Source organism: Stenotrophomonas sp. KH_029 (genome assembly GCF_057839765.1).
The window spans coordinates 3656159-3711676 of sequence record NZ_CM174498.1 but is presented as its reverse complement, the minus strand read 5'-3'; the positions used below and the strand labels follow the sequence as shown (position 1 = coordinate 3711676).

The window sequence follows — 55518 nt, the reverse complement described above, 5'->3', positions numbered from 1 at the left end:
CGAATGCGCCGGCCAGGGCCTGGCCAACATCACCGCCGGGCTGTTCGGTGGCATGGCCGGCTGCGCGATGATCGGGCAGTCGGTGATCAATGTGTCTTCCGGCGGGCGCGGCCGGTTGTCGTGCCTGGTGGCCGGGGTGCTGCTGTTGCTGCTGGTGGTGTACGGCGCCGATTGGGTGCGGCAGATTCCGATGGCGGCGCTGGTGGCGGTGATGATCATGGTCAGCATCGGCACCTTCCACTGGCGTTCGTTCGCCGAGCTGCGCCAGCATCCGAAGAGTTCTTCGCTGGTGATGGTGGCCACCGTGGTGGTGACCGTGGCCACCCACGACCTGGCCAAGGGCGTGCTGACCGGGGTGCTGCTGTCGGCGCTGTTCTTCGCGCGCAAGGTCGGGCAACTGCTCGATGTGCGGGCCATGACCGACGATACGGGCACGCTGACCTATGCGGTGACCGGCCAGGTGTTCTTCGCCTCGGCCGGCCAGTTCGCGGCCAGCATCGATCTGCAGCACGCGCCGGCGCAGGTGGTGATCGACGTGTCAGATGCGCATTTCTGGGATCTCAGTGCCGTGGCGGCGCTGGACCAGGTGGTGCTGAAACTGCGCGCGCACGGCGCGCAGGTAACGGTGCGCGGGCTCAATGCGGCCAGCCGGACCCTGGTCGAACGGCTGGGCCGCCACCACCGCGATGACGCGCCCGCCCGCCACGGACACTGAACCTGGTCAGGAAGTGCGGCTCAACATTGGCGCGGCAGGGCCGTTATCCAGCTTGATGCCCCGACGCGTGTCGGCGGGGCCACGGCGGGTCCGGGCGTGTCTTCCGGCTGCCGTCGGGCGCGGTCGTCGCGTTGTGTCCAAGCTGCACCGTTTCCTGCCGGGCCGGCCGTGAGTTGCACCGCGCCGACCGGCACCGCAATGGACTGCGTGTTGCCGTAGTGGCGCCCGATGGCGTCGCCTGACCTGTACCTCTTCCAGGAACCGCCCCCATGCCCGCGTCCCGCCCGACTGCTTCCCCGCGCCTCGGCAGCATTGCCAACCGGCTGATGCTGGGGACCGCGCTGATTGCCATGCTCTGCTTCGGCATCACCGCCGCCATCAGCTACCGCGAAGCCAGCCAGGCGTTGGTGGAGTCATCGCGGCGCACGATGCAAAGCCAGGCCGAGGCCGAGGCGCGCCGGGTCGGCGCCGACCTGTCGGCGGCGTTTGCCGCCAGCCGGGCCCTGGCCGACAGCCTGGTGGTGCAGCGTGCCGCCGGCACCCTGTCGCGCGCCACCGTTGCCCAGGTGCTGCAGCAGCAGCTGCAGTCGCATCCGGAATGGGTGGGTTTCGGCACGCTGTGGGAACCGCAGGCCTTCGACGGCAAGGACAGCGCCTTCGTCGATGCCCCGGCGCACGATGCCAGCGGCCGCTTCATGAGCTACTGGTCGTGGCAGGACGGCAGCCCGGTACAGGACGCGCTCAAGGGCTATGAAGTGCCCGGCGACGGCGACTGGTACCTGCGTCCGCGCGCACTCAAGCGGCCGACCGTGGCCGAGCCCTACCGCTACGAGATCGCCGGCAAGCCGGTGCTGATGACTACGCTGTCCACCCCGGTGCTGGACAACGGTAGCTTCCTTGGCGCGGTCACCGTGGATGTCGCGTTGGCCGCGCTGCAGCAGCGCCTGGCCGAACTGCGCCCGATGGGCGAGGGCCACGTGGAGCTGATTTCGCCCGGCGGCATCGTGCTGGCCGCCGAGAACGCCAGCGAAATCGGCAAGCGCCGCGACGATGCGGCCACCGGCGCGCTGCTGGCGGCGGTGGCGGCCGACAAGCCGTTCGACGCATTCACCGCCGATGCCGCCGGCAACGTGAAGGCCTACGTGCCGCTGCGCATCGGCGGCAGCCAGGAGCGGTTCGCGCTGGGCGTGATCGTGCCGCACGAGCTGATCACCGCGCAGGCGCGTGCGCTGCTGTGGATCATCCTGGCCGTCGGCCTGGGCGCGGCCCTGGTGCTCAGTGGCAGCGTGTATGTGCTGCTGCGCCGGCAGGCGATCCGGCCGCTGGCCGACGCGGTGCGGTTGTCGGCCGAGATCGCCGAAGGCCGCCTGGATACGCCGCTGCCGGCCTCGCGCAATGACGAGGTCGGGCGCCTGCTGGATGCGATGCAGCGCATGCGCAGCCAGCTGCAGGCCGTGTTGGCCGCCCAGGCCGGCATGGCCCAGCGCCACGCTGCCGGCGAGCTGGGTTACCGCATGGACGCGCAGGCCTTCCCAGGCGCGTATGGACGCATGGTGGAAGACACCAACGGGTTGGTCGGCGCCAATATCGCGGTGACCTACCGGCTGGTCGAAGTGATGCAGCGGTATGCGGTGGGCGACCTGTCTCAGGATATGGACCGCCTGCCCGGCGAGCAGGCGCGTTTCACCGAAGCGATGGACACCACCAAGGCCAACCTGGGCGCGATCAACACCCAGATCCGCGAGCTGGCCGGCGCGGCGGCGCTGGGCGATTTTAGCCAGCGCGGCGACATGGTGCGCTTCGACCACGATTTCCGCGCCATGGTCGGCAACCTCAACACCATGATGCAGGTCAGCGACGACAACCTGCAGCAGATTTCCGCGCTGCTGCGCGCGATCGCCGCCGGCGATCTGACCGCACGCATGCACGGCGACTTCCATGGCGTGTTTGCCCGCATGCGCGACGATGCCGACACTACCGTGACCCAGCTGACCGACATCGTCGGGCGCATCCAGCAGGCCACCGCCAGCATCAACCTGGCGGCCGGCGAGATCGCCTCGGGCAACAGCGACCTGTCGCGGCGTACCGAACAGCAGGCCGCCAGCCTGGAGGAAACCGCCGCCTCGATGGAGGAGTTGACCTCCACCGTGCGCCAGAACGCCGACCACGCGGTGCAGGCCAACCAGCTGGCCGCCGGTGCCGCCGAGGTGGCCGCGCAGGGCGGCCAGGTGGTCGGCCAGGTGGTCAGCACCATGGCCGGGATCGAAGCCTCGTCCAAGCGCATCGCTGAAATCATCACGGTGATCGACGGCATCGCTTTCCAGACCAATATCCTGGCGCTGAACGCGGCGGTGGAAGCGGCCCGTGCCGGCGAACAGGGCCGCGGTTTTGCCGTGGTGGCCTCGGAAGTGCGCGCGCTGGCGCAGCGCTCGGCGGCGGCGGCCAAGGAGATCAAGACGCTGATCGACGATTCGGTCGGCCAGGTCGGCCAGGGCTCGGCGCTGGTACGGTCGGCCGGGCAGACCATGCAGGAAATCGTCACTGGCGTGCGCCGGGTCAACGACATCATGGCCGAGATCTCGGCCGCGTCGAAGGAACAGTCGGCCGGCATCGAACAGGTCAACCAGACCATCACCCAGATGGACGAAACCACCCAGCAGAACGCCGCGCTGGTGGAGGAAGCCACCGCCGCGGCGCGGGCGATGGAAGAACAGGCGCAGCACCTGGGCACTGCCGTGGCGATCTTCCGCACCGATGCCGGTACGCCGCAGGCCGCTGCATTGCGCGCGCCTGGCACGGTATCGGCCCGGCCTGCCCCGGCCGCGCCGCGCAATGCGCCCCGCCAAGTGGCCGTGGCCGGTGGCGACTGGCGGGCATTCTGATCAACCCGGTGCCGGCACGCTGCGGCACCCGGCCCCGCGCACGCTACTGCCCGGGGCCGCCTGGAGGTGCGCCGTTGAAGCCGCGCCGGCCCAGCCACAGCGCCAGGTGTACCAGCAGGATCAGCACCGGCACTTCGACCAGCGGGCCGATCACGGCGGCGAAGGCCACCGGCGAGGCCAGGCCGAAGGCGGCGATGGCCACCGCGATCGCCAGTTCGAAATTGTTGCCGGCGGCGGTGAATGCCACCGCCGTGGTGCGCGGGTAGTCGCGTGAAATCCACTTGCCCATGAAGAAACTGATCAGGAACTGCAGCAGGAAGTACAGCGTCAGCGGAACGGCGATGCGCAGCGCATCCAGCGGCAGGCGCAGCACGTCGGCACCCTTGAGGCTGAACATCGCCACGATGGTGAACAGCAGCGCGGCCAGGGTGATCGGGCCGATCGCGGGCAGGAAGCGGGTTTCATACCAGGCCGCGCCGCGCAGGCGCAGCAGCAGCCGGCGGCCGAGATAGGCGGCCACGAACGGAATGCCAAGGTAGATCAGCACGGCGCTGGCGATGGTCCATACACTGACATCGACCACGCTGCGCTGCAGGCCGAACAGCGGCGGCAGCACCGACAGGAACAGCCACGCATACACGCTGAAGAAGGCGATCTGGAAGATCGCATTGAACGCCACCAGCCCGGCGGCATACGCGCTGTCGCCGCGCGCCAGCTGGTTCCAGACCAGCACCATCGCGATGCAGCGCGCCAGCCCGATCAGGATCAGCCCGGTCATGTAGTCCGGCTGGTCGTGCAGGAACACCGCCGCCAGCGCGAACATCAGCACCGGCCCGACGATCCAGTTCTGCACCAGCGACAACGCCAGCACCCGCTTGTCGGCGAATACCGCCGGCAGGGCATCGAACTTCACCCTGGCCAGCGGCGGGTACATCATCAGGATCAGGCCGATGGCGATCGGCACATTGGTGCTGCCCACCGACATCGCATCCAGCGCGGCCGGCAGGCCGTCGAACAACGCGCCCAGTGCGATGCCCAGCGCCATCGCCGCGAAAATCCACAGCGTCAGCCAGCGGTCCAGGAAGGACAGCGCGGTCGTGGGGACGGCGCTCATCGTGGCGGCGCGCAGCGGGAGGGGGGGCCGCAGTCGCTGTCGCCGGCGCAGCAGTTCTCGGTGAGATAGCCGACCAGGCCGTTCATCGCCTCGAAGTCGGCCCGGTAGCAGATGGCGCGGCCGCGCGGTTCGGCGCTGAGCAGGCCGGCGGCCGCCAGTTCCTTGAGGTGGAAGGACAGGGTGGCACCGGGCAGGTCGAGCGCGCTGGCGATCTCGCCGGCCAGGCGGCCGCCACGGCCGGCCTGGACCAGCAGGCGGAACACGCTCAGGCGGGTGGGATGGCCGAGCGCGGCGAGAGCCTGGGTTGCATTTGTATGTTCCATATTTCTAGAATAGTCGAACAATTGATCCGGAACAAGCCATGCCATCCCTGCCCAACCTCACCGCTGCGGCGGTCGACCTGCCCGATCCAGGCAAGCTGCGTGCCGAAGGCGGCAGCCATCCACCGCGGATCCTGATCCTGTACGGATCGCTGCGCGCGCAGTCCTACAGCCGTCGGTTGGCGCTGGAGGTGCAGCAGCTGCTGGAGCATTTCGGTGCGCAGGTGCGCGTGTTCGACCCGCATGAACTGCCATTGGTGGATGCGGTCGATGCCGCCCACCCCAAGGTCCAGCAGTTGCGCGACTGGTCGCAGTGGTCCGAGGGCCAGGTGTGGATCAGCCCGGAACGGCACGGCAGCATGACGGCGGTATTCAAGAACCAGATCGACTGGTTGCCGCTGTCCGAAGGCAGCGTCCGCCCGACCCAGGGCCGCACGCTGGCGGTGATGCAGGTGAGCGGTGGTTCGCAGTCGTTCAACGTGGTCAATGCGCTGCGCGTGCTCGGGCGCTGGATGCGCATGGTGGTGATCCCCAACCAGTCGTCGGTGGCCAAGGCCTGGCAGGAATTCGACGAGGCCGGCCGGATGCGGCCGTCGGCGTACTACGACCGGGTGGTGGACGTGGCTGAGGAACTGGTCAAGTTCACCCTGCTGGTGCGCGGCCGCAGCGACTACCTCACCGACCGTTACAGCGAGCGCAAGGGCGATGCCCTGGCGCGCGCGCTGGGCAGCGCATCGGCAGCGGTGGAAGCGGCGCCGGCCGCGGCGATGCCGTCCTTTGCTGCTTCTGCCACCGGAGCATGACCATGAAAGCGGTGATCTACCACAACCCTGCCTGCGCCACCTCGCGCAACGTGCTGGCCTTGATCCGGCATGCCGGGATCGAGCCGGAAGTGATCGAATACCTGCAGTCCCCTCCCAGCCGTGAACGGCTGCAGGCGCTGATCGCGCGGGCCGGCTTGAGCGTGCGCGATGCGCTGCGGCAGAAGGGCACGCCATATGCGGCGCTGGGCCTGGACGACCCGGCGCTGGACGATGCGCACCTGCTGGAGGCGATGCTGGCCGAACCGATACTGATCAACCGGCCGTTCGTGGAAACGGGGCTGGGGGTGCGCCTGGCGCGGCCGTCGGAGACGGTGCTGGACATCCTGCCGCCGCTGCCCGGACCGTTCCGCAAGGAAGATGGCGAGCTGGTGATCGACCCACGCGGTGGGCCCGGGGCACGGCTGGACCGTTGATCGATCCGCGCGGCTGGTCCGCAGCGTGCCCGGACATTGCGATACAACTACCGTCCGATCAAAGGCAGTGACCGACATATGCGCTGGTTGGGTTGGCGCGGGTGGGTTGGCGGGACACGCCGTAAATCCATCCCTGGAGCAACTGTGTTGCCGGGGAGCTTCCCCGTGCCCGGCGCGCAGGCACGGTAGTGCCGGCCGCTGGCCGGCAGCCTTTTGAGGCCCTACGGGCGCGCGTCAGGCGGGGATCGATCCGCTTTGGGCGTCGCGCACGCGGGCGTTGAGGATCACCAGCATCTTCCGCATCACCGCCACGATGGCCACTTTGCCTTCCTTGCCGCGAGCTCGCAGCGACTGATAAAAGTCGCGCAATCGCGGTTCATGCCGCATGGCCGACATGCTGGCCATATAAAGCACCTGACGGATCTCGGCTCTGCCGCCATGGATGCTTCGTTTCCCACGTATCGTCCCGCTGTCGTGGGACATCGGCGCCACCCCAACCAGACTGGCGATGGCCTTGCCGCTGATCTTGCCCAGCTCGGGCAGATAACTGGCCAGTACCGCCTGCAGCCCTGGACCGACGCCTTTCATCGACTTCAGCACAGCCAGTTGAGGCTGCTGAGAGACCTGCTCGGCAATCTGCTTTCCCAGTCGTTCAACCAGCGTATGCAGGCGTGTGATATTGGTCTGCAGCAGCTGGCGCAATTCACGATTGCCCACCATTTCCTGTTGCTGCCGCGCGACGGTTAGCGCGTGCATCGCCTGTCGACGTGCGCACACGAATTCCCGCATCTTCTGCTGCCAAGGCTCCAGCGGCTGATAGGAAGGCAGTTTCACCAAGGCAGCCATCTGCGCCAATGCATAGGCGTCCAAACGGTCGGTCTTGGCCACCTGGCCAAGGCCTTGGGCCAGTTTTCGGGCCCGCAGGGCATTGGCCCGGACCACCGGATGACCTGCCTTGTGCAGGAAGTCCAGCACGGGCTGCTCGTAGCCGCCGGTGGCCTCCAGCACGATCTGGATCGCCGGGTGTTTCCTCAGCCAAGCGTCCAATTCAGCAAAGCCAGAGCGGGTATTGCTGACCCGCAGGGTCTCCCCGTCCGTCGTGCCAACATCAAGCTGGCGCTTGCTGACATCAATCCCGATCCCGTTCATCGCCCGACTCCGTATAGTCTGGAAGGGTCGAGAGCTCCCCCGCTTGCCCAGTCTTATCACTGCGAGTGTCAGCTCCAGCAACTGTTCGGGCGGATCAAGGGAGATTCCGGCGTGGGCGCCAAGCTCCATGACGATCGTCGAGATCCAGGCTTGCACGGCGGCCCACGCCGGCTCTCGACGCCTACGCTGCCAGATTCCGAACAGATAAGGCTTGGCGAAAACATCCATGTTTTCGACAGTCCCGCCAATCCACCCGCGCCAACCCTCCACACATGGCTGGCACGCACCGGAAAGCGTAGGTCCGAACCACGCTCGGACGCTGTTGCTGTTGCTGTTGCTGTTGCTGTTGCCCGTGATCTTGATCTACCTCCCCCTTGGAGCGAGCCGAGCATCGCAGCGGCGGCAAGGGCGAAGAGGTGCGGGTGTCTGAGCGCAGCGAGTTCCGCACCGTCCCTTGCCGACGCGAGAAGCGCAGGGCACCGGCGGGCGTAGCCCGACGGCGAGCGGACGGGGGCGTGTTCTTTGGTTACTTTCTTGCACGAGCAAGAAAGTGACTCGCGCCCCGAAGGGGCACGAAACGCTTTTGAACTTAGCCGCGAAGCGGAAACAGCAACGCCAATGCATCCGGACAATGGCCGGCTGTAGCCCCGGACATGGGAGAAGAACCAAAAAAAGCCCGGTCCTGCGACCGGGCTTTGCTGTCCGCGCCAGGCGGCGCTTACCAGCGCATGCCCTGGAACGGGTTCCAGCTGACGTTGCCCTTCACCTTCTCCTGGTAATAGGAGTAGTTGGCGGTCATCGCGATCAGCAGCGACCAGCCGATCCAGACGCCGCGGGCGACCACGGCCGGCATGAACGAGGCCAGGACCATCAGCACGATGGTCATGCCCAGGATGGTCAGCGCCTTGCGCCACATGCCCAGGATGAGCAGGTAGATCCAGCTGAAGAACAGCGCGAAGAAGTTGAAGTTGACCTTCAGCTTCTGCCCGAACGGCAGCTCCTTGTAGGCGGCCTTGAAGGTGGGCGTATTGGGCGCACCGTGCTGCTCGAAGAAGTTGAAGCGGAACTGCCACTTGGGGCTGAGCGGGGAGGTGGTATTGGAATCCATATCCATCAAAGTTAGGTGTAAACGTTTACATGATAGCTGTTCCATATCAAAAGCCGCCAGCTTCCCGGCGCGGCACGTCGGCGTCCTGGCGAACTGCAGGGCCCGTCACACATCTGACCCGGAATTGATATAGGGTTCGCATTCCGCGCGGCAGGGAGCCCCGTGGTGAACAGCAATGCCAAGAGAAAATCCGATATGCCCAGTGTTGTGATGTCCCCCGAGCGCCCGCCGGCCGGCCCGCAGATTGCGCCATGCCCGGTCGCCACCCAGGCCCAGCGGTTGCTGGCGCACCTGCAGTTCTCCCAGCTCGGCTCGCGTGCGCTGACCCAGCCGCCGGTCGATGCCGACATCGCCGTGGCGGCAACGCCGGCCTGAAGCGTCGGCGCGTGGGCCTGTGCCCACGCACCGCGCCATGCGCGCATCAGAAGCGTGCGGTCATTCCCAGGAAGTAGCTGCGCCCGGCCACGAAGTAGTCGGTAGCGCCTTGTGCATAGAGCTTCTTGTCGGCCAGGTTGCTCACCCCGGCGCGCACGGTCAGCGCATTGTTGACCTGCCATGCGCCGGTCAGGTCATACAGCGTATAGGCCTTGATGAAGCTGCTGGCTACCCCGGCCTGCTTGCCGGTGTACTGCGCCGAGAGCGTGGCCGAGAACGCATCGACCGGGGTCCAGTCCAGCGACGAATAGCCGGAGAACTCGGGGGTGTCGATCAGGTTCTCGCCGGTGGTCAGGTTCCTGGCTTCCTTCATCCAGGTCGCCGAGGTGCGCCAGCGCCACTGCTCGCCCAGGTTGAGGTTGAGATTGCCTTCCATGCCGCTGGTGCGCGCGCGCTCGACGTTTTCCATGCGCGTCCACCAGTAGCCATTGAAGAACCCCAGCGCCTCGTACTCGATCTTGTTCCTGAAGTCGGTATGGAACCAGGTCAGCCCGGCATCGATGCGGCCGTTGTCGAAGTTGAAACCGATCTCGCGGTTGGTGCTGGTTTCCGGGTCCAGGTTCGGATTGCCGGCCATGTAGCAGCCGCCGGTGACATAGCCCAGCGGGCGCAGCGAACCGCAGCCGCGGCCGCCGGACTGGGTCGCCGCCGCAGCGGCGTTCTCGGTCAGGCTGGGCGCGCGGAAGCCCTTGGAAATGCCGCCGCGCAGGGTCCAGTGCGGCGCCGGGTGGTAGACCAGGTAGGCACGCGGGCTGACATGGCTGCCGAACTGCTCATGGTGGTCCAGGCGCGCGCCCAGGGTGAGGGCCAGCGTTTCGTGCAGCTTCAGTTCGTCCTCGACGAACACCGCCCAGGTGTCCACTTCCAGGCTGGAGCCGTTGACCGGGTTGCCGGCGTAGTCGACCGGGGCCTGGCCGATGGTGTCGGTGTTGGTCAGCTGCTGGCGCTTCCACTGCCCGCCCACGCTCAGCTGGTGGTCCACCCACAGCGTGAACGGCGTACCCAGGCTGCCTTCCAGGATCATGTCCCTGGCCTGCGAACGGCCGGTGAAGCCGATGTCGTTCTTGAACTCGGTCCAGTAGCCGGTGACCTTGGAGGTACCGAAGGACCAGTTGCCGTTGTGGCTCAGCGACAGGCTGGTGCGCTTGAGCTCGCTGGCCCCCCACGCACCGTCGCCCTGGTCTTCCAGCGAGGCGCTGGCATAGGCCTGCTGCACGCCATGGCCGGCTTCCAGCTGCAGGCGCTGCGCCGGGCTGATCTTCCAGTCCAGCAGCGCATCGACGTTGCGGTCCTTCTCACCGCCATAGGCGTTGCCGTACATCCCGCCATTGCTGCGGTCGGACTCGCGGTTGGTGTAGTTGGCGCCGATGCGCATGCCGATGTTCTCGGTCAGCGGGCCGGAGAGGTTGCTGCCGATCTGCTGGGTATCGCCGCGCTTGCCGTCCTGCGCGGAGGTGTAGCTGTGGGTGGCGCTGCCGCCCCAGGTGTCGCCGATGCGGCGGGTGATGATGTTGATCACCCCGCCCATCGCGTCCGAGCCGTACAGCGAGGACATCGGGCCGCGCACCACTTCGATGCGCTCGATCTGGTCCGGCGCGATCCAGTTCAGGTCCTGGCGGCCCAGGTCGGGGCGGTAGTTGGTCGAGGCCGAACTGCCCACGCGTTTGCCGTCGACCAGGATCAGGGTGTAGTTCGACGGCATGCCGCGCAGCTTGATCTTGGACTGTTCGCCCGCCGCGCTGAGGCCGCCGGTCACCCCGGGGATGCGGCTGAGCAGGGTGCCCAGGTCGTGCACCGGCTGGCGCTCGATGTCCTCGCGCGAGATCACGCTGATGCTGGCCGGCGCATCCTTGATCCATTGCTGGTTGCCCGAGGCGGTGACCACCACGGTGTCCAGTTCCTTGGCGGCGGCGGTGCCGGCGCCGTCGGCGCGGGCGATGCCGGGGGTGGCCAGCAGCAGGCACACGGCCAGGGCCAGCGGGGCGCGGACCAGCCGCGCGGGGGAGGGGGAGTAAGCAGACATTGGGTCTTCCATGGAGGGGGAGCGGAATCCCCGGCCGGAAGCGGCCCGCGACGATGGCAATGCGGGGAGGCGACCGGGCCGGTGGAGCGGACTGCGCACGGAGCCGATCCGGCGCGTCTGGGTGGGTGGTGCGGAACGCGCCTGCCTGCCTGGCGAGCGGAATGATAACCGTTTACAAAATGAATGGGCAAAGGCCCGCCGGCCAAGGGTTGCGGCAGGTTGTCGCAATTGGCGGCATCGGAATTGCCGATCGAATTTGCTGAATGGGGAGGAATTACCGAAGGACCCCTTCGCACCCGGCTTACATTTCGCCCCATAGACTGGACCGCATTTTTCGTCTCAGATACGTTGGAGAGTTCGTGGTTTCCGGTAGTGACAGACAGCAGCTGCGTGCCGGCCATGGCCCCGCACCGACAGGACACAGGCGCGCCACTGGGCGGGCCGGGATCTGGATGATCCCCTCCGCACCGGGCCTGGCCCGGATGGCCGGCTCCGTGCAGGACCGCCCCCGATGAGCGGGCCGTCCGTCCCTACTGTCGCCGATGCCGGGCGCGCGGTCCTGCCGGCGCCCACGCCGATGCCGATGCCCGAGCAGTCCTTCGTCGAGGGCCGGCTGCAGGTGCCGCGGCAACGCACGGCGCCGCGGCTGATGGCGCTGCGCCGCTTCTACATCCTCGGTGGCACTGCGGCGATGACCATCACCGCCACCATGATGATGTGGAAGGTGCTGGCGATGAACGGCATCAGCGTGCTGGAGGCCTGCCTGCTGGTGCTGTTCGTGGCCTTGTTCGCCTGGATCGCGCTGTCCTTCGCCGGCGCCGTGGCCGGGTTCCTGACCGCGGTGTTCGACCGCGGCTACAAGCTGGGCATCGACCCGGACCAGCCGTTGCCGGTGGTGCATACCCGCACCGCGCTGCTGATGCCGACCTACAACGAAGACCCGCGCCGGCTGCTGGCCGGCCTGCAGGCCATCTATGAGTCGGTGGCCGAGACCGGGCAGCTGCAGCAGTTCGACTTCTTCGTGCTCAGCGACACCCGCCGCGACGACATCGGGGCGGCCGAGGAGCAGGCCTTCGCCGCCTTGTGCGATGCGGTCGACGGGCACGGGCGGCTGTTCTACCGCCGGCGCGGCGACAACGGCGGGCGCAAGGCCGGCAACATCGCCGACTGGGTGCGCCGTTTCGGTGGCGCCTACCCGCAGATGCTGATCCTGGACGCCGACAGCCTGATGACCGGCGACACCATCGTGCGCCTGGTCGCAGGCATGGAACACAACCCCGACGTGGGACTGATCCAGACCCTGCCGGCGGTGATCGGTGGGCGCACCCTGTTTGCCCGCATGCAGCAGTTCGGTGGGCGCGTGTATGGCCCGGTGATCGGCCGCGGCGTGGCCTGGTGGCACGGTGCGGAAAGCAATTACTGGGGCCACAACGCGATCATCCGCACCCAGGCCTTCGCCGAAAACGCCGGCCTGCCCGCGTTGCCGGGGCGGCAGCCGTTCGGCGGCCACGTGCTCAGCCACGACTTCGTCGAAGCCGCGCTGATGCGCCGCGGTGGCTGGGCCACGCACATGGTGCCGTATCTGAAAGGCAGCTATGAAGAAGGCCCGCCGACCCTGACCGACATGCTGGTGCGCGACCGCCGCTGGTGCCAGGGCAACCTGCAGCATGCCAAGGTGGTGGCCTCCAGGGGCCTGCACTGGGTCAGCCGCATGCACATGATGATCGGCATCGGCCACTACTTCACCGCGCCGATGTGGGCGATGCTGATGCTGATCGGTATCGCCATCCCGCTGTTCCAGGGCGGCATCGACTTCAACGAAGTGCTGCATCTCTCGCCCGGCGTGTACTGGCGCCACCAGGACGAAGAGAAGGTGATCCGCATGTTCGCCCTCACCATGGTGGTGCTGCTCACGCCCAAGGTGCTGGGCTACCTGGCCATGGTGCTGGACCGGGTGGAGCGGCGCGGCTGCGGCGGCAGTTTCCGCGCGCTGGTGTCGATGCTGCTGGAAACCCTGTTGGCCGCGCTGATGGCGCCGGTGGTGATGTACGTGCAGTCGCGCGGCGTGGCCGAAGTGCTGGCCGGCAAGGACTCCGGCTGGGATGCGCAGCAGCGCGACGATGGCGGCATTTCCTGGCCGGCGTTGATCCGCGGCTATGGCGGGCTGAGCGTGTTCGGCCTGTTCATGGGCGTACTGGCCTATGCGGTGTCGCCGTCGCTGGCGGCCTGGATGGCGCCGGTGGTGATCGGCATGGTGCTGGCGATCCCGGTGGTGGCACTGACCTCTTCGCGCAGCGCCGGCACCTGGATGCACCGGCTGGGGCTGATGGAGATTCCCGAGGAAACCGCACCGCCCAAGGTGCTGGTGCGTGCCGCGCAGCTGCGCCAGGCCGCGGCCAGGCCGGCACCGTAGTGAATGCGACGTGCGGCCATTGCCGGCCGCACGGTCCATAATGCGGCCTGACCTTGAGGAAGCCGCATGATGCTCGATACCGTGGTGAACGAAACCGGCGCCGACCCGCAGTGGGCGGTGCTGTGGCTGCATGGCCTGGGCGCGGACGGGCATGACTTCGCGCCGATCGTGCCCGAGCTGCTGCGCCCGCACTGGCCGGCGATCCGCTTCGTGTTCCCGCACGCGCCGATGCAGCCGATCACCATCAACAACGGCGTGCCGATGCGTGCCTGGTACGACATCGTCAGCATGGATTTCCGCTCGCGCGCCGATGCCGCCGGGGTCGACGCTTCGGTGCAGGCGCTGGATGCGTTGATCGCCGCGGAGATCGCGCGCGGGATTCCCGCCGAACGGATCCTGCTGGCCGGTTTCTCCCAGGGCGGGGCGGTGATCCTCAGCGCGGTGCTGCGCCGGACCGACCCGATCGGCGGTGTGATCGCACTGTCGACCTACCTGCCCGATCCGGACAACGCCGCCGCCCGGCGCGCACCCGACGGCATCCGTCCGCCGATCTTCATGGCCCACGGCGTGCAGGACCCGGTGATTCCGCAGGCGATCGCCGCGCACACCGCGCAGACCCTCAAAGCGCTCGGCTTCCCGCTGGCGTGGCACAGCTACCCGATGGCCCACCAGGTCTGTGGCGAGGAGCTGCAGGCCCTGGGCGACTGGCTCGACGCGCGTTTCCAGGCGGCCTGAGCGATGAACCTGCCGCCCCCGCTGCCCTGGTTGCCCGAGCTGTGCCGCCTGCCGCGGCTGGTGGCGATGCTTGGCCTGGCCGAGCTGGTGGTGGTGGTGGTGGCCCTGGCGCCCGATGGCAGCCGCCAGTGGCGCCTGGCCGACTTCGTCGCCGCCAGTGGCTTTGCGCTGTGGCTGGCGCTGGCGGTGACGGTGTGCCTGTGCCTGGCACGCAATGCCTTGTCGCGCCTGCCCGAAGCGGTCGGCGGCGCGTTGGCGGTGCTGATGAGCGCGCTGATCGCCGCGCTCTGTGCCGGCATCGTGCACGCGCTGTACGGCGTGCTCGACACCGATGGGTTCGCCCAGCAGGTCGGCTTCTGGCGCTTCACCCTGGGCGGCGCCACCATGACCGCCCTGATCGTGGCCCTGGCGCTGCGCTACTTCTACGTCAGCGACCGCTGGAGCGCGCAGATCGTGGCCAATGCGCGCGCCCAGGCCGATGCGCTGCAGGCGCGGATCCGTCCGCATTTCCTCTTCAACAGCATGAACCTGATCGCCAGCCTGGTGCGCCGCGACCCGGTGGTGGCCGAGCGTGCGGTACTGGACCTGTCGGACCTGTTCCGCGCGGCGCTGGGCGCCGGCGAGGGCGATTCCACCCTGCAGGCCGAGTGCGAGCTGGCCGAACGCTATCTGTCGATCGAATCGCTGCGCCTGGGCGAACGCCTGCAGGTGCAATGGCAGCGCCAGGAGCCGTTGCCGTGGGCGTTGCCGATGCCGCGGCTGGTATTGCAGCCGCTGGTCGAGAACGCGGTGCTGCACGGCATCTCGCGCCTGCCCGGTGGCGGCACCATCATCATCGCGCTGTCCTGCGACGGTGCGCAGCTGCGCATCGGCGTGCGCAACCCGGCCCCGGATCCGGACGCGCGCGCGTTGCCGCTGGCCCATGGCGCCGGCCATGCGCAGCGCAGCATCGCGCACCGCCTGGCGTGGCGTTTCGGTCCGTCGGCGCGGATGACGGGGGCATGGAGCCAGGGCTACTATGCCTGCGACATCACGGTGCCGGTGCAGTGAGGAGTTCGCCTTGAAGGTAGTGATCGCCGACGACGAGCCGCTGGCGCGCGAGCGCCTGCGCAGCCTGTTGGCCGAACAGGACGGGGTCGAGGTGGTGGCCGAAGCCGAGAACGGCGAACAGGCCCTGCATGCCTGCGCCGAACTGCAGCCGGACCTGGTACTGCTGGACATCGCCATGCCCGGCCTGGACGGGCTGGAAGCGGCGCGCCACCTGGCCACCTTCGACCCGCGCCCGGCGGTGGTGTTCTGCACCGCCTACGACGCGCATGCGCTGTCGGCCTTTGAAGCGGCCGCGATCGACTACCTGATGAAGCCGGTGCGCCCCGAGCGCCTGGCCGCCGCGCTGGAACGCGCGCGCACCTTCCTGGCCGGGCGCAGCGGGCAGCAGGGCGCGCCCAGCCAGCAGGCGCGCACCTTGTTGTGCGCGCGCCTGCGCGGCAGCCTGCGGCTGATCCCGATCGAGGACATCCACTACCTGCAGGCCGAAGAGAAATACGTGGTGGTCCACCACGCGCGCGGCGAAGACCTGATCGAGGAATCGCTGAAGTCGCTGGAGGAGGAGTTCATCGGCCGCTTCGTGCGCATCCACCGCAATTGCCTGGTGGCCCGCCACGAACTGGTGGAGCTGCGCCGCAACAGCGCCGGCCAGGTCCAGGCCGTGCTGCGCCATGGCAAGCAGCCGCTGGAAGTAAGCCGGCGCTGCGTGGCCAGCATCAAGCAGGACCTCAAGCACCTGTAGGTATCGACCGTTGGTCGATACGCGCCACTCGATGCGCCGCCATGACGGGCCGACATTGGTCGATACACCATGATGGGCCGATAATGGGCCCATGAAGACCCTGCGCATCGCCACCCGAAAGAGCCCGCTTGCCCTGTGGCAGAGCGAACACGTCGCCGACCGCCTGCGCCAGGCGCATCCGGGGCTGGAAGTGGTGCTGGTGCCGATGAGCACCCGCGGCGATGAGGTGCTGGACCGGTCGCTGGCCGCGATCGGCGGCAAGGGCCTGTTCCTGAAGGAACTGGAGCTGGCCATGCTGCGCGGCGAGGCGGACTGCGCGGTGCACTCGCTCAAGGACGTACCGATGGAGCTGGACGCCCCGTTCGTGCTGCCGGCGATGCTGCCCCGGCACGACCCGGCCGATGGCTTCATTTCCAATCTGTATGCCTCGCTGGAGGCATTGCCGATCGGTGCACGGGTGGGAACCTCCTCGCTGCGCCGGCAGGCGCAGCTGCGCGCGCTGCGCCCGGACCTGGCGTTGCTGGACCTGCGCGGCAACGTCAATACGCGCCTGGCCAAGCTCGACAACGGCGGCTACGACGCCATCGTGCTGGCCGTGGCTGGGCTGGAACGCTTGGGCCTGGGCGCGCGGATCGTGGCCAGGCTGGCTGCGCCGGCCTGGTTGCCGGCACCGGCGCAGGGCGCGGTGGCGGTGGAATGCAATGGCGCCGATGCGCAGGTGATGGCCTTGTTCGCCGCGCTGGACGATGCGCGTACGCGCGCCTGCGTGGAAGCCGAGCGGGCGATGAACCGCGCGCTGCACGGCAGCTGCCACGTGCCGGTGGCCGGTTTCGCGCAGTGGGAGGGCGAGGACCTGTTACTGCAGGGGCTGGTCGGCGGCGTGGCCGATGGGCGCATCGTGCGCGCCCAGGCACGCGGCCCGGGCGGCGACCCGGATGCGCTGGGCCAGCGCGTGGCGCAGGCCTTGCTGGACGGCGGGGCCGGCGAACTGCTCGCCGTTTAAGGTGTGCCGACCAACGGTCGGCACCTACCGGTGGGGTACCGACCGTGGGGGACGGTAGGTACCGACCGTTGGTTGGTACGCACCGCTGGTGTAGAAGCGGCGGTCTGGGTGGTGGTGGTGAGAAGGGGCCCACGGTTTGCGCAGCGAACCGTGGGGCGTCAGCGCGAATGCGTTGGCGTTAACCCTTATTTGAACTTGTAGACCACGTTCATCGTGGTCAGCGTGTCGGTCTTGCGCTTGTCCTGGGCCACATCGCTGTTGTAACGCGCCTGCCAGCCGGCTTTCAGCGCCAGGTGCTCGTTCATGCTCACCGACACGCCGAAATCGTTCTGGCCGAAGGTGTTGTACGAGCCCGATTCCACCAGCAGGGTGTTGACCAGGTCGGTGTTGGGGGTCAGCGAATACTTGACGTCGAACAGGCCGCGGCCGATCAGGCCGGTGCGGGTGGCATCGTCCTCGGTGTTGTGGGTGCGGCGCACACCCGGGCCGATCTGCGCGTCCATGTAGAAGCGGTCGCCTTCCACCAGGCGCGTGCCGTAACCCAGGCCGAACGAACTCTGGCGGTCGTAGGTGGCGAAATCGTCGCGTTCGTAACGCACCGTGGCGGTCAGCTGGCGGTGCTCGCCCAGCTGCAGCGCGCTGCCGGCGCTGCCGGTGTAGCGGTTGGCGGTGGTATCGGTGCGCTTGGTGACGGTGCCGTCGTCGCTGGTTTCGGTGTGCTCCGAACGCGAGCGCAGACCGAACAGGTCCATGCTGTGCACCCAGTCGTCGTCGGTATAGCGCAGGCGCAGCCGGCCGTTGGCGCTTTCGGTGTTGCTGTTGCCGCGCGAGGAGGCGAAACCGAGTTCACCGCCGCTGCCGCTCCACGGCGAGGTCATCGCGGCCGGGTCGGTGGTGTCCTGCGCAAACGCCGCAGGGGCGCACAGCAGCAGGGAAGCAAGCAACGAGACGCGCAGGGACATCAACGGTTCTCCGGATCGGGCGGTGGGGGCGGGCAACGCGTGATGATACTTGATGCGTTCACGCGCATTTACCCGCGCTCGCCCCGGGCTTTAGCAGGGGTTCGGCCTGGCTGCCTGTTCAGGGAAGTGCCACCTGCAGCGCCGGATCGTCCAGCCGCGTGTAGCCGACGGTGATCTGCAGGGCCTGGCCCCGGGTCTGTCCCTGGCGCTGGATCTGCACCGGCAGGCCCTGTGCGTTGACCCAGTACAGCAGCCCGTCCGGGGCGGCGGTGGCATGGTGCACGCGGTATTTCCGCGTGGCCTGGCTGCCGACGCGATCGGCGCCCAGGTCTTCCACCCGCAGCTGGGCCGGCGCCAGGTCCGGCGGCAGCGGGTTGCGCCATTGCGCCAGCAGGCCTGGCGGCACCGGGACCTGGCGCACCTGCCCCTCGTGCTGCAGGAAGAAGGTGTCGCCGATGATGGTCTGCACGCCCTCGGGCGTGGTCAGCCGGTAGCGGTCCGGCGCCACGAAGTCCATCTGCGCCTCCACCCGGCGCGGGCCCTGCATGCGCAGGGTGGCGTGGAAGCTGCGCAGCTGGCCGAACCGCCGGCTGGCGCCCAGCACCGCCTGCACCGGGTCCGGCGCGGCCGGTACGCTGCCCGACGGCGCGGTGCCCGGGGCCGGCCCGGTGGCGCCGTCGCAGGCCGACAGCAGCAGGGACAGCAGGGCGGCGGCGGGCAACAGGCGCATGACGGGCGGCAACCGGTGGGTTCGGGGCCTCACCATAGCCGAAGATGCGCCCGGGGCAGCCACAACGGCGGCGACTCGGACATAATCGGGTCATGGACCGATATGAACGCATCAACGCCCTGCATCGTCTGCTGAAGTCCGCCCGTTACCCGGTGACGGTGGCGACCCTGCAGGAAAAACTGGAGTGTTCCCGCGCCACCGTCTACCGCGACCTGGCCTTCCTGCGCGACGCCCTGATGGCGCCGGTGGAGGGCGATGGCGAGGCCGGGTTCCGTTACCAGGACGACGAGAGCGCGCGCTTCGAGCTGCCCGGGCTGTGGCTGAGTTCGGAGGAACTGCATGCGCTGCTGGCCTCCCAGCATCTGCTGTCGCGTACCGGCGGCGGCGTGCTGTCTTCGGTGCTGGCGCCGCTGCAGCAGCGCATCGAAGGACTGCTGGCGGCCCAGGCCGGGGTCTCGACCTGGCCGGTCGACCGGGTCCGGGTGATCCCGCACCGCGGCCGCAAGTTCGACGAAGCCAGCTTCCGCGCGGTGGCCTCGGCGGTGCTGGAGCGCAAGCAGCTGGGCTTTGAGTACCGCGCCCGCTCCACCGATGAGGCGACCAAGCGCACGGTGTCGCCGCAGCGCATGACCCATTACCGCGACAACTGGTACCTGGACGCCTGGGACCACGGCCGCGAGGGCCTGCGCAGCTTCGCGGTGGACCGCATCTACAAGGCGCGGGTGGTCGACACGGCAGCGCGCGATGTGGACGACAGCATCCTGGACGAGCAGCTGGGCGCCAGCTACGGCATCTTCTCCGGCGCCCCCAAGGGCTGGGCCACCATCGTGTTCAGTGCCAAGGCGGCGCGCTGGGTGGCCGACGAGCACTGGCACTCCAAGCAGCAGGGCCGCTTCCTGCCCGATGGCCGCTACGAGCTGAAAGTGCCCTACAGCGTGTCGCGCGAACTGCTGATGGACGTGCTGCATTACGGTTCGGATGCGGAAATCATCGAGCCGGTGATGCTGCGCGAACAGGCCAAGGCGCTGCTGGCGCTGGCGTTGAGCAACTACGAATAACCGCGCCGCGCCGCGCCAAGCGATCCTGACGTGGTGCAGTGACGAACGCATCGCGATGCGTTGCCATCCCGACCCACCAGGCTGTTGCTCCATGCGGCACCCCCTGATGAAATCCAGTCATATCCCCCGATACCGCAAGGGCGGGGGTGTGCGGTATGGTTGGGCGCTATCGCTGCCCCCCGGATACCGCCCCCATGAAGAAGTCCCTGCTGCTCCCGCTGTTCGCCACCGTGCTGGCCCTGGCCGCCTGCGGCAAGCCCAACGCCGATTCGCAGAAGCTGGTGGTGGCCGCCACCGCCGTGCCGCATGCCGAGATCCTGGCCGTGGTCAAGCCGCTGCTGCAGAAGGAAGGCCTGGAGCTGGAGGTGCGCGTGTTCAACGACTACGTGCAGCCCAACGACCAGCTGGTGCAGAAGCAGGTGGACGTCAACTACTTCCAGACCGAGCCCTACCTGGACGCCTACAACCGCGACCGCAAGACCGACCTGGTCAAGGTGATCGGCGTGCATATCGAGCCGTTCGGCGCCTATTCGCGTCGCTTCAAGTCGCTGGACGCGGTGCCGGCGGGTGCCGACGTGGTGATCCCCAACGACCCGAGCAACAACAGCCGCGCGCTGATCCTGCTGCACAAGGCCGGGCTGATCACGCTCAAGGACCCGACCAATGCGTTGGCCACCCAGCGCGACATCACCGCCAACCCGAAGCAGCTGAAGTTCCGCGAGCTGGATTCGGCGATGCTGCCGCGCGTGCTCGACCAGGTCGACCTGGCCCTGATCAACACCAACTACGCGCTCGATGCCGGGCTCAACCCGACCCAGGACGCGCTGGCGATCGAGAGCAAGGATTCGCCGTACGTGAACTTCCTGGTTGCCCGCCCGGACAACCGCGACGATGCGCGCGTGCAGAAGCTGGCCAAGGCGTTGACCAGCCCCGAGGTAAAGGCCTTCATCGCCGAGAAATACAAGGGCGCGGTATTGCCGGCGTTCTGATCGGAACAACGATCCAATCCCGCTGGCGACCATCGGAACCGACGTAGATCCACGCCATGCGTGGAGGCTCTTCGGTCCGATCGTCGTGAAGGCTGGCCGGCCGGCGGCTCCGGTCGGCGTTCAACGTCGTGGGGGCCTGACCGCGGCGTTACGCGGGCAGGCACAGGGGGTCACCCCACGCGGAACCCCATCGTCGCCTGCACCGCCTGCTGCCAGCCGGCGTACAGCGCCTCGCGGCGGTCCACGGCCATCTGCGGGACGAAGCGGCGATCGATCGCCCACTGCTCGGCGATCTCGGCACGGCTGTGCCAGAACCCGGTGGCCAGCCCGGCCAGATAGGCCGCGCCCAGCGCGGTGGTTTCGGCCACCTGCGGGCGCAGCACCGGCACGCCGAGGATGTCGCTCTGGAACTGGGCCATGAAGTCGTTGGCGATCGCCCCGCCGTCGGCGCGCAGCTCCTTCAGCTCGATCCCGGCATCGGCCTGCATCGCCGCCAGCACGTCGCGGGTCTGGTAGGCCATCGATTCCAGCGCGGCGCGGATGAAGTGTTCCTTGCTGGTGCCGCGGGTCAGGCCGAACATCGCCCCGCGCACGTCGCTGCGCCAGTAGGGCGCGCCCAGGCCGACGAAGGCCGGCACCAGGTACACGCCGTCGGTGTCGTGCGCGCGCTCGGCATAGGCCTGGCTGTCGCTGGACTTGCCGAACATGCGCAGCCCGTCGCGCAGCCACTGCACCACCGAGCCGGCCACGAAGATCGAGCCTTCCAGCGCGTACTCGACCTGGCCGTCGATGCCCCAGGCGATGGTGGTCAACAGCCCGTTGCGCGACTGCACCGCCTTGCCGCCGGTGTTCATCAGCATGAAACAGCCGGTGCCATAGGTGTTCTTGGCCATGCCCGGGGCGAAGCAGGCCTGGCCGAACAGGGCGGCCTGCTGGTCGCCGGCGATGCCGGCGATCGGGATCTGCTGGTCGAAGAAGAACTGCGCGCGGGTGCTGGCGTAGACCTCGCTGGAGCTGCGCACCTGCGGCAGCATCGCGCGCGGGATGTTGAACAGCGCCAGCAGTTCGTCGTCCCACTGCAGGGTATGGATGTCGAACAACAAGGTACGCGCGGCATTGCTGAGGTCGGTGACATGCGCCTGGCCGCCGCTGAGGTTCCATACCAGCCAGCTGTCGATGGTGCCGAACAGCAGTTCGCCGCGCTCGGCGCGCGCCTGCGCGCCGTCCACGTGGTCCAGGATCCAACGGATCTTGGTGGCCGAAAAATACGCGTCGATCAGCAACCCGGTGCGGCGCCGGATCAGCGGCTCGTGGCCCTGGGCCTTGAGCTGTTCGCAGATCGCATGGCTTTGCCGCGACTGCCAGACGATCGCGTTGTGGATCGGCTGGCCGGTGGCCTTGTCCCACACCACGGTGGTTTCGCGCTGGTTGGTGATGCCGATCCCGGCGATGCTGCGCGGGTGAACCTGCTCGCGGTTGAGCAGTTCGGTGATGGTGGTATAGACGCTGGTGAGGATTTCGCGCGGATCGTGCTCGACCCAGCCCGGCTGCGGGAAGATCTGGCCGAACTCGCGCTGGGCGCTGCCGGCCACGCGGCCGGCGCGGTCGAACAGGATCGCGCGCGAACTGGTGGTGCCCTGGTCGATGGCGAGGATGTAGCGGTGTTCCATGGCCGTGGTTCCTGGTGTGGGCGCGCCGCGGCACGCCGGGAAGTGCAGTACGGGATCAGCGCGGGCCGCTGCCGGCAGTCTGCCGCAACGCGCGCTGGCGTGCCGGCAGGAACGATGGTCAGGGGGCGGTGTTGGGCAGGGTGCTGGCGCGTGCCTCCAGCCAGCGGGCCAGATGCTGTTGCTGGTCCGCATCCAGCACCAGGCCCAGCTTGGTACGCCGCCACAGCAGGTCGTCGGCGTGCTGTACCCATTCGCAGGTGCACAGGTAGTCGACCTCGGCCTGGTACAGGTCCGCGCCGAAGTGCTCGCCCAGGGCCGGCAGCGCATCGGCGTCGCCAATGATCCGTTCGGCGCGGCAGCCGTAGCTGCCGGCCCAGCGTGCGGCCAGTGCCGGCGGCAGCCACGGCCAGCGTTCGCACAGCCAGGCCTGTACCTGCGCCGGGGTGCCGCGGCTGCCGCCGGGCAGTACCGCGCCGGTGCCGGTCCAGGCCGGTGGGCAGGCGGCGCGGCCGTGCAGCAGCAGGTCCACCGCCTGTTCGGCCAGGCGCCGGTAGGTGGTCAATTTGCCGCCGAATACATTCAGCAGCGGCGCGCCGTCGCTGTCCAGGTCCAGCAGGTAGTCGCGGCTGACCACGCTGGGGTTGGCCTGCGCATCGTCCAGCAGCGGCCGCACTCCGCTGAAACTCCACAGTACGTCGCTGCGCTCGATGTGCCTACCGAAGCTGCGGTTCACCGCCGCGCACAGGTAGTCCACCTGCGCCGCGTCGATGCCGGCCTCGGCCGGATCGCCGTGGAAGTCGACGTCGGTGGTACCGACCAGGGTGAACTGGCGTTCGAACGGGATGGCGAACACGATGCGCCGGTCCGGCTGCTGCAGCAGGTAGGCATGGTCGTGGCCGTACAGCGCCGGCAGCACGATATGGCTGCCCTGCACCAGCCGCAGCGGTACGGCGCGGCTGTGGCTGATACCGTTGCAGAACGCCGCGGCCCAGGGCCCGGTGGCGTTGACCAGGCTGCGTGCATGGACCACGCGCTGGCGCCCCTGCGCATCGCACAGTTCGGCGCTCCAGCCCTGTGCGTCGCGCCAGGCACGGGTGCAGGTGGTGCGTGGCCAGATCCGCGCGCCGCGTTCGGCGGCATCCAGTGCATTGAGCACTACCAGCCGGGCATCGGGCACGCGCGCATCGGTATAGGTGAACCCCAGGCCGCCACTGTCGCGCAGCGGCATGCCGAACGGGTGGCCGTGCAGGCGCAGCGCCCGCGAGCGCGGCAGCGTCCCGCGGCCGAGCAGGTCGTACAGCCACAGGCCCAGCCGGATCATCCAGGCCGGGCGCAGCTGCGGGCTGTGCGGCAGCACGAAGCCCAGCGGGGTGACCAGGTGCGGGGCGATGCGCAGCAGCGTCGCGCGTTCGGCCAGCGAGCGGTGCACCAGCCCGAACTGGCGCTGTTCCAGGTAGCGCAGCCCGCCATGCACCAGCTTGCTGCTGGCGCTGGAGGTATGCGCGGCCAGGTCGTGCTGTTCGCACAGGGCCACCTGCAACCCGCGCCCGGCCGCATCGCGGGCGATGCCCGCGCCATTGATGCCGCCGCCCACGACCAGGAGATCGAGCATGTCCGCACATCCCGTGCCTGCCGATTGGCTGGCCTTGTGGCTGAGCCTAGTCCAGCGACGGTGTCGGTGGTATGTACGGGCCGGGCAATGCCGCGTTGCACGATGCCGAAACGGGACGAAGTGCTGGTTTCGCAAGGGGATGGACGGGCGCCGTCGGTGCCGCACGCGCCGGATGCGTCATCGTCTCCCCGTGCTGCGGCGGCCCACAACGCCAACGGGCCCGCAAGGGGCCCGTTGGGTGATGCATGACAGCGTGTGGCCGGTGCTTAGAAGCGCGCGCCGATGCCGAAGCCGACGGTCCACGGATCCAGCTTGGCCTTGTCGCCGGTCTTGTCGCCGTTGACGGTCAGTTCCGGGCGCGAATGCATGTAGCGGGCATCGGCACGGGCGAACCAGGTGCTGTTGATGTTCATATCCACGCCGACGGTGCCGATGGCGCCCTTGGCGGTTTCCAGGCCGACATGGCCGATGCCGCTGTCCAGCTTCTCGTTGCTGAAGTTGGACTCGTAGTAACCCACGCCGACGAACGGGCGGAATACGTTGTCGGCCTGGCCGAAGTGGTACTGGCCGCTCAGCGCGATCGGCTGCTGCTCGACGCTGCCCAGGCGGTTGCCGTCGGTGCCACGCACGCGGTGGTCGAACTTGTCGGCGGCACCCCACAGTTCCACGGCCCAGTTGTCGTTGATGTAGTAGCTGAAGCTCACGGTCGGCGCCGGGCCGCCGTCGACCTTGCCGATGCCGTCCACCGGGTCGTTCTTCGGCTGCAGCAGCGAGACGCCACCGACCACGGCAAAATGCTTGCCCGAGGCGGTATCGGCGCTGGAGGTGTCCTGCGCGAAGGCGGCCGGGGCAAAGGCCAGCGCGGTCAGGGTGGCCAGGGTCAGGGTATGGATGGAACGCATGGGGGGATCTCCTCAGTATTTTTGTTCTGTGCCCCTTGCGTCGGGGCGAGGCAAACGTAGTCCCCGAAACATGAATCGCATCCGACGCGCGTTAAAATTTAGTTTGTTCCGTTCAGCGACCAGCGTAAAACCGTTGCGGTTGCACGTGCTCAAGGTGGCGGGGACGTTCATGGACTTGTGGGAGATGTGATGGAACAGATGCAGTGCAGCGGGTTTCCCGCGCAGGTGGATACGCAATGCCGGGTGCTGGTATTGGGTTCGATGCCGGGCGTGGCCTCGCTGCAGGCCGCGCAGTACTACGCGCATCCACGCAATCGTTTCTGGCCGTTGATGGCGGCGTTGTGCGGCATCGATGCGACCGAGCCGTACGCGGCGCGGTTGTCGGCACTCAATGCCGCCGGCGTGGGTCTTTGGGATGTGATCGGGCGTTGCCAGCGGCGTGGCAGCCTGGATGCGGCGATCGTGCGTGGCAGTGAAGTGCCCAATGCGTTGCCGGCACTGATCGCGCGGTTGCCGCGGCTGCGTGCGGTGGCCTGCAATGGCGCGACCGCGCACCGCGCCTTCGTGCGATGGGTGGCCCCGGCGCTGGACGCGAGGGGCCGGGCGCTGCCGGTGTGGTCGCTGCCCTCGACCAGCCCGGCCAATGCGGCCTGGCCGCTGCCGCGGCTGCAGCTGGCCTGGCAGCCGGTGGCCGCGGCGCTGCAGGACTGAGCCGTCGAGGCGCGGACAATACGGTACCGACTGGAAAATTCGGCTTGGTACTGACGCAAGCACGAACCCGCCAAGGCCGGACGTGCAACAGCCTGTCCCGGGACAGCGGGTGCGAATTTCGCCCAGCCGGTTGGCGCTGACGCCCGCTGCCCCCACAATAGGCGATTCCCTACACCAGATTGCCGGAGTTATCCCCATGGCCGAAATCAAGGAAGCACTTGTCCCCGATATCGGTGACTACAGCGATATCCCGGTAATCGAGGTGCTGGTCGCCGTTGGTGACACCGTCAAGAAGGACCAGGGCCTGGTCACGCTGGAATCGGACAAGGCCACGATGGAAGTGCCGTCCTCGGTGGCCGGCGTGGTCAAGGAGATCAAGGTCAAGATCGGCGACAACCTGTCCGAGGGCAAGGTGGTGGCGCTGATCGAAGTGGCCGAAGGCGAGGCCAAGCCGGCCGCCGCCGCTGCCCCGGCCCCGGCCGCCAAGGTCGAAACCGCCGAAACCGGTGCCAAGGTCGAGCCGGTCGCCACCGCCGCCCAGCCGGACAAGCTGGCCGAGCGCGAGATCGAGCAGGCCGCGGCCAAGCCGTCCCAGCCGGCCCCGGCCGCTGCAGCGCCGTCGGCCGGTGCGCCGAGCAGCCCGCCGGTGCAGTTCAACGCCGACAGCGTGCTGCCGCAGAAGGTGCCGTACGCCTCGCCGGCGGTGCGCGTGTTCGCGCGCGAGCTGGGCGTTGACCTGAACCAGCTCAGCGGGACCGAGAAGGGCGGCCGCATCACCAAGGGCGACGTGCAGAAGTTCGTCAAGTCCGCGCTGACCGGCGGCGGCGCTGCCGGCGGCGGCACCGTCGCAGCGGGCGGCGGCCTGAACCTGCTGGCCTGGCCGAAGGTGGACTTCAGCAAGTTCGGTGAGGTCGAGGTGCAGCCGCTGTCGCGGATCAAGAAGATCTCCGGCGCGAACCTGGCCCGCAACTGGGCGATGATTCCGCATGTCACCCAGTTCGAGCAGGCCGACATCACCGAGCTGGAAGCCCTGCGCGTGGCGCTCAACAAGGAGAACGAGAAGGCTGGCATCAAGCTGACCATGCTCGCCTTCCTGGTCAAGGCCAGCGCCGCGGCGCTGAAGAAGTTCCCCGAGTTCAACGCCTCGCTGGATGCCAGCGGCGAGAACCTGACCCTGAAGAAGTACTTCAACATCGGCTTTGCCGCCGATACCCCGAGCGGCCTGGTCGTGCCGGTGATCCGCGACGTCGACAAGAAGGGCGTGGTGCAGATCGCGCAGGAATCGGGCGAACTGGCCAAGAAGGCGCGCGACGGCAAGCTGGGCCCGGCCGACATGAGCGGTGGCTGCTTCTCGATCAGCTCGCTGGGCGGGATCGGCGGCACCGCGTTCACCCCGATCGTCAATGCACCCGAAGTGGCCATCCTGGGCGTGTCCAAGTCGTCGATCCAGCCGGTCTGGAACGGCAAGGAATTCGCCCCGAAGCTGATGCTGCCGCTGTCGCTGAGCTACGACCACCGGGTCATCGACGGTGCGCTGGCCGCCCGCTTCACCACCTACCTGTCGCAGGTGCTGGCCGACATGCGGCGCGTGCTGCTGTGAGGCAAGGCCTGGCATTGCAGCCGGGCAGCGCCCTTGTGCGGCCGGGCAGCGCCCGGCTCTGCGCGGTTTTGTTGCTGGCGTTGCTGCCGGTGTCGCAGGCGGGCGCGGCCGAATGCGCGTCCGGTCTGGGGCGTGGTTGGCCGCCGGCGGTGGGCAACTATGGCCAGGCCGTGGAAACCCTGTTCGAAGGCAAGGCACAGCCGGCGCTGTCGCTGGTGACCCTGCCCACCAGTGGCGTGGAAACCGGGGTGGCGCTGCTGCCCGGCACCCAGGAACAGGAATGGACGCTGCGTTACAGCCGCGCCGACAAGCGGGTCTACAACTGGAACAACGGCGCCCGCCAGAGCGGCGTGGAACTGCGCGTGGACCAGCAGCCGGACCAGTACCAGGTCAGCATCCCGGCGGCATTGGCGCAGCGTCTGCTGCGCAGCTGGCAGGCCGCGCTGCAGGCGCAGGTGCCGGCCGACCGCAAGGCGCCGGTGCTTGATGGCGAGGTGTTGTCGTTCCTGGTCGATGGCCAGCGTTACAGCGGCACCCGCCCCGAATGCGGTGCCGGCAGGCTGATGATGAAACAGGTGGCGCTGCTGATCGATGCCAGCGACACCAAGGAAAAGAAGCTCGACCGTCGCTGGCAGGATCTGGACGAGTCGCTCGACGAACTGCAGCAACTGCTTGCCGGCAAGGCCGGCTGAGCACCAGGAGAACAACAATGGCCGCAATTGAAATCAAGGTTCCCGACATCGGCGATTACAGCGGTGTGCCGGTGATCGAACTGCTGGTTGCCGTGGGCGACACGGTGAAGAAGGACCAGGGTCTGGTCACGCTGGAGTCGGACAAGGCCACGCTGGAAGTGCCGTCGTCGGCCGCCGGCGTGGTCAAGGAAATCAAGGTCAAGCTCGGCGACAACCTGTCCGAGGGCGACGTGGTGCTGGTGCTGGAAGCCGAAGGCGAGGCCGCCGCGCCTGCCGCGCCGGCCAAGGCCGAAGCGCCGAAGGCCGAGGCCGCGCCGGGCAGCAAGCCGCCGGTGACCCCCTCGCACCGCGCCCCGGCCGAACCGACCGCGCCGCAGGCGGCGCTGTCGTCGGGCAAGCCGGCCGACATCGAATGCAAGATGGTGGTGCTGGGCGCTGGCCCGGGCGGTTACACCGCCGCGTTCCGCTCGGCCGACCTGGGCGTGGACACCGTGCTGGTCGAGCGCTACGCCAGCCTGGGTGGGGTCTGCCTCAACGTGGGCTGCATTCCGTCCAAGGCGCTGCTGCATGCCGCCGCGGTGATCGATGAAGTGGCCCATGCCGGCGATTTCGGCGTGACCTTCGGCGAGCCGACCATCACCCTGGACAAGCTGCGCGGCTACAAGGAAAAGGTGGTCACCCAGCTGACCAAGGGCCTGGCCGGCATGGCCAAACAGCGCAAGGTGCGCACGGTGCAGGGCGTGGCCACGTTCGTCTCGGCCAACGAGCTGGAGATCGTCGGCGACGACGGCAAGACCCAGCTGCTGCGCTTTGAGCAGTGCATCATCGCCGCCGGTTCGCAGGCGGTGAAGCTGCCGAACTTCCCGTGGGACGATCCGCGCGTGATGGATTCCACCGATGCGCTGGAACTGGCCGATATTCCCGGTTCGCTGCTGGTGGTCGGTGGCGGCATCATCGGTCTGGAAATGGCGACGGTGTATGCGGCGCTGGGCAGCAAGGTCACCGTGGTCGAGTTCATGGACCAGCTGATGCCGGGTGCCGACAAGGACCTGGTCAAGCCGCTGGCCGACCGCCTGAAGAAGCAGGGCGTGGAGGTCCATCTGAAGACCAAGGCGTCGGGCGTGAGCGCGGACAAGAAGGGCATCACGGTGACCTTCCAGGCCGCCGCCGAAGGCGAGAAGCCGGGCCTGGAGCAGGGCACCTTCGACCGCGTGCTGGTCGCCGTCGGCCGTTCGCCGAACGGCAACAAGATCGGCGCCGAGAAGGCCGGCGTGGGCGTCACCGAGCGTGGCTTCATCCCGGTGGACCGGCAGATGCGCACCAACGTGCCGCACATCTTCGCCATCGGCGACATCGTCGGTAACCCGATGCTGGCCCACAAGGCCACCCACGAAGGCAAGCTGGCCGCCGAAGTGGCCTCGGGCGAGAAGAAGGAGTGGGTGGCGCGGGTGATCCCGTCGGTGGCCTACACCAACCCGGAAATCGCCTGGGTGGGCGTGACCGAGACCGAAGCCAAGGCGCAGGGCCTGAAGGTTGGCGTGGCCAAGTTCCCGTGGGCGGCCAGCGGCCGTGCAATCGGCATCGGCCGTACCGAGGGCTTCACCAAGCTGATCTTCGACGAGGACACCCATCGCATCATCGGTGGCGCGATCGTGGGCGTGCACGCCGGCGACCTGCTGGCCGAGATCGGCCTGGCGATCGAGATGGGTGCTGAAGCCGAGGACATCGGCCACACCATCCACGCGCACCCGACCCTGAGCGAATCGGTGGCGATGGCCGCGGAAATCTACGACGGCACGATCACCGATCTGTACATGCCCAAGAAGCGGTAGGTCGCCACCGTTGGCGGTGACACCGATGCAACGAAATGCCCCGGCAATTGCCGGGGCGTTTCGTTTGGGGCGAAAGCCGGGGTTTTGTGGTCGCCGGTATTTCCGTGCGTTGGTCGGCAATGGTATGAAACTCGCAACGGGTAGAGCGGGCCGCTGGCCGGCAACCATCATGGTTTCATGGCGAAGAGCGGCGTCTTACCTCTCCGCGTGGGAGGAGGGCGGGCAGCCCCATGCGGGACACGCCGTGAATACGTCCTTGTAGGCTTGTCGAAAACATCCATGTTTTCGACAGTCCCGCATGGGGCTGCCCGCCCTCCTCTGGATAAACCTCGGTGTGCGGCAGGTAAAACCGGTGGTGCCGGCCGGTGGCCGGCTGATCTTGATCTTCTCTCCGCACCGCGCAACCAAGTTTGCAGAGGGTGCCGGATAGCCCGGTCCGGGACTGTCGAAAACATGGATGTTTTCGCCAAGCCCCCATGGGTAAGGACGCATTGCTTGCGAGGCATGCCTCGCATGCGTCCGAACGCCCAGCCGCCAGCGGCTGGGCCGGACCGCGGAGCGGGGTTTACGGCGTGTCCCGGACCGGGCTATCCGGTACCCTCCCTCTGGTGAAAATGAGGCGCCATGCAGTCGCCGTTGCCGTTGCAACAACGCAACAACGCAACAACCCCGGTCCCAACAAAAACGCGACAACAGGTCACCCTGTTGCCGCGCTCGGAGAGAGGTTGCGCAGGCTTAGAACGAAACGCTGACGCCTGCCACCGGGCCGCTGAATTCCTGCTTCAGGCCGATCGTGCCGTCGCGGCCCTTCTGGTCCACGTCCAGCTTGAAATAGTCGTAGCCGGCGAAGATGCCGAACTTGTCGGTCAGGCTGTATTCCACGATCGCATTGGCGCGGGTCAGGTCGCCCTTGTAGTCGTCGAAGTTGCCCCAGCTGGTGTTGAGGTACTGGCCCTGCAGGTTGATCATCCAGCGATCGGCCGGCTTGAAGGTCATCCGCGCGCCCACCACCGGCGCCACGCCGTCGGCCTTCTCGTCGAGGAACTCGCCCCGGTACAGGTCGCCCACATCGGCATAGGCGTTGGTGCTGACCTTTGCGTACTCGGCACCGAGCTGCAGGCCCAGGTCGAACTTCTCGCCATCCACCACCGAGTAGTCATACACCAGGCTGGCCACCTGGTACTTCAGCTCGCCCTTGACGAAGCTGCCGGCCGGCACGGTCACGCCATCGAAGCTGACCCCTTCGCCGAGCGTCTCGCGGCGCTTCTTGTCGTACTTGAAGTAATCGAAGATCAGGCGCTGGCGGTCGCTGATGCGGAACATGCCGTCCACGCGCGGCTCCCATTCCTTGCCGCCCAGGCCGAAGTCCTCGGAGAAGCCGATATCCTGGCCGCCGACGTTGGTCTGGCCGCGGATGGTGTTGTCCGAATCGACGTTCATCGCCCCCAGGCGCAGAGTGAAGCGGTCATCGCCCTCGGCGGCACTGGCGGTGCTGGCGTGGGTCAGGGCGGCCATGGCCAGTGGCAGGGCGAGCAGGGAAAGCGTCAGGCGCATCGTGGTGTGTCCTTGCAATGATTCGGTGTGCGCCCACTCTGCCCCAATGCGACGTCCACCATTCGTGAACGTATGGTGGACGCACTGTGTACCGTTCATGCGGCCACGGCTACCGGCTGTCCGTCGGCGTGGCGGTTGAAGGCGCCAACCACGTTGTTGGCGACGGCGGCGGCACTGCTGCCCGGTCCGGGGTCCACCTTGCCCGGCAAAGCGGGTGGCCCCGAACCGCGGGGCCACCCGGTACCGGCCTGCGTCCGGGCGCCGACGAGGAGTGAAGGGCAGGCCGATGGATGGGACCGCCGCCTGCGACCAAAGTTCACTATGTTGCACTGCGGCACGCGCGGCGCCCGCCACGACGGGATTGGCCCGCCGGTGGAACGCGCCCGCTGCGGCGATGCAGCAACGTGTGCACATCGGGGATGAACAGGGACCGGTTGTCTCGCAAATTGTCCCGTTGCTATACTTTGGCGGCTCGACGAGGCGTTTGCTTGCGGCCTCGGCCTTTTCTACTTACGACCATGCAGGACATACGTGTGCTGAACTCCGTTGATTCGGGTCGGCGACTGATGCTGCGCGCAGCGGTTTATCCGCTCGCCGCAGTGGCTGTCCTGGCTCTGGCCCTGATGCTGCTGGCCGGGCCGACGTATGCCCTGGGGGCGCTGGCCTCGGGCGTGGCGGTATCCGCCGGTGGCTGGGTGGCCGCGCGCATGGCGCTGGGCGGCGGGGTACAGGCGGCAGGGTCGGCAATGACCCGCCTGATCCTGGCGGTGGTGGCAAAGTGGGTGCTCGTTTTCGGCGTCCTGATGGTGGGGTTCCTGGTCTTCAAGCTGCCTGCATTGGCGCTGCTGGCCGGTATCGCCGTCGGATTGATGTTCCAGGTCCTGGCTCTGGCCAGGCGCTGATCCAATTTATTTAACTCAAGGTTCCGGACACATGGCAGGCGAGGCGCTAACTCCCACCTCCTACATCCAACATCACCTGCACAACCTGACGTTCCATATGCAGGAAGGTGGTTTTTGGGCGATCCACGTCGACACCATGGTGACTTCGGTCCTGATGGGGTTGCTGATGGTGTTCGGCTTCTGGATGGCGACCCGCAAGGCCACCGCCGGCGTGCCGGGCAAGTGGCAGGCGTTCGTCGAGATCTGCCTGGAGTTCGTCGACCGCCAGGCCAAGGACACCTACCACGGCACCAGCAAGCTGGTGACCCCGATCGCGATCACGATCTTCTTCTGGATCCTCCTGATGAACCTCATCAAGATGATCCCGGCCGACTTCATCGCCCTGCCGCTGGAAGCCCTGGGCGTGCCGTACTGGAAGCCGGTCCCCACCGCCGACGTCAATGCCACCCTGGGCATGTCGATCAGCGTGTTCTTCCTGATGCTGTTCTTCGCGCTGCGCTCCAAGGGCCTGGGTGGTTTCACCAAGGAATTCCTGACCGCGCCGTTCGGCAAGTGGATGATGCCGTTCAACCTGATCCTCAACATCGTCGAGTGGCTCAGCAAGCCGATCTCGCTGGCGATGCGACTGTTCGGCAACATGTTCGGCGGCGAAATCGTCTTCCTGCTGATCTGGGTGCTGGGCGGTGCCGGCATTGCCGGTGCCATCGCCGGCGGTGCATTCGGCCTGGGCTGGATGCTGTTCCACCTGCTGGTGATTCCGCTGCAGGCTTTTATCTTCATGATGCTGTCCATCGTGTACCTGAGCCTGTCGGAAGACAGTCACTGAGTTTTCGCTTCACCCTTCATCCGTTTCATTACCCTTAGCAACTTAAGTTCCTGGAGATAACCATGTACTTCGCCGTCCTGACCAACCTCGCCCAAGTCCAGAGCTCCACCGTCCTCGCCGTCGGCATCATGATCGGCCTGGCCGCGCTGGGTGCCGGTCTCGGTCTGGCCATCATGGCCGGTAAGTTCCTGGAATCGGCTGCCCGCCAGCCGGAACTGATTCCGGTCCTGCAGGTCCGCATGTTCATCACCGCCGGCCTGATCGACGCCGCGTTCATCATCTCGGTCGCCGTTGGCCTGCTGCTGGCCTTCGCCAACCCGCTGTCCATCGAGTTCGTCAACCGCCTGCCGGCGATTGCGGGCTGATCCAGCGGTAGCGAAACGATCGGGCGCCGCAGGCGCCTGATCGTGGATGAAGGATCGGAAGCGCCGCCCAGGCTGCGCTTCCACCCTGCCTCGCCACCCCAGATTGAGCGAACCCCATGGATATCGGTTTTACCCTCGTTGCCCAGGCACTGGCTTTTGCCGGTCTGATCTGGATCATCGCGACCAAGATCTGGCCGCCGTTGATGAATGCCATCGAAGAGCGCCAGCAGAAGATCGCTGAAGGCCTCGCCGCTGCCGACCGCAGCCAGAAGGATCTGGCCCAGGCGCAGGAAAAGGTCAACGACGCACTGAAGGAAGCGCGCAGCAAGGCCAACGAGATCATCGACCAGGCCCATGCCCGCGCCAACCAGATCGTTGACGCCGCCAAGAATGAAGCCATCGTCGAAGCGAACCGCCAGAAAGATCTGGCCCACGCTGAAATCGAGGCTGCCGCCAACCGTGCCCGTGAGGAACTGCGCAAGCAGGTCTCCGCGCTGGCCGTGAGCGGTGCCGAAAAGCTGCTCAAGCGCGAAATCGATGCCAACGCCCACAAGGCGCTGCTCGACGAGCTGGCATCGGAGATCTGATCGATGAGCCAGGCCCTCACGCTTGCACGCCCGTATGCCCGCGCCGCGTTCGCGACCGCGCGCGACGAAGGCACGTTCGCGCCGTGGTCGGACGCGCTTGCGTTCTCCGCCCATGTAGCCGCCGACCCGCGCGTGGCGGCCTTGCTGTCGAATCCGGAACTGGACCGTGGCGATGCTGTCGCGTTGCTGGCCCCGGAATCGTCCAGCGAGAGCTTTGGTCGCTTCCTGGCCATCCTGGCCGAAGCGCACCGTCTGCCGCTGCTGCCGGAAATCGCCGGCATGTACACCCAGCTGCGCGCTGAAGCCGAACACGTGGTCAAGGCCACGGTCACCTCGGCCACCGACCTGTCCGCCGCCGAACTGGACGCCATCAAGGCCGCGCTGCGCAAGCGCTTCGGCCGCGAGGTGGACGTGACGACCGCGGTCGATGCGTCGCTGATCGGCGGTGCCGTGATCGACGCTGGCGATGTGGTCATCGATGGCTCGCTCAAAGGCAAGCTGTCGCGCCTGCAGACCGCGCTCGCTAACTGAATTCATTTAACGTCCGGCGTGATCGCCGGCACTAGGACTTGACGATGGCAACCACGCTCAACCCCTCCGAAATCAGCGAACTGATCAAGAACCGCATCGAGAAGGTCAAGCTGGCCGCGGAATCGCGCAACGAAGGCACCGTGACCAGCGTGTCCGACGGCATCGTGCGCATCTTCGGTCTGGCCGACGTGATGCAGGGCGAAATGATCGAACTGCCGAACAACACCTTCGCCCTGGCCCTGAACCTGGAGCGCGACTCGGTCGGCGCCGTGGTCCTGGGTGACTACCAGCAGCTGCGCGAAGGCGACATCGCCAAGACCACCGGGCGAATCCTGGAAGTGCCGGTCGGCCCGGAAATGCTCGGCCGCGTGGTCAACGCGCTGGGCGAGCCGATCGACGGCAAGGGCCCGATCGCCGCCAAGGCCACCGCGCCGGTCGAGCGCGTTGCCCCGGGCGTGATCTGGCGCAAGTCGGTCGACCAGCCGGTGCAGACCGGTTACAAGTCGGTCGACTCGATGATCCCGATCGGCCGCGGCCAGCGCGAGCTGGTCATCGGCGACCGCCAGACCGGCAAGACCGCCCTGGCCATCGATGCGGTGATCAACCAGAAGGCTACCGGCATCAAGTGCGTGTACGTTGCGATCGGCCAGAAGGCCTCGACCGTGGCCAACATCGTGCGCAAGCTGGAAGAAAACGGCGCGCTGGCGCACACCGTGGTGGTCGCTGCGACCGCGTCCGAATCGGCCGCGATGCAGTACATCAGCGCCTACTCGGGCTGCACCATGGGCGAGTACTTCATGGACCGCGGCGAAGACGCGCTGATCGTGTACGACGATCTGTCCAAGCAGGCCGTGGCCTACCGCCAGATCTCGCTGCTGCTCAAGCGCCCGCCGGGCCGCGAAGCCTACCCGGGCGACGTGTTCTACCTGCACTCCCGCCTGCTCGAGCGCGCCGCCCGCGTGTCCGAAGAGTACGTGGAGAAGTTCACCAACGGCGCCGTCAAGGGCAAGACCGGCTCGCTCACCGCGCTGCCGATCATCGAAACCCAGGCCGGCGACGTGTCCGCGTTCGTGCCGACCAACGTGATCTCGATCACCGACGGCCAGATCTTCCTGGAAACCGATCTGTTCAACTCGGGCATCCGCCCGGCCGTGAACGCCGGTATCTCGGTGTCGCGCGTCGGTGGTGCGGCCCAGACCAAGATCATCAAGAAGCTGTCCGGCGGCATCCGTATCTCGCTGGCCCAGTACCGTGAGCTGGCGGCGTTCGCGCAGTTCGCCTCGGACCTGGACGAAGCTACCCGCAAGCAGCTCGAGCGCGGTCAGCGCGTCACCGAACTGATGAAGCAGAAGCAGTACGCCCCGATGTCGATCGCCAACCAGGCGCTGACCATCTATGCGGTCAACGAGGGTTACCTCGACGACGTGCCGGTCAACAAGCTGCTGGCGCTGGAAGAGGGCCTGCACGCCCACTTCGCCAACACCCAGGGCGAACTGATCAGCAAGATCAACGCCACCGGCGGTTGGGACAACGACATCGAAGCGGCCTTCAAGCAGGGCATCTCCGAGTTCAAGACCACCGGCAGCTGGTAAGCCGCATGTAGAGCGGGGCTCTGCCCCGCTGGACGGATTGAAAGCGGGGCACTGCCCCGCTCTACGGGAATAAGAGATGGCAAGCGGACGCGAAATCAAAACCAAGATCAAGAGCGTGCAGAACACCCGCAAGGTGACGCGCGCGCTCGAGATGGTCTCGGCCTCCAAGATCCGCAAGGCGCAGGAGCGGATGAAGACGTCGCGTCCGTATGCGCAGGCGATGAAGCAGGTGATCGGTCACCTGGCCCAGGCCAGCACCGACTACCAGCATCCGTTCCTGGTCCAGCGCGACGAGGTCAAGCGGGTTGGTTACATCGTGATCTCCTCCGACCGCGGCCTGGCCGGCGGTCTGAACAACAACCTGTTCCGCAAGATGCTGGGCGAAGTCCGCCAGTACCAGGAAAAGGGCGCGGAGGTCGACGTGGTGACCATCGGCCAGAAGGCATCGACCTTCTTCCGCCGGATCAAGCTCAACATGGTCGGCAGCGTCACCCACATGGGCGATGTGCCGCACCTGGAACAGCTGATCGGCGTGATCAAGGTGATGCTCGATGCGTTCACCGAGGGCAAGGTCGACCGCGTCTACCTGGTCTACAACCGCTTCATCAACACGATGACGCAGAAGGCCAGCTTCGACCAGCTGCTGCCGTTGCCGGCCGCTGAGAAGCAGATCGCGCACCACGACTGGGACTACCTGTACGAACCCGACGCCGCGACCGTGCTGGAGCACGTGATGACGCGTTACGTCGAGTCGCTGGTGTACCAGGCGGTTCTGGAAAACGTCGCGTCCGAGCATGCAGCCCGCATGGTCGCGATGAAGTCGGCAAGCGACAACGCGAACAAGCTGATCGGAACCCTGCAGCTGGTCTACAACAAGGCCCGGCAGGCAGCGATCACCCAGGAAATCTCCGAAATCGTCGGCGGCGCGGCAGCAGTCTGACGCGCACAGTCAAAGCACACATTAGAGGATTGCAGCAATGAGTCAGGGCAAGATCGTTCAGATCATCGGCGCCGTCGTCGACGTCGAATTCCCCCGCGAGTCGGTGCCGAAGGTGTACCACGCGCTGAAGGTGGACAACACCGAAATCACGCTGGAAGTGCAGCAGCAGCTCGGTGACGGCGTGGTCCGTTGCATCGCGCTGGGCTCCACCGACGGCCTGAAGCGCAACCTGGTTGCCACCAACACCGAGCGCGCCATCTCGGTGCCGGTCGGCGCCGGTACGCTGGGCCGCATCATGGACGTGCTGGGTCGCCCGATCGACGAAGCCGGTCCGGTCACCGCCAGCGACACCTGGGAAATCCACCGTGCCGCCCCGTCGTACGAAGACCAGTCCCCGGCCACCGAGCTGCTGGAAACCGGCATCAAGGTGATCGACCTGATGTGCCCGTTCGCCAAGGGTGGCAAGGTCGGCCTGTTCGGCGGCGCCGGCGTCGGCAAGACCGTCAACATGATGGAGCTGATCAACAACATCGCCAAGGCGCACAGCGGCCTGTCGGTGTTCGCCGGCGTGGGCGAGCGTACCCGTGAGGGCAACGACTTCTACCACGAGATGAAGGACTCCAACGTCCTGGACAAGGTCGCGATGGTGTACGGCCAGATGAACGAGCCGCCGGGCAACCGTCTGCGCGTGGCGCTGACCGGCCTGACCATGGCCGAGTACTTCCGCGACGAGAAGGATGAGAACGGCAAGGGCAAGGACGTGCTGCTGTTCGTGGACAACATCTACCGCTACACCCTGGCCGGTACCGAAGTGTCGGCACTGCTGGGCCGCATGCCGTCGGCCGTGGGCTACCAGCCGACCCTGGCCGAGGAAATGGGCGTCCTGCAGGAGCGCATCACCTCGACCAAGAATGGCTCGATCACCTCGATCCAGGCCGTCTACGTGCCGGCCGATGACTTGACCGATCCGTCGCCGGCGACCACCTTCGCCCATCTGGATTCGACCGTGACCCTGTCGCGTTCGATCGCCTCGCTGGGTATCTACCCGGCGGTGGATCCGCTGGATTCGACCAGCCGCCAGATGGATCCGCTGGTGATCGGCCACGAGCATTACGACACCGCCCAGCGCGTCCAGCAGACCTTGCAGAAGTACAAGGAACTGAAGGACATCATCGCCATCCTGGGCATGGACGAACTGTCCGAAGAAGACAAGCAGGCCGTGACCCGCGCCCGCAAGATCGAGCGTTTCTTCAGCCAGCCGTTCCACGTGGCCGAAGTGTTCACCGGCTCGCCGGGCAAGTACGTGTCGCTGAAGGACACCATCCGTGGCTTCAAGGCCATCGTCGATGGCGAGTACGACCACCTGCCGGAACAGGCGTTCTACATGGTCGGCAGCATCGAAGAAGCGGTCGAGAAGGCCAAGAAGATGGCCGAGAAGGCCTGATGCGGCGGGGACGGGCACCCGCCCGTCCCGACCGTGACACGGGGTGGGCCTGCGCCCACCGCTGCGGAATACCTGCGGTGGGCTCTGCCCGCCCCTTAGCGAAGAGAGTTACATGAGCACCATTCGTTGCGACATCGTCAGCGCCGAGCAGGAAATCTTCCGTGGTGAGGCGACCCTGGTCGTGGCCACCGGCGAGCTGGGCGAGCTGGGCATCGCGCCCAAGCACGCGCCACTGATCACCCGCCTGAAGCCGGGCAAGGTGGTGGTGACCACGCCGAGCGGCGAGCAGCTGGATTTCGCCATTTCCGGCGGCATCCTCGAGGTGCAGCCGCAGGTGGTCACCGTGCTGGCCGACACCGCGATCCGCGCCCAGGACATCGACGAAGCGTCGGTGCGCAAGGCCAAGGAAGAAGCCGAGCGCATGCTGGCCAACCGCGGTGAAGCGATCGACGTGGCCGAGGCGCAGCAGAAGCTGGCCGAGGCGGTGGTCCAGCTGCAGGCGCTGGAGCGCCTGCGCAAGACCCTCAAGCACTGAGGGCACCAACGGTAATACCCGACGACGCCGGCATGATGCCGGCGTTGTTGTTTGTGCCCGCCGCCGCGATGGGATGGCCGCCGCGGCAGGCGGCGCCCCGGCAGGCAATCAGCCGTTGGGGATGACGGTGCCGATCTTTGATGCTATGAAGTGCACTGCCCACCATGCACCCGGACGTGCGCGGCCGGAATTGTCCATGCAGGCATCCAGTACCACCCACCGTTCAACAAAGGACTATCCATGTACAACAAGGCGTTGATTCTCGCAGTGGTTCTCACCGGCCTGGCCGGTTGTGGCAAGAAGGAAGAGGCGGCGGCCCCGGCAGCGGCGGCAACCCCGGCAGCGACCGCGCCGGCAGCGGTAGCCGACGCCCCGGCGACCGCGGGCCTTCCGCAGGTCTGCGAAGCCTATCTGGCGCGCGCGAAGGCCTGCTTCGACAAGTCCAACCCGCAGGTTGCCGCGGCCTTCCAGCAGGGCGTGGACCAGGCCAAGGCCCAGTGGGCCGCCATGGACGACAAGGCGGCGCTGGAGGCCGGCTGCACCGCCGCCAATACCCAGTTCACCCAGGTGGTCGCCTCGCTGAAGTGCGAGTAAGTTGATGGCGTCCGGGCGCCTTCCGGCGCCCGGACGGTAAAGCGCAGGCTCAGCGGTAGACGAACCGGCGCATCAGCAGGAACGATACGGCCGCCAGGCTGCCCTCGACCAGCGGCTTGGCCAGCCACGCATAGCGCAGGCCGAGCTGGTTGGCGGCAGCGTCCAGCGCCAGCGTACTGACCAGCGTCAGCATCGCCCACAGCCCCAGGAACCGTGCAAAGCGCTTCCAGCCCAGCCGCTGTTGACCGGCCTGGGCGAACGTATGCCGGCCGTTGAGCCAGAACCCGAGCAGCATCCCGCAAACGCGGCCGAGCAGGTTGGCCGGGGCCACCGGCATGCCCAGCGCGCTGGCACCGACGAATACGGCCCAGTCCACGCCGAGCTGGACCAGGCCGATGACGAGATAACTGCTTCCCTGGCGGATCAGGCTCACGGGTACTGCCGCTGCGGTGAAGCGCACATGTTAACGGGGACCGCACTAGAATTCCCCCAACGCTCCCCAGGAATGCGATTGCCCATGCCCCAGCCACTGCACGTCATCATCCTCGCCGCCGGCGCCGGCAAACGCATGAAATCGATGCTGCCCAAGGTCCTGCAGCCCATTGCCGGGCGGCCGATGCTGGCGCACGTGATCGACGCGGCGCGCGCACTGCAGCCCGCTGCCATCCACGTGGTCTACGGCCATGGCGGTGAAGCGGTGCAGCAGGCCTTCGCCGATCAGCCCGACCTGCGCTGGGCGCAGCAGCGCGAGCAGCTGGGTACCGGCCATGCGGTGCTGCAGGCCATGCCCGAGGTCCCCGACGCCGCCACGGTGCTGGTGCTGTACGGCGATGTACCGCTGATCCGGGTCGATACCCTGCGCCACCTGTTGTCCCAGCCCGGCCGCCTGGCGGTGCTGGTGGCCGAAGTCGCCGATGCCACCGGCTATGGCCGGATCGTGCGCAATGCCGAGGGCCGGGTAGCGGCGATTGTCGAGCAGAAGGATGCCAACGACGAACAGCGCGCTATCCGCACCATCAATACCGGCATCATCAGCGCCGAATCGACCGCGCTGCGCACCTGGTTGTCGCAGCTGTCCAACCGCAACGCCCAGGGCGAGTATTACCTCACCGACGTATTCGCTGCCGCCGCCCACGACTACACCCCGGCCGACATGGCCTTCGTGCAGGACCCGCAGGAAGCCGAGGGCGCCAACGACCCCTGGCAGCTGGCGCAGCTGGAGCGCGCCTGGCAGCTGCGCCAGGTGCGCGCCCTGTGCACCCAGGGCGCGCGCGTGCTGGACCCGGCCCGGCTGGACATCCGTGGCACGGTGAGCGTGGGCCGCGACGTGCAGATCGACGTCAACGTGATCCTGGAAGGCCGGGTCGAACTCGGCGACGGGGTCAGCATCGGGGCGTTCACCCGGCTCAAGGACGTCACCCTGGCCGCCGGGACCGTGGTCAAATCGCATTGCGACCTGGATGGCGTGGTCAGCGAAGGCGCGGCCGAGATCGGCCCGTTCGCGCGGCTGCGCCCGGGTACGGTGCTGGCGGCCGGCGCGCACGTGGGCAACTTCGTGGAGACCAAGAAGGTCACGCTGGGGCCGGGAAGCAAGGCCAACCACCTGACCTACCTGGGCGATGCGGTGATCGGCAGCAAGGTCAACATCGGCGCCGGTACCATCACCTGCAACTACGACGGGGTGAACAAGTCGCAGACCACGATCGGCGACAACGCCTTCATCGGCTCCAACAGTTCGCTGGTGGCGCCGGTGGTGATCGGCGAGGGCGCGACCATCGCGGCCGGCTCGGTGATCACCCGCAGCGCACCGGAGGGCCAGCTGACCGTGGCGCGTGCCCGCCAGCAGACCATCGAGGGATGGAAGCGCCCGACCAAGCGCAGCTCCTGAGCAGCACTGCGGCGCGGCAATCACCGCGCCAGGTGCCGGCTCATGGCAGGGCGCTGAACACGTCGATATGCGGGGCGATCGGCCCGGCCTTGAGATAGACCACCTGCAGATGTACCCGGGCAGGATCGTAGTCCACGGCCGGATCGAAGGTCACCACAAACCGTGTCTGCAATGGCCAGCGGCCGTCGCTGCCGTGCTGGAAGAATACCTTGAACCCGGCTTCCACTTCGCCCTGTATCGAGGCCACTGCGGTACCAGCAGCCGGCGCCGACCAGGCCGGGTAGCGCCAGTGATAGGCGCCCTGGTCGGGCGCCACCTGCAGTTGCTCGGCATGCACCTGGGCCACGCTGTCGGCATAGGCAAACACCAACACGGCCTCGCCACTGAGGCGCAGCGCGCTGAAGTCGGTTGGTGCGTAGCGCCCGTAGCCGCTCAAGGTGTAGGCGATGCGCAGCGGTGTGATCGAGACGACCTCCTGGGTGTAGTGGGTCTGCACCGAGAAGGCATTGTCCTGCGCGCGCGCGGGCAGGGCCTGCAACAGCAGGACGGCGAACAGCATCAGCAGGCGGTGGTGCATGGTCGACTCGATCAGCGGCCGGAAGTGGCGCGGCCATGATCGCCTGCCGCGTTGCCGTGCCGGCTTCGGAACAGGACGAAAGCGGCGGTTTTGTGATGTCCACCCGGTAGGTCCGAGCCATGCTCGGACAACGTGGTGCTGAAACGAAACGTGTCCTACGTGGGCAGGAAGATCGCCACGCACAAGCCGCCTTCGCGGCGGTTCTGCAGCGAGACGCGCCCACCGTGGGCCTCGACGATCTCGCGGGTCAGCGCCAGCCCCAGCCCGGTGCCATTGCGCTTGGTCGAATAGAACGGCATCAGCGCGTTCTGCAGCACCGCTTCGTTCATGCCCTTGCCACGGTCGAGCACTTCCAGCCGCAGCCATTGCGGCAGCCGGGTCAGGCGCAGTTCGACATCGTCGTTGGCCGGCTCGGCCTCGGCGCAGGCTTCGTGCGCGTTCTTGAGCAGGTTGAGCAGGGCCTGGCCGAGCTGGGCGATATCCACGCGGCTGTACAGGTCCTCGGCGATGCCCTGCATGCGGAACGGGATCTGGTGCTGCAGGCCGGTCAGGAACTGCAGCCACTGCATGTTCTGCAGCTGCGGCTGCGGCAACTTGGCAAAGCGCGCATAGCCGCGGATGAAGCCCTCCAGGTGGCGCGCGCGCTCCTCGATGGTGCCGAACACTTCTTCCAGCCGCTCGGTCCGGCCGCGCCGGACCAGCTCGCCCCCGGAATGGGCCAGCGAGGCGATCGGTGCCAGCGAGTTGTTGAGCTCGTGGCTGATCACCCGGATCACCTTCTTCCAGGTCTGCACTTCCTGCCGGCGCAGTTCGGCGGTCAACAGGCGGATCAGCAGCAGGTCGTGGGGGCGCCCGTTGAGATGGAAGTTGCGCCGCGACAGGTGGTAGATCTGTTCGTCATCCTCATCGTCGTCGGGACTGTCATCGCCGCTGCCGCGCACCGCGAACAGGCTGTCGCCGCCGCGCGCGATCGCATCGCGCAGTTCCGGCGGCAGCGTTTCCAGCACGTCCTGCATGCGCTGGCCTTCCAGCTTCCAGCCGTGGTGCAGCAGCTTGCGCGCGGCCAGGTTTGAAAACACCACGCGCTGGATGCCGTCGCCGCCATTGGCCAGCAGCAGCATCGCCACCGGGGTGTTCTGCACCATGGTGTCCAGCAGCAGTTCGCGCTGCACCAGGCCCTGGCGTTGTTCGCGCAGCACGTCGCCCAGCTCGCGGTGCGCCTGCACCAGGTCGCCCAGCTCGTCGTTGCCGGGCCAGTACACGCTGAAGTTGTACTCGCCGTCGCGGTAGCTGCTGGTGGTGCCCGACAGGGCGCGCAACAGCGAACGGACCGGCGCGGTGGCCCGGCGCAGGCTCCACCACATCAGCGCGAGCAGTATGGCGGCGGAAATCAACGCCACCGCCCAGCCATGGTCCATCCAGAACGCCAGCGCCCACGGCAGGGCGGCGGCCAGCGCCAGCACCGGCAGCAGGCGCAGGAACAGTCGGAAGGTGAACGAGCTGCGCTTCATTCGCGCGGGATGCCGTAGCGGTCCATGCGCCGGTACAGCGCCTGGCGGCTGAGCCCGAGTTCGGCGGCGGTCTGGGCGATGATGCCGTGGTTGCGGGCCAGCGCCGATTCGATCAGGCCGCGGTCCGGATCGACCACCGGGCCGACCGCGCGCGCACCGCTGGCCGCGCGCGGCAGGTTGAGGTCGGCCACCTCGATGCGCGCACCCTGGGCCAGCAGCGCGGCGCGCTGGATCACGTTGCGCAGCTCGCGCACGTTGCCCGGCCAGCCGTGCCGCTGCAGGGCGCTGGCGGCGGCGCTGGACAGCGGCTTGCCGTCGCCGAGGAAACGCTCGGCCAGCGGCAGGATGTCGCCGGGTCGTTCGGCCAGCGGCGGCAAGGCCAGTTCGATGGTGTTGAGGCGGTAGTACAGATCCTCGCGGAACTGGCCGTCGCGGATCATCGCCGGCAGGTCGGCGTTGGTGGCGCTGATCACCCGCACCTTGACCTGGCGTTCGCGGTTGGAGCCCAGCCGTTCGAAACGACCGGTTTCCAGCACGCGCAGCAGTTTCATCTGCCCACCCAGCGACAGGTTGCCGATTTCATCCAGGAACAGGGTGCCGCCATCGGCGGCCTCGAACTTGCCTTCGCGCGCCTTGTTGGCGCCGGTGTAGGCGCCGGCCTCGCTGCCGAACAGCTCGGCTTCGATCAGTTCGGCGGGAATGGCGCCGCAGTTCAGGGCCACGAACGCACCCTTGGCCACCAGCGAATTGGCCTGGATGATCTCGGCGATCTTCTCCTTGCCCGCCCCGTTGGGGCCGGTGATCAGCACCGGCAGTTCCGAACGTGCGACCTGGCAGGCCAGGCTGACCACGCGTTCGCTGGCCGGGTCGGCGACCACCGCGCCGCGCAGGTCGTAGCGTGCTTCCAGCGCAGTGCGGTTGCGCTGTTCGCGTTCGCGGCGACGGTCCAGTTCGCGCCGGGTTTCGGACAGCTCCAGCAGGTTGTTGACCGTGGTCAGCAGCTTGCGGTCGTCCCAGGGCTTGGCCAGGTAATCGGCGGCGCCGGCCTTGACCAGGTCCACCGCGCTGCTCAACTGCGTCCAGGCGGTGAGCAGGATTACCGGCAGGTCCGGGTGGTGCGCGCGGATCTGCTGGAACAGGGCTTCGCCTTCCTCGCCGGAGGTGGTGTCCTCGGTGAAGTTCATGTCCTGGATCACCAGGTCCACCGGCTGCTGGGCCAGCAGCGCCAGCCCGGCCTCGGGCGACAGCGCATGCAGGGCATCGATGTCGTGCAGCGAGAACAGCACTTCCAGCGCGGTGCCGACGCTGGCGTTGTCGTCAATGATCAGGATCGAAGGCATGCGGCAACGAAGGGCGGAAGGATGGGGGCAAGAGTACCGGAGCGCCGGGCCGGCGGGCAGTGCTGCCCGCCGCCGGTAATCATCGCTGCGGCGCCGGCCGGGCGGGCGGTGCCGGCGGGGCCGGGGGCAGTACGCCGTGCCAGGCCCCAGTGGCCACCGGCACGCTCAGCCGGCGGCCATCGCGCAGCACCGTGACCGCCACGCTGGGGTGGCCGCTGCGCGCCAGCGCCGTGGTCAGGTCATCGATGCGGCGTACCGGCTGTGTACCTACCTGCAGCACGCGGTCGCCGACGCGCAGGCCGAAATGCCCGGCCGGCTCGGCGTGGCGCACGAATACCACGCCCTGGCTGGCCTCGATGGCCAGGTGCAGGCCCTGCTCGCGCCAGTCCAGGCGCGAGGTTTCGGTACGCGTGGTGGTAGTGGTGGTGCCGGCGCTGGCAGCGGTGGCCAGCAGCAGTGACAGCAACACGGCCGATGCGCTGCGCAGGCCCATGTCATGCGCTCCGGGTGGCCACGGCCGGGGGCACCGCCGCGGCGCGATGGGCCGGGCCGAACACCGCGATCTGCCCGAGCAGCCACAACAGCAGCGCACCGATGGGCAGGTAGCTGATCGGCATGCGCGGCAGCTCGTAGGCATTCATCAGCCACAGGTTGATGGAGTAGGCCATCAACATGCCCAGCACGATCCCGACCGTGGCCAGCAGGAAGTTCTCGGTCTGGAAGTAACGCAGGATCTGCCCGCGGGTGGCGCCCAGCGCACGGCGGATGCCAATCTGCTTGGTGCGCTGCTGCACCCAGAAGCTGGCCAGGCCGATGATGCCCAGCGCGGTCACCACCAGCAGTGCCACGCACACGGTGACCAGCAGGCCGACCATCGCACGGTCGTTGGCGAAGTATTTGTTGCGCTGCTCTTCATAGCTGCGCTTGGCGCGCACCAACCGGCTCGGATCGACCTTTTCCAGCGCCGCCACGGCGGCGTTGAGCACCTCGTCGCGACGGGCCGGGTCGGTGACCCGGATCAGGTAGAAGCCTTCCACGTAGGTGACCCGCAGCGGCAGGATCATCGAGTAGCGGGTGTCGTTGTCCATCTTCGACGGGCGCGCCAGCTCCTTGACCACGCCGACCACCCGCAGCGGCTCGCGGCCGCTGTAGACGGTCTTGCCCAGCGCGCTGCCGTCGGGGTACAGCTTGAGCGCGGCGGCCTGGCTGAGGATGGCCGAAGTGCCGGTGGATTCCAGCGAGTTGTCGGCGATCACCGATTCCAGGTTGCGGTACTCGTCGGGCTGGAAGTCGCGGCCACCGATCAGTTCCAGCCCCATGGTGTCCAGGGTGCCTTCGCTGGCGAAGAACTGCGAGGCGCTCAGCGTCTGCCGTTCCTGGTCCGGGACCAGCGACAGGCCGGTGTTCCAGGAGTTGCGCCGGAACGGCAACTGGTTGATCGGCACCACGCTCTTGACCCCCGGCACGCTGCGCAGCGCGGCCAGGTCTTCACGGGTGCGGGCTTCGGCATTGACCTGCTTGCCGATGCCGCCCAGGCGCACTTCCAGCAGTTCCTTTTCAGCGATGCCGCTGGGCTGGCTGATCGTTTCGATCCGCTGGCCGATCAGGAACAACGCGTTGCAGACGATGGCGCAGGTCAGCGCGATCTCCAGCACGATCAGGGCGGCGGCGGTCTTGTGCCGGCGCAGTGTGGACAGGATGGGACGGATATCCATGGTGTGCTCCGGATCCTTACTGCGATTTGAGTTGGATGGCAGGGGTGACCTGCATGGCGCGCAGGGCCGGCAGGAAGCCGGCCAGCAGGCTGGCGGCCAGGGTCAGGCCGAAGGCGAGCAGCAGCATCGGCCCGTCCAGGGTGGCCAGCTTGGCGTAGTCCACCGGTTGCTGGCGCACCGCGTACAGGCCCAGCATCGCCAGCCCCAAGCCGAGCACGCCACCGGCCAGGCCGACCGTGCCGGCTTCCACCAGCGACTGCAGGAAGATCTGCCCGCGGCTGGCGCCCAGCGCACGGCGCACGCCGATCTCGCCGCTGCGGCGCAGGAACTTGGCCAGCAGCAGGCCGACCGTATTGATCAGGCAGACCAGCAGGAAGCCCAGCGCCAGCCACAGCTGCAGGCGCACGTCGCCGGGCACCACCTGCTTGTAGTCCAGCCACGCCATCACGTTGCGCAGGCGCACATTGGGCGCGCGCTGGAAACGGCCGGCGGCCTTCTGCTGGGTGGAGTAGTTCTCCAGGTAGGCACGGTAGTCGGCGGCGCCGCTGGCCGAGTCCAGCTCGACCCAGTACTGCAGCCAGGTGCAGGGCGCGTTGAGCGCGGTTTCCTCGCCGTTGCTGTTGCCCCAGCAGTTCATGTTGCCGTTGCGGCCCAGCTTGAGTTCCATCGCCGTGGAGAACGGCAGGAAGACGTCCTCGGCACTGCCGTACTTGCCGGTTTCCAGGTCGTAGAAGTGCGGGTTCGGGTTCCATTCGTCCAGCACGCCGACTACGGTGAAGGTATGCCCGTCCATGCGTATCGGCTTGCCGACGCTGTCGGTGCCATCGAACAGCTTCTGGTTCAGTTCGCGCGAAATCACCGCCACGCGGGCGCGGCCATCATCGTCGGTGCTCGGCCAGGCGCGGCCGTACAGGAAGGGCGTGTCGAACATCGGGAAGAAATCGGTGGAGGTGTAGCGCACATCGGTGTCGAACGGGCGCAGCGCGGCCTTGTCCGGCTCCACCGTGATGCCGCCGCCGGTCATTACCGCCTGGCGGCTGGCGCGCTTCTCGCGCAGCAGCGACTCGGCGTCGAAACGCGTCATCTGGTCTTCCGGTTCCTCACCGGGCTGGTAGCCCAGCATCGGGCGCGGGTCGACCTGCACGGCGAAGATGCGGTCGCTCTTCTGCGGGATCGGGTCGCCGGACAGCACGTGGAACACGGTCAGGGTGGTCATCGATGCGCCGATGCCCAGCGCGATGGCGATCACCATCAGCGCGGTCAGTACCTTGTTGCGCCGGAAGCTGCGCAGGGCCAGGCGGAAGTAGTAGGCGAGCATGGCGGCCTCAGTCGTTGGCGGTGGCAGTGGCGGTGGCCAGGGCCACGCGCGGGGTGCCCAGCACCGGCTCGCGCACCAGGTCGGTGGCCTGGCCATCGACGATGTGCACGTTGCGCTGGGCGCGCGCGGCCAGCTCCGGGTCGTGGGTGACCATCACGATGGTGGTGCCGGCGGCGTTGATCTCTTCCAGCAGCTCCATCACCCCGCGCGCCATCTGGCTGTCCAGGTTGCCGGTCGGTTCGTCGGCCAGCAGCAGGCGCGGGCTGCCGGCCAGCGCACGCGCGATCGCGGCGCGCTGCTGCTGGCCGCCGGACAGTTCGGCCGGATAGTGCTTCATCCGCGAGCCCAGCCCGACCTGGCCCAGCGCATGCTCGATGCGCTGCCGGCGTTCGGCCGCCGGCATGCCGCGGTAACGCAGCGGCACATCGACGTTGTCGAACAGGTTCAGGTCCGAGATCAGGTTGAAGCCCTGGAAGATGAAGCCGATCTTCTGGTTGCGCAGCCGGCTGCGGGCGTCATCGCCGAGCTTGCTGACATCCTGGCCATCGAGCAGGTAGGTGCCGCTGGTGAAGGTTTCCAGCAGGCCGGCGATGTTGAGGAAGGTGGTCTTGCCCGAACCGGACGGACCGGTCACGGCGACGAACTCCCCCTCGCGCACGTGCAGGTCCAGCGAGCGCAGGGCGTGGGTTTCCACCTGTTCGGTGCGGAACACTTTGGCGACAGAACGCATTTCCAGCATGACGGTTTCCTTTTGAAGTCGAGAAGGTTCAGTTGACGGACACGCGCTCGGCATCGCCGAACAGATCGCTGCCGGAGACCACGACGCGGTCGCCGGGCTGCAGGCCAGAGAGGATTTCCACTTCGCCCAGGCTGCTCACGCCGAGCTTGACCGGACGGCGCACGGCGGTGCTGCCGTCCATCACGTAGACCTGGCCGTTGCCCTGTTCGACGAACGGGCCGCGCTCGACCTTGATCACGTTGCGGCGGGTATCGAGCACCACCCGCGCCTGCATGCGCTGGCTCTGGCGCAGGCCCTGCGGCTGCTTGTCGGTGAAGCGGATGCGGGCGTTGACCTCGCCGGCCACCACTTCCGGGGAGACGGCGGAGATCTCGCCGGGGAAGGGCTGGCCGTTGCCGCTGGTCAGCTGCGCCGGGATGCCCAGCGACAGTTCGCGGGCGAAGCTCTCGGGCACCTTGATTTCGATTTCAAAGCGCGACAGGTCGACCACGCCCAGGATCGGCGCATTGATGGCGACATTGGTGTGCTGGGTGGCCTGGACCTGGCCGACCTGGCCATCGAACGGCGCGCGCAGGGTCAGTGCATCGACCTGGCGTTCGACCTCGGCCACCACCGCGCGCTGGCGGTCGGCCAGCAGGCGCTTGTTGCGCGCATCCAGGTCGGCGCCCTGGGCCTTGAGGGTGGCGTCCTTGCGCGCATGCTGCAGCTGGATCTCGGACTTCTTGACGGTGTCCTCGGCCTTGGCCACGTCCACCTGCGGCACCGCGCCGCCGTCGAAGCCGCGCTGATAGCGTTCCAGGTCGCGGCTGGCGGCCTGGCGGTCGATGGTGGCCTGGTCGGTTTCCTTCTGTGCGGTGGCGCGGGCCAGGGTGGCGTCCAGCCCGGCGCGCCCGGCCTCGGCTTCCAGCCCGGCCAGGGTGGCCTGTTCCTGGGCCAGCTTGCTGCGCAGTTCCGGGCTGTCGATCACGGCCAGTTCCTGGCCCTGCTTGACCACGTCGCCGGCGACCACCTTGAGGGTCACCGTGCCGGCCGAGATCGCATACAGCACCGGGCTGTTGGCGGCGATCACCCGGCCATCGGCGGCGATGTCGCGGACCATGTCGCCGCGCTTGACCTCGGCGATGCGCACCCGGGCACTGTCGAAGGACTGGCTGGCGCCCAGCCAGGCGCGGATGGCAAAGCCGATCGCCAGCAGCACCACCAGGGCGGCCAGTGCCGGCCACAGCCAGCGCTTCCAGGGGGCGGCCGTGCCGGCAGCGGAGAGGGACTGGTCCTGGGCGGAAGTGTCGCGGATCATCGGGCTCGTTCGCGGTTGGGTTGCCCGGATAGTTAGCAGGCAGCGTGCCAAGTATTGGCCCTTTGGAAACAAGCACTTGCAGGAGGTGCCCGGATGTCCGCGTGTCCGCGGACAGTAGCGCGGACACTTTTGTTAAGCCGGCAGCGCCCTGGCGCGCACGGGGGCCACGCTAGAATGCGGGACTCAACGGCAGGGATCAGAATCTATGTGCGGCATTGTGGGAGCGATCGCCCATCGCAACGTGGTACCGGTACTCATCGAGGGCCTGAAGCGGCTGGAATACCGCGGCTACGATTCCTCGGGCATCGCCGTGCTCGACCAGCGCCCGGCCCAGCCGGACCTGCGCCGGGTGCGCCGCACCGGGCGCGTGGCGGAAATGGAAAAGGCCGCCGCCGCCGAAGGCTTCGATTCGGTGCTCGGCATCGGCCACACGCGCTGGGCCACCCACGGTGGCGTCACCGAGGCCAACGCGCACCCGCACATCAGCCACGGCGTGGCGCTGGTGCACAACGGCATCATCGAAAACCATGAAGAACAGCGCGAGAAGCTGCGCGCGCTGGGCTACACCTTCGAGTCGCAGACCGACACCGAAGTGATCGCGCACCTGATGCACCACCACCTCAAGGGGGGCGACAGCCTGCTGTCGGCGCTGCAGCGCACGGTCAAGGAACTCACCGGCGCCTATGCGCTGGCGGTGATGAGCCGGGCCGAGCCGCACCATTTCGTCTGCGCGCGGATGGGCTGCCCGTTGCTGGTCGGCCTGGGCGAGGGCGAGAACTTCGTGGCCTCCGATGTGTCTGCGATCCTGTCGGCCACCCGCCGGGTGATCTTCCTGGAAGAGGGCGACACCGCCGAAATCCGCCTGGATGGCGTGCAGGTGTACGACCAGGACGACCAGCCGGTGGTGCGCGATGTGCACCTGTCGGACGTGTCGCTGGCCTCGTTGGAGCTGGGGCCTTACCGCCACTTCATGCAGAAGGAAATCCACGAGCAGCCGCGCGCGTTGGCCGACACCATCGAAGCGGCGATCGACGCCGGCGGCTTCCCGGCCGAACTGTTCGGCAAGAACGCCGAAGCGGTGCTGTCGGGCATCGAGGGCGTGCAGATCCTGGCCTGCGGCACCAGCTACTACTCGGGGCTGACCGCGCGCTACTGGATCGAAGCGATCGCCGGCCTGCCGTGCAGCGTGGAAATCGCCAGCGAATACCGCTACCGCGCCGCCTACGCCAACCCGAAGCACCTGATCGTGACCATCTCCCAGTCCGGTGAAACCCTGGACACGATGGAGGCGCTGAAATACGCCAAGTCGCTGGGCCACCGGCACACGCTGTCGATCTGCAACGTGCCCGAAAGCGCGATCCCGCGCGCCAGCGAACTGGTCTGCTATACCCGTGCCGGCGCCGAGATCGGCGTGGCCTCGACCAAGGCGTTCACCACCCAGCTGGCCGCGTTGTTCCAGCTGACCATGGTGCTGGGCAAGCTGCACGGCCGCATCGACGCCGCGCAGGAAGCGGATTACCTGGAGCAGCTGCGCTTCCTGCCGGGCAGCGTGCAGCATGCGTTGAACATGGAGCCGCAGATCGCGATCTGGGCCGAGCGTTTCGCGCGCAAGAGCAGCGCGCTGTTCCTGGGCCGCGGCCTGCATTACCCGATCGCGCTGGAAGGCGCGCTCAAGCTCAAGGAAATCACCTACATACACGCCGAGGCCTACCCGGCCGGCGAGCTCAAGCACGGCCCGCTGGCGCTGGTGGACGAGGACATGCCGGTGGTGGTGATCGCGCCCAACGACAGCCTGCTGGAGAAGGTCAAATCCAACATGCAGGAAGTGCGCGCACGGGGCGGCGAGCTGTTCGTGTTCGCCGACCAGGACAGCAATTTCGTCGAGTCCGAAGGCGTGCACGTGATCCGCACCCCGCGCCATGCCGGCGTGCTCAGCCCGGTGGTGCACACCATCCCGGTGCAGCTGCTGGCCTACCACACCGCCCTGGCACGCGGCACCGACGTGGACAAGCCGCGCAACCTGGCCAAGAGCGTGACGGTGGAGTGACGCGTCGGTCGGTGCAGCCGCGCTGATGCGCACAAAGGGTGGCCCCTGCAGGGCCACCCTTTTTTTGTACGTTCACCCGCTAGAGCCACCCCATGGGTGGCTCCCCGGCCTGCCCAAAGACGCGCATCCGCCCCATGGCGTGGCTACCGGCAGCCGACAACGGATCTTTAGCCTGGCCCAGCAGCGGCATTCAGCGACGGTTCTACGCGCGGTGCCATTCTCGGAGTCGTCAAGCAGTTCCCACGACGATGCGTCCCAGAATTGCAAACTCAGGGGCACCGGTGCAGTCGTAGAATCGAGTTGACCGGGGGCATGCTGCTGCCGCCCTCGAACGTAACCAGGCGCACTTTTCGACTTCAGTAACCTGTAACAGGAAACAAGAATGAACGTCCGCGAACTCCTGCAATCCAAGAAAGATGCAATCGTCACCATCGATGTCGAGGACACCATCGGTGCCGCCGCGCACAAGATGAGCGCGCACAAGATCGCTGCCCTGGTGGTGATGAAAGACGACGCCCCGGTGCGGATCATTTCCGAGAAGGACATCGTGCGCAGCCTGGCCGACGATGGTCCGCAGGCCGGTCGTCGGGTGATCTCCAGCTTGCCGTCGGCGGGCCTGGAAGGCATCGCTCCGGATGCCACGCTGAAGCAGGCGATGGCGCTGATGACCTACTCGCGCCACCGCCATCTGATGGTGACCGAAGGCGCCAGACTGGTCGGGATCCTGAGCCTGGGCGATATCGTCAAGAACCTGCTCAGCGAACTGGAACTGGAAAAGGCGGTGCTGCAGGACATCTACCTGGCCGCGCACTGAGCCGGCGCACGGCCGGTACCGTGGCAACGCGCCGGCCATGCCATTGGCCGGGCGTTGCCTAGAAGCTGACCTTCACCGAATCGGCGCTGTAGGTCGCCGGGCCGTGGTAGACCACTTCGATGTTGTTGCCATCCGGGTCGATCGCGAACGCGGCGTAATAGCCCGGGTGGTAGACGCGCTCGCCGGGTGCGCCGTTGTCCTTGCCACCGTTGGCCAGCGCGGCCTGGTGGAAGGCATCCACGGTGGCGCGGTCGCGGGCCTGGAAGGCCAGGTGGTGGCGGCCGGTGAGCTGGCCCAGCGCCGCTTCGCTGTCGGCGGTGGAAACGAACAGTTCATCGGCCCAGAAATAGTCGTCGCCCTCGCCGGCGATCGGGATGCCGATGGTGTCGAACACTGCCTGGTAGAACCGGCGGCTGGCGGGCAGATCCTTGACCACCAGTTGCAGGTGGTCGATCAGGCGGCCGCGATGCAGTTCCATGGTTTCCATACGCACTCCACAGGTTGGGCAGGTGCGCAGATATACCACCGGAACGAGGCGGCGGCATTGGCGTAGTGTGCACGTTGCTGACCGGGTCCTGGCGTACCGACCAACGGTCTTCAGGCGTACCGACCAACGGTCGGTACCTACCGGTGCCCGCCCGATTGGGCAGGCGGGCACGCGGTGGGATCAGGCGATCGGGGTGTTGGAGATGATTTCCACCCAGTAACCGTCCGGATCCTTGATGAAGGCCAGGTGCTTCATGCGGCCCTCTTCCAGGCGCTTCTGGTAGGGCACCTGCAGGGCGTCGAAACGGGCGCAGGCGGCCTGGATGTCCGGCACCGACACGCAGATATGGCCGAAGCCGCGCGGGTCGCTGTTGCCATCGTGGTACACCGCCCCGTCCCGGGTTTCGGTGCCGTGGTTGTGGGTCAGTTCCAGCACGCCGGGGATGCCGGCCATCCACACCCGGCGGGCGTCGTCGCCCTGCGGAATCTGCGTGTTGGCCGGCAACAGGGCCAGGAAGTACAGGCTGAATTGGGCATCGGCGAAGTCGCGCTGGTCGATCAGGCGGAAGCCGAGCACGCGGGTGTAGAAATCCAGCGAGGCCGCGGCATCCTTCACGCGCAGCATGGTGTGGTTGAACACGAAACCGGCGGTTTCCGCTGGCGGCTGGGCGGCAACGCCCGGCTGGGACTGCAGGGTGGCAAGGGACATGGGGGATCCTGTGGGGCCGTACGCGCACGGCGGATGCACCATCTTATGCCCGGGCCCGTCTGCCGGACACCCGTGGACCGGTCAGGTACGGGCTGTTTACGTGCCGGATGCGACGTAGAATGACGCATTCAATAGAAATCTCTTCGCCATGTCGCAGCGTGACTGGGTGGCCGCCGCCATCCGCAAGATCGAAGCCGATTTCAACCGCTCGGCCGACACCCATCTGATCCCGATGGACCTGCCCGGACACGCCGGCATCGACCTGTACTTCAAGGACGAATCCAGCCACCCCACCGGCAGCCTCAAGCACCGGTTGGCGCGCTCGCTGTTCCTGTACGCGCTGGCCAATGGCTGGCTGCGCGAGGGGCGCCCGGTGATCGAGGCTTCCAGCGGCTCCACGGCGGTGTCCGAGGCCTACTTCGCGCGCCTGCTCGGGCTGCCGTTCATCGCGGTGATGCCGGCCACCACCTCGCCGGAAAAGATCGCCGCGATCGAGTTCCACGGCGGGCGCTGCCATCTGGTCGAGCGCGCCTGCGACCTGAACTGCGACTCGGAGAAGCTGGCCCGGGAAACCGGCGGCCACTTCATGGACCAGTTCACCTACGCCGAGCGGGCCACCGACTGGCGCGCCAACAACAACATCGCCGAGTCGATCTTCAAACAGATGGCCGAAGAGCCGCACCCGGTGCCGGAGTGGATCGTGTGCAGCCCGGGCACCGGCGGCACCGCCGCCACCCTGGGCCGCTATGTCAGCTACCGCCGCCACGACACCCGCATCCTGTGCGCGGACCCGGAAGTGTCGGTGTTCTACGACGGTTACTGCGCGGCATTGGCCGGGCAGCCATGGCGCGAGCTGACCTGCAGTGGTGGTTCGCGGGTGGAAGGCATCGGCCGGCCGCGGGTGGAATCCAGTTTCATCCCGACCAGTGTCGATGCGATGGTCAAGGTGCCCGATGCGCTCAGCCTGGCGGCGATGCGCCACGTCAGCCGCCAGCTCGGGCGCCGGGTCGGCGGTTCAACCGGCACCAACTTCATCGGCGTGCTGCAGGCGGCCGAACGGATGCGCCAGGCCGGCCGCAGCGGCTCGATCGTGACCATCCTGTGCGACAGCGGCGAGCGCTATGCGCACAGCTACTACAACCCGGACTGGTACCGGCAGCAGGGCATCGACACCGAACAGGCCGATGCGCTGATCGCCGCCGCGGTGGCCGGGCAGGGCCTGCCGGCGTTGCCGTGCGTATCGCTCGAAGCGATGTATTGAGGGCAGGCCGGGAGGTAGCCCGCCCATGGGTCGGCGCTACGCGGCGACCGCCTCGTAGGCATCCAGGACGGTATCGCGCAGTACCGGCGGCAGCGCCTCGTAGGCGGCGGCGTGGTCGTCGAACTGCAGCGTCAGGTCGACGCCGACCCGGCGCCCGGCACTGACCGCCAGCACGGTCAGCAGCGTGCACAGCACAAACTCGCGCTCATGGCCGGGTTCGCAGTGCGCTGCGCCACGTTCGATCACCTCGTAGGGGTACCAGAGC

At 67.4% G+C, this 55518-nt stretch carries 53 protein-coding genes (2 of these 53 only partly in view); 30 read left to right on the top strand and 23 right to left on the bottom strand.

Going from position 1 to position 55518, the window contains the following annotated elements:
- Positions 1 to 715: the final stretch of a SulP family inorganic anion transporter gene (locus AC3ITM_RS16600; RefSeq protein WP_489266586.1), read on the top strand. The gene continues 764 nt to the left of window position 1, outside the view; only the last 715 of its 1479 coding nucleotides appear in the window; its start codon lies beyond the left edge, outside the window; its stop codon occupies positions 713 to 715.
- Between the two features lie 269 nt (positions 716 to 984).
- Positions 985 to 3597 carry a methyl-accepting chemotaxis protein gene (locus AC3ITM_RS16595; RefSeq protein WP_489266584.1) on the top strand — a complete coding sequence of 871 codons (2613 nt, stop codon included), beginning with the start codon at positions 985 to 987 and terminating at the stop codon, positions 3595 to 3597.
- Positions 3598 to 3640: 43 nt separating this feature from the next.
- Here AC3ITM_RS16595 and arsB read toward each other — a convergent pair whose 3' ends face one another.
- On the bottom strand, positions 3641 to 4711 hold the full coding sequence (gene arsB, locus AC3ITM_RS16590; RefSeq protein ID WP_489266582.1) for an ACR3 family arsenite efflux transporter: 1071 nt from the start codon (positions 4709 to 4711) through the stop codon (positions 3641 to 3643).
- Entirely contained in the window at positions 4708 to 5034 is a 327-nt protein-coding gene (locus AC3ITM_RS16585) for an ArsR/SmtB family transcription factor (RefSeq protein WP_489266580.1), read from the bottom strand. The genes arsB and AC3ITM_RS16585 overlap by 4 nt, the downstream gene beginning before the upstream one ends.
- A gap of 38 nt (positions 5035 to 5072) precedes the next feature.
- Between AC3ITM_RS16585 and arsH the strand changes: the two genes are divergently transcribed.
- Together arsH and arsC are read left to right on the top strand one after the other, a co-directional pair.
- Positions 5073 to 5834 (top strand): arsenical resistance protein ArsH, encoded by a 762-nt coding sequence (gene arsH / locus AC3ITM_RS16580; RefSeq protein WP_489266578.1) that lies wholly within the window; start codon positions 5073 to 5075, stop codon positions 5832 to 5834.
- 2 nt (positions 5835 to 5836) lie between these two features.
- Positions 5837 to 6268 carry an arsenate reductase (glutaredoxin) gene (gene arsC / locus AC3ITM_RS16575; protein ID WP_489266576.1) on the top strand — a complete coding sequence of 144 codons (432 nt, stop codon included), beginning with the start codon at positions 5837 to 5839 and terminating at the stop codon, positions 6266 to 6268.
- A gap of 234 nt (positions 6269 to 6502) precedes the next feature.
- Here arsC and AC3ITM_RS16570 read toward each other — a convergent pair whose 3' ends face one another.
- Positions 6503 to 7417: an IS110 family RNA-guided transposase gene (locus AC3ITM_RS16570; RefSeq protein WP_489266115.1), complete on the bottom strand. Its 915-nt coding sequence runs from the start codon at positions 7415 to 7417 to the stop codon at positions 6503 to 6505.
- Positions 7418 to 8135: 718 nt separating this feature from the next.
- Entirely contained in the window at positions 8136 to 8525 is a 390-nt protein-coding gene (locus AC3ITM_RS16565) for a DUF2628 domain-containing protein (RefSeq protein ID WP_489266575.1), read from the bottom strand.
- A 195-nt stretch (positions 8526 to 8720) separates the two neighbouring features.
- Between AC3ITM_RS16565 and AC3ITM_RS16560 the strand changes: the two genes are divergently transcribed.
- On the top strand, positions 8721 to 8900 hold the full coding sequence (locus AC3ITM_RS16560) for a hypothetical protein (RefSeq protein ID WP_489266573.1): 180 nt from the start codon (positions 8721 to 8723) through the stop codon (positions 8898 to 8900).
- 46 nt (positions 8901 to 8946) lie between these two features.
- On the opposite strand, the gene AC3ITM_RS16555 is transcribed toward AC3ITM_RS16560, so the two are convergent.
- A complete protein-coding gene (locus AC3ITM_RS16555; protein ID WP_489266571.1) occupies positions 8947 to 10983 on the bottom strand; it encodes a TonB-dependent receptor domain-containing protein in 2037 nt (678 codons plus the stop codon).
- Positions 10984 to 11494: 511 nt separating this feature from the next.
- On the opposite strand from AC3ITM_RS16555, the gene mdoH reads away from it, so the two are divergent.
- The 5 genes from mdoH (at position 11495) to hemC (ending at position 16923) form a co-directional block, all read left to right on the top strand.
- Positions 11495 to 13396 (top strand): glucans biosynthesis glucosyltransferase MdoH, encoded by a 1902-nt coding sequence (mdoH, locus tag AC3ITM_RS16550; RefSeq protein ID WP_489266569.1) that lies wholly within the window; start codon positions 11495 to 11497, stop codon positions 13394 to 13396.
- 66 nt (positions 13397 to 13462) lie between these two features.
- A complete protein-coding gene (locus AC3ITM_RS16545; protein WP_489266567.1) occupies positions 13463 to 14131 on the top strand; it encodes an alpha/beta hydrolase in 669 nt (222 codons plus the stop codon).
- Positions 14132 to 14134: 3 nt separating this feature from the next.
- Positions 14135 to 15181: a sensor histidine kinase gene (locus AC3ITM_RS16540; RefSeq protein WP_489266565.1), complete on the top strand. Its 1047-nt coding sequence runs from the start codon at positions 14135 to 14137 to the stop codon at positions 15179 to 15181.
- Between the two features lie 10 nt (positions 15182 to 15191).
- Positions 15192 to 15920: a LytR/AlgR family response regulator transcription factor gene (locus AC3ITM_RS16535; RefSeq protein WP_489266563.1), complete on the top strand. Its 729-nt coding sequence runs from the start codon at positions 15192 to 15194 to the stop codon at positions 15918 to 15920.
- 91 nt (positions 15921 to 16011) lie between these two features.
- A complete protein-coding gene (gene hemC, locus AC3ITM_RS16530) occupies positions 16012 to 16923 on the top strand; it encodes a hydroxymethylbilane synthase (RefSeq protein ID WP_489266561.1) in 912 nt (303 codons plus the stop codon).
- A 185-nt stretch (positions 16924 to 17108) separates the two neighbouring features.
- On the opposite strand, the gene AC3ITM_RS16525 is transcribed toward hemC, so the two are convergent.
- Positions 17109 to 17885: a DUF481 domain-containing protein gene (locus AC3ITM_RS16525; protein WP_489266560.1), complete on the bottom strand. Its 777-nt coding sequence runs from the start codon at positions 17883 to 17885 to the stop codon at positions 17109 to 17111.
- Positions 17886 to 18003: 118 nt separating this feature from the next.
- Positions 18004 to 18615 carry a hypothetical protein gene (locus AC3ITM_RS16520; protein WP_489266558.1) on the bottom strand — a complete coding sequence of 204 codons (612 nt, stop codon included), beginning with the start codon at positions 18613 to 18615 and terminating at the stop codon, positions 18004 to 18006.
- Between the two features lie 92 nt (positions 18616 to 18707).
- Between AC3ITM_RS16520 and AC3ITM_RS16515 the strand changes: the two genes are divergently transcribed.
- Together AC3ITM_RS16515 and AC3ITM_RS16510 are read left to right on the top strand one after the other, a co-directional pair.
- Positions 18708 to 19673, top strand: coding sequence for a helix-turn-helix transcriptional regulator (locus AC3ITM_RS16515; protein WP_228885285.1), 966 nt, complete (start codon positions 18708 to 18710; stop codon positions 19671 to 19673).
- Positions 19674 to 19867: 194 nt separating this feature from the next.
- Positions 19868 to 20662 carry a MetQ/NlpA family ABC transporter substrate-binding protein gene (locus AC3ITM_RS16510; RefSeq protein ID WP_228885286.1) on the top strand — a complete coding sequence of 265 codons (795 nt, stop codon included), beginning with the start codon at positions 19868 to 19870 and terminating at the stop codon, positions 20660 to 20662.
- A gap of 170 nt (positions 20663 to 20832) precedes the next feature.
- Here AC3ITM_RS16510 and glpK read toward each other — a convergent pair whose 3' ends face one another.
- From glpK to AC3ITM_RS16495, 3 genes are all read right to left on the bottom strand, one after another.
- Positions 20833 to 22332, bottom strand: coding sequence for a glycerol kinase GlpK (glpK, locus tag AC3ITM_RS16505; RefSeq protein WP_489266556.1), 1500 nt, complete (start codon positions 22330 to 22332; stop codon positions 20833 to 20835).
- A 118-nt stretch (positions 22333 to 22450) separates the two neighbouring features.
- On the bottom strand, positions 22451 to 23944 hold the full coding sequence (glpD, locus tag AC3ITM_RS16500) for a glycerol-3-phosphate dehydrogenase (RefSeq protein ID WP_489266554.1): 1494 nt from the start codon (positions 23942 to 23944) through the stop codon (positions 22451 to 22453).
- A 266-nt stretch (positions 23945 to 24210) separates the two neighbouring features.
- Positions 24211 to 24846: an OmpW/AlkL family protein gene (locus AC3ITM_RS16495; protein ID WP_489266553.1), complete on the bottom strand. Its 636-nt coding sequence runs from the start codon at positions 24844 to 24846 to the stop codon at positions 24211 to 24213.
- A 189-nt stretch (positions 24847 to 25035) separates the two neighbouring features.
- Here AC3ITM_RS16495 and AC3ITM_RS16490 point away from each other — a divergent pair, with 189 nt between their 5' ends.
- The 4 genes from AC3ITM_RS16490 (at position 25036) to lpdA (ending at position 29681) form a co-directional block, all read left to right on the top strand.
- Positions 25036 to 25557 carry a DNA-deoxyinosine glycosylase gene (locus AC3ITM_RS16490; RefSeq protein WP_489266551.1) on the top strand — a complete coding sequence of 174 codons (522 nt, stop codon included), beginning with the start codon at positions 25036 to 25038 and terminating at the stop codon, positions 25555 to 25557.
- Between the two features lie 196 nt (positions 25558 to 25753).
- Complete coding sequence (gene aceF / locus AC3ITM_RS16485) at positions 25754 to 27157, top strand: dihydrolipoyllysine-residue acetyltransferase (RefSeq protein WP_489266549.1); 1404 nt, start codon at positions 25754 to 25756, stop codon at positions 27155 to 27157.
- Between the two features lie 35 nt (positions 27158 to 27192).
- The gene (locus AC3ITM_RS16480) at positions 27193 to 27849 is read left to right on the top strand and encodes a hypothetical protein (protein ID WP_489270126.1); all 657 of its coding nucleotides are present in this window, start codon (positions 27193 to 27195) and stop codon (positions 27847 to 27849) included.
- Between the two features lie 17 nt (positions 27850 to 27866).
- Entirely contained in the window at positions 27867 to 29681 is a 1815-nt protein-coding gene (gene lpdA / locus AC3ITM_RS16475) for a dihydrolipoyl dehydrogenase (RefSeq protein WP_489266547.1), read from the top strand.
- A 735-nt stretch (positions 29682 to 30416) separates the two neighbouring features.
- Here the strand turns inward: lpdA and AC3ITM_RS16470 are convergent.
- Entirely contained in the window at positions 30417 to 31235 is an 819-nt protein-coding gene (locus tag AC3ITM_RS16470; RefSeq protein WP_489266546.1) for a hypothetical protein, read from the bottom strand.
- A gap of 533 nt (positions 31236 to 31768) precedes the next feature.
- On the opposite strand from AC3ITM_RS16470, the gene AC3ITM_RS16465 reads away from it, so the two are divergent.
- The 10 genes from AC3ITM_RS16465 to AC3ITM_RS16420 all read left to right on the top strand — a co-directional run bounded on the left by AC3ITM_RS16465 (position 31769) and on the right by AC3ITM_RS16420 (position 39551).
- Entirely contained in the window at positions 31769 to 32137 is a 369-nt protein-coding gene (locus AC3ITM_RS16465; protein ID WP_228885294.1) for a hypothetical protein, read from the top strand.
- 31 nt (positions 32138 to 32168) lie between these two features.
- Positions 32169 to 32963, top strand: a complete 795-nt coding sequence (atpB, locus tag AC3ITM_RS16460; RefSeq protein ID WP_228885295.1) for a F0F1 ATP synthase subunit A — start codon at positions 32169 to 32171, stop codon at positions 32961 to 32963.
- 62 nt (positions 32964 to 33025) lie between these two features.
- Positions 33026 to 33328 (top strand): F0F1 ATP synthase subunit C, encoded by a 303-nt coding sequence (atpE, locus tag AC3ITM_RS16455; protein WP_228885296.1) that lies wholly within the window; start codon positions 33026 to 33028, stop codon positions 33326 to 33328.
- A gap of 116 nt (positions 33329 to 33444) precedes the next feature.
- Entirely contained in the window at positions 33445 to 33915 is a 471-nt protein-coding gene (locus AC3ITM_RS16450; RefSeq protein WP_228885297.1) for a F0F1 ATP synthase subunit B, read from the top strand.
- Between the two features lie 3 nt (positions 33916 to 33918).
- Complete coding sequence (locus tag AC3ITM_RS16445) at positions 33919 to 34446, top strand: F0F1 ATP synthase subunit delta (protein WP_228885298.1); 528 nt, start codon at positions 33919 to 33921, stop codon at positions 34444 to 34446.
- A gap of 44 nt (positions 34447 to 34490) precedes the next feature.
- On the top strand, positions 34491 to 36038 hold the full coding sequence (gene atpA, locus AC3ITM_RS16440) for a F0F1 ATP synthase subunit alpha (protein ID WP_228885299.1): 1548 nt from the start codon (positions 34491 to 34493) through the stop codon (positions 36036 to 36038).
- 76 nt (positions 36039 to 36114) lie between these two features.
- Complete coding sequence (gene atpG / locus AC3ITM_RS16435; protein ID WP_228885300.1) at positions 36115 to 36978, top strand: F0F1 ATP synthase subunit gamma; 864 nt, start codon at positions 36115 to 36117, stop codon at positions 36976 to 36978.
- A gap of 37 nt (positions 36979 to 37015) precedes the next feature.
- On the top strand, positions 37016 to 38422 hold the full coding sequence (atpD, locus tag AC3ITM_RS16430) for a F0F1 ATP synthase subunit beta (protein WP_121040078.1): 1407 nt from the start codon (positions 37016 to 37018) through the stop codon (positions 38420 to 38422).
- Positions 38423 to 38534: 112 nt separating this feature from the next.
- Entirely contained in the window at positions 38535 to 38957 is a 423-nt protein-coding gene (locus tag AC3ITM_RS16425; RefSeq protein WP_228885302.1) for a F0F1 ATP synthase subunit epsilon, read from the top strand.
- Positions 38958 to 39197: 240 nt separating this feature from the next.
- Positions 39198 to 39551 (top strand): hypothetical protein, encoded by a 354-nt coding sequence (locus AC3ITM_RS16420; RefSeq protein WP_489266541.1) that lies wholly within the window; start codon positions 39198 to 39200, stop codon positions 39549 to 39551.
- Positions 39552 to 39600: 49 nt separating this feature from the next.
- On the opposite strand, the gene AC3ITM_RS16415 is transcribed toward AC3ITM_RS16420, so the two are convergent.
- Entirely contained in the window at positions 39601 to 39984 is a 384-nt protein-coding gene (locus AC3ITM_RS16415; RefSeq protein ID WP_489266540.1) for a GtrA family protein, read from the bottom strand.
- An 84-nt stretch (positions 39985 to 40068) separates the two neighbouring features.
- On the opposite strand from AC3ITM_RS16415, the gene glmU reads away from it, so the two are divergent.
- Entirely contained in the window at positions 40069 to 41439 is a 1371-nt protein-coding gene (gene glmU / locus AC3ITM_RS16410) for a bifunctional UDP-N-acetylglucosamine diphosphorylase/glucosamine-1-phosphate N-acetyltransferase GlmU (RefSeq protein WP_489266539.1), read from the top strand.
- Positions 41440 to 41479: 40 nt separating this feature from the next.
- On the opposite strand, the gene AC3ITM_RS16405 is transcribed toward glmU, so the two are convergent.
- The 8 genes from AC3ITM_RS16405 to AC3ITM_RS16370 form a co-directional block, all read right to left on the bottom strand.
- Entirely contained in the window at positions 41480 to 42016 is a 537-nt protein-coding gene (locus AC3ITM_RS16405; protein ID WP_489266537.1) for a hypothetical protein, read from the bottom strand.
- 155 nt (positions 42017 to 42171) lie between these two features.
- Positions 42172 to 43527: a sensor histidine kinase gene (locus AC3ITM_RS16400; protein ID WP_489266535.1), complete on the bottom strand. Its 1356-nt coding sequence runs from the start codon at positions 43525 to 43527 to the stop codon at positions 42172 to 42174.
- Positions 43524 to 44867, bottom strand: a complete 1344-nt coding sequence (locus AC3ITM_RS16395) for a sigma-54-dependent transcriptional regulator (RefSeq protein ID WP_489266534.1) — start codon at positions 44865 to 44867, stop codon at positions 43524 to 43526. Before AC3ITM_RS16395 ends, AC3ITM_RS16400 begins: the two co-directional genes overlap by 4 nt.
- Before the next feature lie 79 nt (positions 44868 to 44946).
- The gene (locus AC3ITM_RS16390; protein ID WP_489266532.1) at positions 44947 to 45360 is read right to left on the bottom strand and encodes a PDZ domain-containing protein; all 414 of its coding nucleotides are present in this window, start codon (positions 45358 to 45360) and stop codon (positions 44947 to 44949) included.
- A gap of 1 nt (position 45361) precedes the next feature.
- Positions 45362 to 46582: an ABC transporter permease gene (locus tag AC3ITM_RS16385; protein WP_489266531.1), complete on the bottom strand. Its 1221-nt coding sequence runs from the start codon at positions 46580 to 46582 to the stop codon at positions 45362 to 45364.
- Between the two features lie 16 nt (positions 46583 to 46598).
- A complete protein-coding gene (locus AC3ITM_RS16380; protein ID WP_489266529.1) occupies positions 46599 to 47900 on the bottom strand; it encodes an ABC transporter permease in 1302 nt (433 codons plus the stop codon).
- A 7-nt stretch (positions 47901 to 47907) separates the two neighbouring features.
- Positions 47908 to 48639, bottom strand: coding sequence for an ABC transporter ATP-binding protein (locus AC3ITM_RS16375; RefSeq protein ID WP_228885311.1), 732 nt, complete (start codon positions 48637 to 48639; stop codon positions 47908 to 47910).
- A gap of 28 nt (positions 48640 to 48667) precedes the next feature.
- Positions 48668 to 49936, bottom strand: a complete 1269-nt coding sequence (locus tag AC3ITM_RS16370; RefSeq protein ID WP_489266527.1) for an efflux RND transporter periplasmic adaptor subunit — start codon at positions 49934 to 49936, stop codon at positions 48668 to 48670.
- A gap of 205 nt (positions 49937 to 50141) precedes the next feature.
- Between AC3ITM_RS16370 and glmS the strand changes: the two genes are divergently transcribed.
- Both glmS and AC3ITM_RS16360 read left to right on the top strand, forming a co-directional pair.
- Positions 50142 to 51983: a glutamine--fructose-6-phosphate transaminase (isomerizing) gene (gene glmS / locus AC3ITM_RS16365; RefSeq protein WP_489266526.1), complete on the top strand. Its 1842-nt coding sequence runs from the start codon at positions 50142 to 50144 to the stop codon at positions 51981 to 51983.
- 382 nt (positions 51984 to 52365) lie between these two features.
- A complete protein-coding gene (locus AC3ITM_RS16360; protein WP_228885314.1) occupies positions 52366 to 52797 on the top strand; it encodes a CBS domain-containing protein in 432 nt (143 codons plus the stop codon).
- 58 nt (positions 52798 to 52855) lie between these two features.
- On the opposite strand, the gene AC3ITM_RS16355 is transcribed toward AC3ITM_RS16360, so the two are convergent.
- Positions 52856 to 53284 carry a VOC family protein gene (locus AC3ITM_RS16355; RefSeq protein WP_489266524.1) on the bottom strand — a complete coding sequence of 143 codons (429 nt, stop codon included), beginning with the start codon at positions 53282 to 53284 and terminating at the stop codon, positions 52856 to 52858.
- Positions 53285 to 53464: 180 nt separating this feature from the next.
- Positions 53465 to 53992 (bottom strand): lactoylglutathione lyase, encoded by a 528-nt coding sequence (gloA, locus tag AC3ITM_RS16350; RefSeq protein ID WP_228885316.1) that lies wholly within the window; start codon positions 53990 to 53992, stop codon positions 53465 to 53467.
- A gap of 148 nt (positions 53993 to 54140) precedes the next feature.
- Here gloA and AC3ITM_RS16345 point away from each other — a divergent pair, with 148 nt between their 5' ends.
- Positions 54141 to 55253: a PLP-dependent cysteine synthase family protein gene (locus tag AC3ITM_RS16345; protein ID WP_228885317.1), complete on the top strand. Its 1113-nt coding sequence runs from the start codon at positions 54141 to 54143 to the stop codon at positions 55251 to 55253.
- 36 nt (positions 55254 to 55289) lie between these two features.
- Here the strand turns inward: AC3ITM_RS16345 and AC3ITM_RS16340 are convergent, their stop codons facing one another.
- Positions 55290 to 55518, bottom strand: the 3' portion of a protein-coding gene (locus AC3ITM_RS16340; protein ID WP_489266523.1) for a hypothetical protein. It continues 167 nt past the right edge of the window; only the last 229 of its 396 coding nucleotides appear in the window; the start codon falls outside the window, past its right edge; its stop codon occupies positions 55290 to 55292.

What these genes read in the sequence shown, in the direction of transcription:
- AC3ITM_RS16595 (WP_489266584.1), top strand. Translation starts at nt 985, where the DNA reads ATGCCCGCGTCCCGCCCGACTGCTTCCCCGCGCCTCGGCAGCATTGCC.
- arsB (WP_489266582.1), bottom strand. Translation starts at nt 4,711, where the DNA reads ATGAGCGCCGTCCCCACGACCGCGCTGTCCTTCCTGGACCGCTGGCTG.
- AC3ITM_RS16585 (WP_489266580.1), bottom strand. Translation starts at nt 5,034, where the DNA reads ATGGAACATACAAATGCAACCCAGGCTCTCGCCGCGCTCGGCCATCCC.
- arsH (WP_489266578.1), top strand. Translation starts at nt 5,073, where the DNA reads ATGCCATCCCTGCCCAACCTCACCGCTGCGGCGGTCGACCTGCCCGAT.
- arsC (WP_489266576.1), top strand. Translation starts at nt 5,837, where the DNA reads ATGAAAGCGGTGATCTACCACAACCCTGCCTGCGCCACCTCGCGCAAC.
- AC3ITM_RS16570 (WP_489266115.1), bottom strand. Translation starts at nt 7,417, where the DNA reads ATGAACGGGATCGGGATTGATGTCAGCAAGCGCCAGCTTGATGTTGGC.
- AC3ITM_RS16565 (WP_489266575.1), bottom strand. Translation starts at nt 8,525, where the DNA reads ATGGATTCCAATACCACCTCCCCGCTCAGCCCCAAGTGGCAGTTCCGC.
- AC3ITM_RS16560 (WP_489266573.1), top strand. Translation starts at nt 8,721, where the DNA reads ATGCCCAGTGTTGTGATGTCCCCCGAGCGCCCGCCGGCCGGCCCGCAG.
- AC3ITM_RS16555 (WP_489266571.1), bottom strand. Translation starts at nt 10,983, where the DNA reads ATGTCTGCTTACTCCCCCTCCCCCGCGCGGCTGGTCCGCGCCCCGCTG.
- mdoH (WP_489266569.1), top strand. Translation starts at nt 11,495, where the DNA reads ATGAGCGGGCCGTCCGTCCCTACTGTCGCCGATGCCGGGCGCGCGGTC.
- AC3ITM_RS16545 (WP_489266567.1), top strand. Translation starts at nt 13,463, where the DNA reads ATGATGCTCGATACCGTGGTGAACGAAACCGGCGCCGACCCGCAGTGG.
- AC3ITM_RS16540 (WP_489266565.1), top strand. Translation starts at nt 14,135, where the DNA reads ATGAACCTGCCGCCCCCGCTGCCCTGGTTGCCCGAGCTGTGCCGCCTG.
- hemC (WP_489266561.1), top strand. Translation starts at nt 16,012, where the DNA reads ATGAAGACCCTGCGCATCGCCACCCGAAAGAGCCCGCTTGCCCTGTGG.
- AC3ITM_RS16525 (WP_489266560.1), bottom strand. Translation starts at nt 17,885, where the DNA reads ATGTCCCTGCGCGTCTCGTTGCTTGCTTCCCTGCTGCTGTGCGCCCCT.
- AC3ITM_RS16520 (WP_489266558.1), bottom strand. Translation starts at nt 18,615, where the DNA reads ATGCGCCTGTTGCCCGCCGCCGCCCTGCTGTCCCTGCTGCTGTCGGCC.
- AC3ITM_RS16515 (WP_228885285.1), top strand. Translation starts at nt 18,708, where the DNA reads ATGGACCGATATGAACGCATCAACGCCCTGCATCGTCTGCTGAAGTCC.
- AC3ITM_RS16510 (WP_228885286.1), top strand. Translation starts at nt 19,868, where the DNA reads ATGAAGAAGTCCCTGCTGCTCCCGCTGTTCGCCACCGTGCTGGCCCTG.
- glpK (WP_489266556.1), bottom strand. Translation starts at nt 22,332, where the DNA reads ATGGAACACCGCTACATCCTCGCCATCGACCAGGGCACCACCAGTTCG.
- glpD (WP_489266554.1), bottom strand. Translation starts at nt 23,944, where the DNA reads ATGCTCGATCTCCTGGTCGTGGGCGGCGGCATCAATGGCGCGGGCATC.
- AC3ITM_RS16495 (WP_489266553.1), bottom strand. Translation starts at nt 24,846, where the DNA reads ATGCGTTCCATCCATACCCTGACCCTGGCCACCCTGACCGCGCTGGCC.
- AC3ITM_RS16490 (WP_489266551.1), top strand. Translation starts at nt 25,036, where the DNA reads ATGGAACAGATGCAGTGCAGCGGGTTTCCCGCGCAGGTGGATACGCAA.
- aceF (WP_489266549.1), top strand. Translation starts at nt 25,754, where the DNA reads ATGGCCGAAATCAAGGAAGCACTTGTCCCCGATATCGGTGACTACAGC.
- lpdA (WP_489266547.1), top strand. Translation starts at nt 27,867, where the DNA reads ATGGCCGCAATTGAAATCAAGGTTCCCGACATCGGCGATTACAGCGGT.
- AC3ITM_RS16470 (WP_489266546.1), bottom strand. Translation starts at nt 31,235, where the DNA reads ATGCGCCTGACGCTTTCCCTGCTCGCCCTGCCACTGGCCATGGCCGCC.
- atpB (WP_228885295.1), top strand. Translation starts at nt 32,169, where the DNA reads ATGGCAGGCGAGGCGCTAACTCCCACCTCCTACATCCAACATCACCTG.
- atpE (WP_228885296.1), top strand. Translation starts at nt 33,026, where the DNA reads ATGTACTTCGCCGTCCTGACCAACCTCGCCCAAGTCCAGAGCTCCACC.
- AC3ITM_RS16450 (WP_228885297.1), top strand. Translation starts at nt 33,445, where the DNA reads ATGGATATCGGTTTTACCCTCGTTGCCCAGGCACTGGCTTTTGCCGGT.
- AC3ITM_RS16445 (WP_228885298.1), top strand. Translation starts at nt 33,919, where the DNA reads ATGAGCCAGGCCCTCACGCTTGCACGCCCGTATGCCCGCGCCGCGTTC.
- atpA (WP_228885299.1), top strand. Translation starts at nt 34,491, where the DNA reads ATGGCAACCACGCTCAACCCCTCCGAAATCAGCGAACTGATCAAGAAC.
- atpG (WP_228885300.1), top strand. Translation starts at nt 36,115, where the DNA reads ATGGCAAGCGGACGCGAAATCAAAACCAAGATCAAGAGCGTGCAGAAC.
- atpD (WP_121040078.1), top strand. Translation starts at nt 37,016, where the DNA reads ATGAGTCAGGGCAAGATCGTTCAGATCATCGGCGCCGTCGTCGACGTC.
- AC3ITM_RS16425 (WP_228885302.1), top strand. Translation starts at nt 38,535, where the DNA reads ATGAGCACCATTCGTTGCGACATCGTCAGCGCCGAGCAGGAAATCTTC.
- AC3ITM_RS16420 (WP_489266541.1), top strand. Translation starts at nt 39,198, where the DNA reads ATGTACAACAAGGCGTTGATTCTCGCAGTGGTTCTCACCGGCCTGGCC.
- glmU (WP_489266539.1), top strand. Translation starts at nt 40,069, where the DNA reads ATGCCCCAGCCACTGCACGTCATCATCCTCGCCGCCGGCGCCGGCAAA.
- AC3ITM_RS16405 (WP_489266537.1), bottom strand. Translation starts at nt 42,016, where the DNA reads ATGCACCACCGCCTGCTGATGCTGTTCGCCGTCCTGCTGTTGCAGGCC.
- AC3ITM_RS16400 (WP_489266535.1), bottom strand. Translation starts at nt 43,527, where the DNA reads ATGAAGCGCAGCTCGTTCACCTTCCGACTGTTCCTGCGCCTGCTGCCG.
- AC3ITM_RS16395 (WP_489266534.1), bottom strand. Translation starts at nt 44,867, where the DNA reads ATGCCTTCGATCCTGATCATTGACGACAACGCCAGCGTCGGCACCGCG.
- AC3ITM_RS16390 (WP_489266532.1), bottom strand. Translation starts at nt 45,360, where the DNA reads ATGGGCCTGCGCAGCGCATCGGCCGTGTTGCTGTCACTGCTGCTGGCC.
- AC3ITM_RS16385 (WP_489266531.1), bottom strand. Translation starts at nt 46,582, where the DNA reads ATGGATATCCGTCCCATCCTGTCCACACTGCGCCGGCACAAGACCGCC.
- AC3ITM_RS16380 (WP_489266529.1), bottom strand. Translation starts at nt 47,900, where the DNA reads ATGCTCGCCTACTACTTCCGCCTGGCCCTGCGCAGCTTCCGGCGCAAC.
- AC3ITM_RS16375 (WP_228885311.1), bottom strand. Translation starts at nt 48,639, where the DNA reads ATGCTGGAAATGCGTTCTGTCGCCAAAGTGTTCCGCACCGAACAGGTG.
- AC3ITM_RS16370 (WP_489266527.1), bottom strand. Translation starts at nt 49,936, where the DNA reads ATGATCCGCGACACTTCCGCCCAGGACCAGTCCCTCTCCGCTGCCGGC.
- glmS (WP_489266526.1), top strand. Translation starts at nt 50,142, where the DNA reads ATGTGCGGCATTGTGGGAGCGATCGCCCATCGCAACGTGGTACCGGTA.
- AC3ITM_RS16360 (WP_228885314.1), top strand. Translation starts at nt 52,366, where the DNA reads ATGAACGTCCGCGAACTCCTGCAATCCAAGAAAGATGCAATCGTCACC.
- AC3ITM_RS16355 (WP_489266524.1), bottom strand. Translation starts at nt 53,284, where the DNA reads ATGGAAACCATGGAACTGCATCGCGGCCGCCTGATCGACCACCTGCAA.
- gloA (WP_228885316.1), bottom strand. Translation starts at nt 53,992, where the DNA reads ATGTCCCTTGCCACCCTGCAGTCCCAGCCGGGCGTTGCCGCCCAGCCG.
- AC3ITM_RS16345 (WP_228885317.1), top strand. Translation starts at nt 54,141, where the DNA reads ATGTCGCAGCGTGACTGGGTGGCCGCCGCCATCCGCAAGATCGAAGCC.